The sequence below is a fragment of the Mycolicibacterium pyrenivorans genome (genome assembly GCF_025821625.1).
Taxonomy (GTDB): Bacteria; Actinomycetota; Actinomycetes; order Mycobacteriales; family Mycobacteriaceae; genus Mycobacterium; species Mycobacterium pyrenivorans.
Genome location: NZ_JACKSH010000300.1, coordinates 1 through 52,458 on the forward strand (window position 1 = coordinate 1; position 52,458 = coordinate 52,458).

Below are 52,458 nucleotides of genomic sequence, written 5' to 3' on the forward strand. Positions count from 1 at the left end.
CGTTCATGTTGTTGCGGCTTCGAGTGCGCCTGGTGGTGTTTGGGCGACCATCTGGTGGCCCCACACACTGGGTCGGTCGTACTGAGCGACTGTCCAGGTTTCCTCGTCGACGGTCACCGCATCCCAGCCGTACTCGANGTCAAACCCGCTCGGTGTGCGNACGTAAAACGACACCATCCGATCGTTGACATGGCGCCCCAACGTCATGCTCAGCGGAATGTTGCGCGACATGCACAGGTCATAAGCCATCCCCACGTCATCAAAACTTTGCACCTCGACCATCACGTGGTGCAGTCCCCGCACACCCGGCATCGGAGTCAACGCGATGCTGTGATGGCGCGGGTTGCAGTGGTAGAACCACAGATCCATGAAGGTGTAAATCTCATCGCTCTTCTTAAACCCCAACACCCCCCGCAAAAACCGGTCGGCCTGCGCAAGGTCCGGCGTCGCCANCACCACATGACCCAACCCCTGCGCACCGGTGACGAACCCCGANATCGCACGACCGGGCCGGAAGGAACCCGGCACCACCTTCTGACCGTAAAACAACTCATGACGCAACCCCGAAGGATCCGACAGCGTCACAAAGCCCAACACCCCGCGGGCTCGGGCCGGAAGGAACCCGGCACCACCTTCTGACCGTAAAACAACTCATGACGCAACCCCGAAGGATCCGACAGCGTCACAAAGCCCAACACCCCGCGGGCTGCGCAGTCCTCCTCGGTTCCCACCTCAAACCCAATGCCCCGCTTGTGCAGCAACTCCCCGGCAGCCTCAAGCGCATCCTCGCTGCCCACATCCCAGCCCGCATACAGCATCCGGTTGCGCTCTCCGTGATGCACAGCCAAACGATGATCGGCGTCGTCGATCCGCAACAGGACCGANCCTCGCTGCCCACATCCCAGCCCGCATACAGCATCCGGTTGCGCTCTCCGTGATGCACAGCCAAACGATGATCGGCGTCGTCGATCCGCAACAGGACCGATCCACTGGACGCCTCAACCGCCTCCATCCCCAAAACCTCCGGACCGAACGCCAACCACTCCTTCGCATCCGGAGACTCCACACCCACATAACCCAACGCTTTCACCAACATGTGTAAAACCTCCTATGTTGACCCGACGTCGATGCGCATCGCGCCGGTGGCAAGTTCCAGCCCTCCGGACGGCTGGTTGAGGCCCCGCACGCCCAAGCCGCCGTCGCTGTTGATGACGACGCCGGTCACCGCTCGCGAGTTGTCTGCAGACGCGAGTAGCAGATACAGGCCGGCGTGATCGGCGGGCTGCTGCGCGTACTGCAATGGGTTTGTAGTACTCATAATGTCGGCGATGCCGGGCACCGATGACAACACGTCCTGACCCTGGCCGAGGTCCTCGATTCCACGCAGGCCCGTTACCGTGCCGCCTGGAGCGACGCCATTCACCCTGATCTTCGGCGCCAACTCGTAGGCCAGTTCACGCACTACGCCAACGACTGCGTGCTTGGAAGCGGTGTACAGCGGGCCGCCACCGGAGGCATAGAAGCCAGAGTTGGAGACGGTGAAGATCATGCTCGGGCCATCGCTTTTGAGGAGTTCAGGAACGGCGGCCCTGGCACCAAGGAGGTAGCCCTTTACATTGACCGCGAAGATCTCATCGAAGGCGCTGCTGAGGTCGGCTCCGTCGAAACCCACCAAAGGGGCAAAGTAATCGAAGATCCCAGCGTTGCCGACGAAGACGTCGAGCTTTCCGAACGCATCGACCGTTTCGCGCACCGCCATGACGTTGTCTGCATACGACGTCACGTCACCTGTTACCGCGATGAGCCTGCCGTCGGCGTTGCCGATGGTAGCCAGGTCGCCTTCCGAGCGATCCAGGACGCCCACGCATGCGCCCTCGGCCAAGAAACGCTCGACCACGGCCAAACCGATTCCGGCTGCCCCGCCGGTCACCAGGGCGACTTGCCCGGTCAACCAACTCAAAACTATCGTCCCTCCGGTGATGCGCAATGCTCTTGTTGCTCTGCATCTGCCCACCAGCGTCCTCGCCGCTGAATGGGGGGTCTATCCGCGCAGCGCTGTCGAAGCTCCGATTCACGCGGGTCTCGATGCTCGGGCGAGGAGAGTGCGGGGGATGTCTACGCCAATGGTCCGATGGGATCGGAAGCCGCGTCCCAGACCACCCGCGGCAATGGACATAAGCGCGTGCCCGGATGTGCCTATGAGGACCTTTTCTCCGATGGGTGACACGACAAACCATGGGTTTCGAGGCGCCCCAACTCGTGACGCCACGCGATGGTCTCGTTGAAAGCGTTACCGAGATCAGGCAGCTCTGCTGCATCAGCGTCAGGCAAATCAGCCAGAGTGCCACCCGCAGAAGCGATCTGGAGCGACAAACGCGAGATCGTGTCGACGCTGATGGCCTGTAGTACGGCCCGCTCGACGGTTTCCGCAGCACTGGTGAGGCCGTGGGCCCGAAGAACGACCACCGGCCGGTCTGCCATAGCAGCAACCATTTCCTGGGCTAGTTGCCGATTGCGCACCAATACGCCTCGCCGATAGACCGGCACGCCAGCCGCGGCGAGCCGAAAACCGGGTATGTCAAACGCTCCGACAATCGGTCGGACAGCCAGACCGGCGAGATCGGCGGCGACTACCGCCTCGGGGTGCGCATGAACCACAGCATTGACATCGCGGCGGGTGCGGAGCACTTCGGTGTGCAGTGGCAATTCGTTCGGCGGCTGGTAACCATCGTCGAGTTCTCCTTTGCCGCCCGCTGTACCGTCCAACGTGACCATCCGGATGTCCTCTGCGCTGGTGAACGCGAGCCCTCGCTCGCGCGGACCACGACATCGGATCAGCAGTCGATCTCGGTCGACGCGCAGGCTGATGTGGCCGAGGATGCCTGGCGCCAAGTCGCGCGCCGCCAGGACGCGACAGGCCAGCGCGATGGCGTGTCGTTCGGTGTCTAGCCCTGCGCCCGAAGGGGTGGAGCTCATCGCCAGCTCGGGGTTTCGGTGTCGACGCCGTCCTTGACGACGACAGCGAAGTCTGCGGATGCCTTACCCAAACTGCGATGGGCGGTGCTGGCAGCGTAAATGGCCATCCGGTTCGCCTCCTTGTCCGTTCTTATGGAGCTTGGGCTGTTGAGGCCCCGAAGCAGAAGGGCATCGTTAACCACGAGCCATCACTTCCACGCAGTTAGGCGCTGTACCTAATAGCCTTACTGTATAACAGAGATCTACTCTGTAAAACAGAGACTCTGGTTTCGGTGTGGGCCTATTGTCGCCGACAGTCCGCGCAGGCGGCGCAACAACGACATTGAGACACATACCCTTTCGCGAGCGGCGTCTCGGCGGCCCACGGTTCTGCCGGTTGACTGGGCCAGAGGGTGGGCAGACATGCCCTCGTCCCAGGGTCACGGCCGACGACATCTTCCTTCGACCGTGGGGGTTCTCAGTGCAAACGTCGAGTAGGTCTGCGGATAACCCACACACCCGCCGAATCAAATTTCGCGTGCCTCACGTTCGACGCGCTAAACAGTGACTTCGCAGTTCGTCCAGGCGACGGCCATTCCCATCAGGGCGCGGGGAATGGGCTCATAGACGCTGGCCCATGGCGTGTTGCCGCCGACTGCGCCGACAGCACATATCCACGATCTCAGCTCGATGTTGCCAGAGTTGAGCAGGTCTTCGCTGGTCAGTTTGCTCAGCTCGTAGCCGTTTCCGGTAGCAAGGCACTTCAGGGTGCGGCGATCGAATTCGTCGTCGATTGAACCGTGAACGCGCGGCCCATCGTAGGCAGCCCATGGATAGCCGGCAGTGAAGTGTGAGAGCCCACCGGACGCGTAGAGACCTATCCGCTCGCCTGCGGGGCGGCGTGACCGCACGGCGTCGGCAATCGCGCGGCCGAGCGCGAAGCACCGTTTAGGCGACAACGACGGCACGTGAACGGCATTGAGGAATACCAACACCACCGGGATTTGGTGGTCTCCAAGGATATTGGCCACAATCTCGCCATGGGCGTGTGAGTGCAAGGTGGTCTCACGGAAATCGACAACGGTGGCGACGTCGAACCCCGCCTCGACGGTGTGCTCACTCAAGTCCTTACTGAGGTCGGGCGAACTTTTCCAAAACCGCGCGTCTGGCAAGAAGCGGTCAGACACTGTGAACCCCTCTCCGGTGTGGATGGCTATCTGGGGCAGTGCCGAACCGTCGAAGTTCTCGTTCTGGTCATCACCGATGATGATCAGGCAATCCAGTCGGTCTTGTCTGATGCTGTCACGCAGCCTTTGAAGCCCGTTCTCGATGTGCGCGTAACGCGCCGCAGCGTCGTCGAATGGTTCTTCGTCTTTCCTCAGGCGAGGTGGGGTCTTACCGCGTCGCAATGTGTACTTCTGCCTGTTCTTTATGCGGAAGCCTTCCCACCTGGGAGGCGGGATGAAAGTGAAGGCATGCGACGACGCGTAACCGGCTACAATCTCACCCACGATTTCTCCTCATCTGAAGTCACAGCGATACCTGTTGGGAGAGAACGACTTCGCGATCTTCGTAGGCCGACTGCAGGATGGCGAAACATACTTCTAGCGTCGCGCGCCCCCAGCGACCGTCGTGCTGAACAGGGCGGTCCTCAGTGATCGCCCGATGTAGTTCAGCCAACTCTGCGGCCCTGCCCCGCATGGTGCGCGCGACCGGTATTTCCTGTAATCCGTTCTGCCCGTACACCACCAGCCCGTCGGGCGACTGCCTGATCGCGCCGCGTTCGCAGGAAACCACGGTCAGGCCGAAGTAGGGGTGGTGGATGATCTCTCCGGGGGCGGAGTAACCCCACAGCTCCTGTGACTCTTCGGTCGTCGTCGCAGCACCGTAGCGGCCCTGCTCCTTCTGAGCTTCCAGTGCGACTTCAAGGTGGTCAGGGTTCTGACTGAGCGCAGCGAAGTTGCTGGCTACACGCTGGTTGGCTTGGGGACTGCGGCGGCCGCCGTCCTCTGCCACCCACGAGTGCAACTCCGCGACGTCGAAGAAAGCTCGCGCGTCATAGACGAGCGTCGCGGAAACTCCTGATTCGAATCCGAGATGACAGGTGTATCCCCCGACGCATTTCCGGACGTCGTCCCATATTGTCGACGCACGCACTGTTCTGGCCACACCGCCGACTATCTGCCGCACGATATCGACCTGGTGAGGCCCCTGGTTGAGAACTGGCCCGCTGGTCGAGCGCAATTCCGAAGTCGGCCACGGTCGCCGATTGAAGTCATTGAAGTTCCAGGTGTTCACCATGAGCAACTCGCCGAGATCGCCACTGCGTACCAGTTCGGCCATCGCTCGCACCGGCGCGTCGAAGCTGTGTGTGTGGCCGGCCATCAGCTGCACGCCCGCTGCCTGGGCCGCCTCGACCATTGCAGTGCAATCGTCGATCGACATGGCCAACGGCTTTTCGACGATCATGTGTTTTCTGTAATGTGCGGCCATCAGGGCATGCTCCCGATGCAGCTCGGGAGGGGTGGCGATGTAGACGACGTCCACGCTTGGATCGGCACACAGTTGCTCTGCGTCGGTATAGGTGCGGCCTGCGAACTCGGTGGCGAAGCGGGCGAGCGAGTGTGATCGGGTATCCGCAGCCGCCACAACCCGATACGGCAGCGTCGACATGTCCGGGTACTGCTGGAAGATTCTGGCGACTGCCTGACCGATTCCGAGAAATCCCAGGCCTAGTTCGCGTGAAGCGACATCTGTCATGTGTGCGACCTAACTGAGGGCTATTGGACGACTGGGCATTAGAAGAAGATCGAAATCGCTCGTGGCAGAACGCTATGAGCCAGGGTGATGACCCGGGCGGCCAGCAGCAGGCCCGAGTGCTTGTCTCGGCGTAGAACGTCTTGTCGTTTGCCGATAAAGAAGCTCTCGTGGCGTTCATGGCGCACGAGAAACACCATGACGCTGGATCGGACGCAGAGCTCTTGATCGGACACATCGGTGACCAGGATGTCGCTGACAATGCGCTGAGTGATCGTGCGTGGAGTTTCCCCGGGAGCGAGCCCAGTAGCCAGCCGGGCAATTCTCAGCTTCAGCGATTCGTAGTCGTCGTTGAACAACAGAAACGGCGGTAGGCCGTCATCATCGTCGACCGGATGCGTGCTGGACTCTGGGAATGGCATCGTGTATCTGACATCCGGCGCCAATAAGCCCAGCCACTCGTCCAGCCGCCCATCATCGAGAAGCATGGTCTCCCGCGCATAGAATTCGTTTATTCGCAGCCGCAGTTCCACGTCCAACTGGCTGGTCTCCATGGCTAGGCCGGCTCCGTCATAGTTCGGTGCCAGTGCCGATAGAACTCGCGCTGGTAGGCTTCGCTGATCTGCGGCCTGACATTGCCGGGTAACTCCGCAACCAGCGACTCCATTGGTTCGACGTCCTCGCCGAGTGAGTAGTTGAACGGCACATCCCGGGCGACTCCGGTGTCAAGGGCGTCAGACAATCGTTCGAAGTTTTCGTGATCATCGGGCGTCACGAGACCGGCCGCCGATTGCCGCTGACTCAAGACGAAGACCATACGTTCCTTGACAGCACGGGGCGCGGAGCTTTCCACCAAACACCACTCCCAAACCTCGGTCAACCGCGGTCCCCGAGGCTGCCACATGATGAATCCCCGACCGTAAAAAGCCGTGCCCATGCCAATCATGCTGAAGTTTGGGAAGATATTGGCTACGTGAAAGCTGTAGGGCTGCACGGGGGATGTCGCCAACCGCTCGTCTTGCAGGCGCTGCCGCTCGGTTAGCCAGTCGACTGCTTCGGTACCCAGCGTTTCGGCTTGGGCGAGATCGTCCTGATAGAAATTCTTACCGACTGCCAGTTGCAGCAACCCATGGGGCGCGCAGCCGTCGAGAACCACGCTGTAGTGCTGCCCCTCGTCTATCGAAAAGTTGATGCGGGCAGTCTGCCCAGCTTTCGACAGTGCGGAAACCGATCCGTGAGTGGCAGCGAAGTGATACTGGTCGCCGCCGAAGTTCTCGGCCAACAACTTCCAGTTGACGGGCATGAGGTAGCGGTGCAGGCCGGGAACGACCTGCAGGCCGTTGGGGTCACAGTCGAGTAGAAAGTTGTCGAGGTACCACAGCAGGCCCTCCCCCAGATATTCTTCCAGCGGCGGCGCCGACTGATCCCAGCAAGCAAAGATAAGTCCTTTGTAGGTAGCTACCCGGGGGGAGACGAGGCCCATGCTGGCCTTATCAAACTGCGGCCCGTAGGCGCTCTCGGCTAGCGGAACACTGCGCAGCCGTCCGGCAGTGTCGTAACTCCAGCCGTGATAGCTGCAGTGAAAGATGTTCGCGTTGCCCATGTCGAACTGACAGACTTTATTGCCCCGGTGCCGACATTTGTTCAGCAGCACACGAACACGAGATTCCTTGTCCCGGCATACGATCACGGCGTCGTCGGCCATATAGGTTGTGCGGAAGTCACCGGGCTTGGGGATCATGGACTCGTGGCCGACGAATAGCCACGACCGCTTGAAGATGGAGTCGAGTTCCCGCTGGTACACCGCCTCGTCGTAGAAGGCCGAGGAGTCTATCGGCAGCGCCGGGCCGGTTTTGGAACCGATTGTCTCCATCAACGTTGCCCTCGGGACTCGCGATCACCTTGAAGATAGTTGGTGAGGATTTGGTTGAACTCTTCCGGCCGTTCCCACTGCGGCCAATGGCCACAATCCTCCATCAATGCGAATTCAGCGCCGGGAATTAGCTCGGCTGCCCGCCGTCCGAATTCCACCGTCGCCGAGGGATTGTGACTCGTCCACAGCACGAGCGTGGGCCTGGTCAAGCTGGTCAATCGCTCAGCCGTGAGATTGTCCTCAGCAGTCGCCGCTGAGGGCGGCGCCGTCGCGTTCGTCAGTGCCGACCGCGATTCTTCGCTCTGGTAAAGCGCCCACCGCAGCGCCACCAGTTCATCGGTCAGGTCGCGGTCAGGGTGGTGGAAAAGCCACGCCATCCTCTCCCGCACATTCGCCGGACTCGGGTCAGCCAGGAATTGCCGGGTGACCCGGGCAAGCTCTGCGCGCCCGGCAGCGGTGCGAGCCTCGGCATCGGCGCCGACCTCTAGCGTCAACCGCGCGCCGCACACGTAGATCAACCGGTCGACACGGTCGGGATGTTCCAACGCAGTCCACGCCGCGATCCAACCTCCTAACGACTCGCCGACCAGGTGGGCTCGGTCGATGCCTTCCTGGTCCATGTATCCGAGTAGGTGACTGACATAGTCCTTACGGTTCGGGGCGACCTCACAACCACTGGTGAGACCGTGACCCAACAGGTCCAGCGCATGCACTCGGAAATGACGCGACAGCGCCGTCACATTGCGGGCGAAGGCTTCGGCGTGACCGCCTCCCCCGTGCAGGAGAATGAGGTCCGGACCTTCCCCTGCCTGAATCGTCCTGGTACGTATACCGGCTACATCCACGAAGCGTGTTTCCGCTCCAAGCAAGCTCACACAAATTGAAGCGTCTTTATGCAACCTTCGACATCCCCTCAGCCAGTGCAGTACCCAGTTTTTATCATACTTCACGAATATCTGCAAGGTAGAAATTTAGGCTCCTGTGTAAATGGACTCTCGAAGGGGAGACGATGCCCACGTCAAGCGGGCGCAGCGGTGCGGCTGGCGACGCAAACTGTCGACCATCACATCGACACAGTTCTTCGCTGCGGTCGTGCAGCGTCGTATCAATAATTCTTTCTGTGCCGCAATGTCATTCGCACCTCGCGACAAACCCTGAACGCCACGCGGACTGCCACGTTTCACCAAGGTCGGACGCAACCTAGCCGACGAGCGAACGTTCTTCTCGGGAGTACTCACTACCTGAGTGCACCCGATAGACCCCTCAGTTGGAGCCGTGGATGCCAAGCGAGGACCGGTGAGTGGACGTCAGCACCGTAGCGGCGTCGACCGTCCTATACCCGGGGACCGATCAGGAGGTGCGCTGGCCACTCGGGTAGTTCTCCAAACAATCTATTAGTTCGTTCAGTCGTGCAAGCAGCTGCTGCCTGTGTCGCGGGTTGATACCGGCAAAGAGTCTCTGCAGAAAGTCGTAATGACCGGGCAGAAACTCGGTCATGAACTGATCGCCCTTCTTCGATATCGCGACCACAACCGAGCGCCGATCGCGGGGATTCACCTTGCGTGTGACAAAACCTGCCTTGGTCAGCGTGTCCACCACGCTCGTCAGGCTGGCTTGGCGTACAGAAATAGAATCGGCCAGTGCGCCCATCGTCATCGGCCCGTCGGCGCGCTTCAGGACGGTCAGAACGTTGAACTGGCTCATCGAGAGGTCTACCGGCGTCAACTCATCGACGGCGACCCGACCGAAGGCGGTCACAGCACGGTAGAGCGCAAGCGGGAGCGCCAACGAAGAGGGGTCGTGATCGGGTCCGGCTTCGCGGGTCTTGGCCGCGACCTGTTCGGCCATCGTCAACTTCTCGGTACTCATGAAGTCCCTTGCAACGTTGATCAGCGGTTCGGCAGACATCTCCACCCGGGTGCCGATCATACCGGCAAATGGCTGGTGGTCTTTCTTTCTGCTCACCGATATTCGACCCGTTAACAATTCAGTTAGCTATACAGCGTGACGGGGGTCGCACTCAAGACGTAGGGGTTCACTTCGGAGGCATCGACCGGATTCGCTGAAGAAGTTCTGTGCTTTCGGGGTAGGCACGGTCGCGAAACTCCGAGGCCGCAACACTTTGGAAGAAGTCCACGACGGGCTCAAGCGTCCTGCTGCGGATACCGGCGTTCGTCGCCATACTTTCCGCCAGCGCGGAGTCTTTCGTAATGGTGCTAGCGGGGGCGCGGTTCCTAACTGACTCGGTGTCGTGGCGGAAGTACGCCGCCGCCGTAGTGAGACCCGAGTCCCCCCCGCTGCACTCCGCGATCGCGTCGGCTACCTCGCCGGCATTCAATCCCATCGCCTCAGCGATTAAGAGGGCTTCCGCCGAAGCGAGATACCAGCTGTACTTGACGTGCTGGTTGAGAAGCTTGGTGGCATATCCCGCACCTCGATGGCCGCAGTACACCAAGGTGCGCGAGACGGCGGCGAGGACATCGGCATCAGGGCCGAGCACCCCGCTTGGCCCTCCGACCAGAACGGTCATGTTCGGCGCCTTTCGGCTGACGGGGCAATCGACAAAACGCCTCCCAGCCGCGTCGTAGGCCTGACCGATGATCGCTGCAACCTCGGGATTACAGGTCGACATATCCAGCAGGGCGGCCCCGTCGGCAAGGCCGGCCAGGACACCTCGCTCCGACCCGAGCGCCACCTCCAGTACCTGACTCGGCCCCGGGAGGAACGTCAAAACGACATCACATGCGCCGGCCAACTCACGCGCGTCCGCAGCAGCCTCGGCGCCTAGCTCGACAACTGGGCGTAACACGTCGGGCCGAATGTCGAAACAAACCACCGAATGGTCCGTCGCGAGAAGCGACTCTGCCAGCGCGGAACCCATGGCGCCCAAGCCGATCACGCCGACCCGCCTCATGACAGCAGCCGGCCCAACGCCACCTTCTGCGCCGGCTGTCAACACTTTTGGCATACCACGGCGCCGTGTGCGTGCTGAGAAATCAAAATGACGGCTATTGCAATGCCGGATCGGCGAATTCGACCCTGTTTCGCTTCGCGGCCTCGATGAGGGCTCTCACGTCGCCGGGGCCGTTGGACGCGGCATCCACATCGGAGAAGAAATCCAGCGCGCCGCCCGGGGTAGACGAGGTCGTGAGCCATCGGGCGCCGTCAGAGCGAACGCGATAGGAGTGCACGACGCCGGCCGGCACTCGAATCGCATCACCCACCTGCAGGGTCGCTTCTTCGCCGCCGCGGCTTACCCACAGTTCGCCCTCCAGCACGACATAGCTTTCATCCCAGGGATGCTGGTGCGGAGGCGGTCCAGATGATTCAGGTGCGCGCACCTCGAACATCTGGTAGCCGTCGCCGATCAGAAGCGGGCGCATTTCCTCTGTCATCACTTTCAGGGCGGTCACATCGTCGGCACATCGCTGTGGTTCGAGGAACGTAGACATTCCAGAGGCCCCCTTCTTGGTCGTCCGGCGCGAAAGGATATTTAGGGAACGCTATATTCTTAACCCCTGATGGTCAAGGGTCAAAGATTGGGAGGCATTTTCACAGGATGATCGAGAGGTTCTTGGCAAGCAGCACCGCCTGGTCCAGGAGTAGCCGGCGACGACACAGTTGCCAATCGCCAGCCACACTGCGCCGCAATCGGTCCCTGCGGCGGCCGACCAGAAAATCCGTTTCATCGGTGACCCGATTCCGGTACACCAGGAAGCGGCAGCTCACCTCGACTTCCGCGTCTTCTACCGCCTCGATACGCACGTTGGTGACTAGGTGTGACACTCGCGATACTGGTTCTTCCGCCCAGTGCAGTCCCGTCATCAACTGCTCCACCCGCGAAGTGACCGTCTCCTTCCCCTCGTCGAACCAGCAGATGTCGCTACCTTGCTGAGTCTGTTCCAGCTGCGCGAGGTCGTCGTACGCCACGTTCGTCCGCAGGGGAACGGAATACTCGTAGTCCTCGGTGAGCAGACCGAGCCATTCGGAGTAACGTCGTTCGTCGAGCAGGTCGGCTTCCCGATAAAGAAAGTCGGCAATATCGGCCTGAAGCAGCAACTTCTCTACCGCATCCTGCCTCGTGGAAATTTCACCGCCCGTTGCACTCACGACCGTGCGGCTCTCTCGTCGGATTTGGCAAGTTCGGTGAGTTGAGGCCACGAGAGGTTGTCCACGAACTCGGCCCATCGCCGGTAAAAGGCGCGAGCATTCACCTCACCGGCGATGGGCTGGTGAGAATGCACAGCCTGGTCGAGCGCACTGGGAGTTTCCATATCGAGACCCTGCTGATAGTTGTACGGATACCGCCGGGCTATCACGCCCTGGCTGGCCTGCGTCGCGTAATTCCAGTTCTCCATATCGTCTTGCTCCGTCATCCCTCCAGGACCCGAGTAGCGCATGTAATAGCGGCGCAGCCAGTCACGTACATCATCGGGTGCGTTCTTGTCGATGAGGTACCACCGCCACACTTCGGTTTCGGTGGGGCTGATCGGGTGTGACACCAGGATCGTCCGCGGAAAACCGGCCGAAAACGACATATTGGGGAACATCGTCGCTGGGCCACGACCACCGAGCTGTCTGCCCTGCGCCTGCAGTCGCTCCTTGCGGACCGCCCACGCCTGGGAGAAGTACTCACTCAAGGCCGGTTCTTCGGCGAACTCAGGATAGGGAATCTCATACGCCAGATTGTCCGACGCGCCATGGCCCATCCGAAACGACGTCTTCACACGGCCCTTCGAAAAACCACCCTGATCCTGTCGTTCACCGTGACGCCGGGAGTTTCTGCCACCCGGCCCGATGCCCACCTGTTCAACCGAGGCATGGGTCGTCGCCCCGTGATAGGTATCGCCCAAGAAATTCTCTGAGACGAATTTCCAATTTGATTTGATGCGCCACTTCTGCACCCCACGGAACACCTCGGTACCACCTTCCGTACCATCAAAAGCATCAGACAGGTTATCCAGCCAATGATGAAAGTCCCCAACGTATTCATCGAACTCCGGGGCTGATGGATCCCAGCACGCGAATACCAGGCCCTTGTAATTGTGCACCTTGGCAGCCCTGACAAGTCCCCAGGCCGCTTTGTCAAGGCCGTTGCCGTAGGCCATGCCCTGCTGCGGCACACCGTGCAAATCCCCCGGGGTGGACACCAGCGAACCGTCCATCGAGTACGACCAGCCATGATAGGGACAGGTGAACTGGAGCGCGCGACCCTCGTCGTAGCGACACACCGCCATACCCCGATGTCGGCACGAATTGAGCAAGACATTCACACCACCCTGAGCGTCACGGGTCAACAACACCGGATCCGAGCCCATCCTCGACGAGAAGAACTGACCCGGCGCAGAGACCTGCGAGGCATGACCCACAAACAACCAGCTCCGCGGAAACAAATACTCCAACTCACGGTTGAAAATCGAAGCATCGGTGAAGATTTCGCGACTGATCTCCCCGCGATCGACATCGACGAGACTACGAGCGGTCGTGTCCGAACCGCCTGAAGTACTCATTCTTAACGTCATCGGTACCTTTCCTTTGCTGTAATGCCCGAATCACCCCGAGACAGCCGTAACTCAAATCACCACAAACCGTCACCGCGTCTGCCGGGCACCGATCTCACGCGTCGAAGTGGAAGTGGAGCCAGATCCTGATTGAGGATGCAATACACGAGAACTCATGTCGGTTGAGACTCAAGGACATTCGACGATCCGACTCGTCTCCACCATGCATCCGACCCCCTGATACTTGCGCCGTTCACGGCCGTCTCACTCACACCGTTGCGAGACGTAGAGCCGAGACGGGACAACTGCGAATCGCAGTGACAATCCGCGCCTCATCGCTCTCGGCTACCGTGTCATCAAGAATGACAACAGTTCCCGCATCACCGATGTCGAAGACGTCGGCCGCTGCAACGACACAGTTCGCGTAGCCCTGGCAGACCTCCACGTCCGCCTTGATAACACTCATCGGAACCCTCCTTCTCCTACAGAACTCTGATCAGCATTGCTTTTTGCCGTTGAGATGAATGGCGGCAACCCCTTGCGCCGCTTGCCGATCCCCGGCGAAGACACCGAATTCGAGATCTACGACGTCTGCGCCTGCCTGCGCATGCTTGCCGGTCACCGTCCATCGCGCCTGCACCACGTCGCCCGGGTGAACTGAGGCACTCATCTTAAACGGACCCAGCTGCACCAACCTGCCGCGAAGGCCCATCCAGCGACGAAGCCCGGTCTCGAAAAGAGTTTCCAGGCCACGAGTATTGAAGATGATGTCGGCAAGCCCCGCGGCATGAGCGGCCGCGGCGCTGTGGTGTATCCCGGAAAACATGCGATCCGCGGCAATGTTCATCACCATGCGCTGGTAAGTCAGGGCCAGAGCCGGTCCGCGCACTTGCGCACCGACCGTAACGTCGTCGAACTGAAGTGGCGTGTTCCAGTCGACACTGGTATCGGCATCGTCCACTGAGCGCGTGCGGGGACCTCGGTCGCCCTGCTGGGCGCGGGCCGAAGTGCCGGGCTCAGGCCTGGAGGCGTCGTCTGGGTCGTAGTTGAAGACGGTATTTCGGTTGCGCGCGACCAGTTCTCCCGAAACCTTCACGTACTCCGACTCGTATTGCAGGAAGATTCCGGTACCTACCCGGGTGCGCTTCTGCTCTACCGAGATGATCGTCGTAGTCCCCTGCAACCTGTCCCCGAGGTATAGCGGTGTGTGGTACTGCCACTCGCTGCTGACGTTGACCGATCGGCTGAACGGCAGAGCCAGCGTGTCGGTGATGTTGCCCGTCATCTCCTGCCCGTCGACCAGATAGGGACTGGGCTGTCCGGGTGCCCAATACGGCGGCAGCCCCCACAGCGGGGTCATCGTCACCGGGGCCACAACGCCGAGGTAGCCGTGCGCCTTCGCTGCCGCCTCGTCGTCATGCAGCGGACAGGAAAAGGTGAAAACCTCCAGTTTGCGGCGGATGTCGTTCTGCGTCACCGAGTCGGCGCCTCGAAAGTGGATCTTCTCACCGACACGATCGCGCAACTCGTCAGCGGCGGCCATTGCCCCGCACTTCCGCAGCGGGCAGCCGAAATGCCGGCAGCACAACATCATCGGCGGCGTGCACATAGACAACCTCGACGGCCGCATCAACCAGCATCGCCGTCCCGTCGGCAACTAGGTCCACTATCCGTGCCACCATCCGCACACCCTCATCCATTTCGACAACGGCGCACACGAACGGGACGGCCTCGTCGAACCCGGGATGCAGCGCGCGGTGAATAACCGTGTGGCTGAATACCACTCCCCTGCCCGACGACCTCTGCCAAGACCAGGAGTTACTGCCGCAGCCAGCACACGTCAGGCGAGGAACGTGACGCCAGCGATCGCACCTTGAACACCGCTGAAACGACAGCTCTTCACGTCGGCAATGCTCATAGAACTGGGCCGTGAGACCTTCCAGGGATGGCAACGGCGGTGCTGCGACATCCGGTCCCGTTCGCCTCACATCGGTCCCCTTGTGAACCGGCCAGTCACAACGCTGTCACCGACGCAATATCGCGAGAGCACCTGAACCCCATCCGCCGCCCATACCGGTCACTACCGCCAACTCCGCATTGTGGACCTGCCGCTGCGGTAAACCACCGCGCAGCTGCCGCACCGCCTCGACCAGATTGTTCATGCCTTGCACGTGGGCTTCGGATAACAAACCGCCGTTGAGATTCGTGGGCAACGAACCGTCAGCGGCGATACATCCGTCGAGAACGAAATCCGCTGCTTCGCCCGGCTTGCAGAATCCGGCCGATTCGATCTGCCGCAACACGTTGACAGTGAAACTGTCGTAAACCTCGAGCAGATCGATGTCAGACGGGGTGACACCAGCGTCGGCAAATGCGCGCGGCGCCGCCTCGGCAAGCCCAATCTCCAATGGGTCGGCCCTGTTGGCGAACTCATCGACGGGAAATGGGCGACCTTCGGCCACACTCATCACAAACACCGGCCGGTGCGGGCTGTCAGCCGCACGATCGGCCGCTGATACCACCACCGCCGCTGCGCCGTCGGTCTCCAGACTGCAATCGAACAAACGAAACGGCGTACTGATCGGTGGAGCGTCGAGGTAGTCCTGCATCGTCAGCTCACGGCCGCACATCACCGCATTCGAGTTGAGCTGCGCGTTAGCACGAAACGCGACTGCCACCGCCCCCATCGCTTCAGGCGGCACGTCATACTTGCGGACGTAGCGGTCGGCCACGAGCGCATACTGGTGCACCGCCGACACCGCGCCCTGTGGCGCGTAATAGTCCCGGACAACCTTGCCTATCGCCATGTCCGCGCTCGATGCCATCCCGCGGGCACGCGGACCTGAGTACCCACACCAGCCCGCGGGAATGAGGACATGCCGCGCGACGCCCGACCACACCGCCATCGCCGCAGTTGCCAGGGCCGCCACACTTGCCGCGCCTCCGGTATGGGAAGTCACCGCGTAACGAACATGCGTCAGGCCGAGATTCGCGATGAAATCTTCGGCCGTGCCACCGTTGATCGGGCAGATGAGCCCATCGATCTCGCCAGCCGACAGCCCGGCATCCACGATCGCGGCATGGGCCGCTTCGAGTTGCAGGCCAAGGTCCGTTGCCGACTCAGTGCCATCACGACGGTAGGCCGTATGACCAACGCCGACGATGCAGGCCTTGTCGCGCAGCGAACTCAATGCCCGGGAACCTCTCCGTCAACGTCGACCGCCCCGACGACGCCACTCGATACCAGCGCCTCGTACTCCGAGTCGGCCATGCCGAGCCACTCGGTCAGCACCTCTTGGCCGTGGATCCCGAGACCGGGCCCAGTGCTGCGCACGGATCCGGGAAAGTTCGTCAGCCTTGGTACCACCCCGGTGACACGGACCGGACCCAATTCCTGGTCGGCGACCTCGACCAGGCTCTGGCGAGCCGCGAACGTGGGACTGGAGAACATCTCTGCCGGCGTGAAGATCCGCGCAGCCACGACACCGGAGCTCGCGCAGGCCTTTTCGACGATATCGGAGTTGTTTTCGGCGAACCACTGGCGAACCATCTCGCCGAGCTCCTCGCGGTGCAACATCTGCAGTTCCTGAGTCGCGTACTTCGGATCGTTACGCAGAGTCGTGCCGCCCAGCAGTTCGAGCAGGCTCTGCACTGACCGAACGGTGCCGGTCGCCACGGTGTACCACACCCCATCGCCACTGAGATACGTGTCTGACACCGGTGACGGGCTGACCTGGAACTGATTGCCCTGACGCTCGGCAACAAAGTTCAACTGGTCATAAAGGATGACCTGCCAGTCGATACCACGGAACAGTGATTCGTAGAGAGCCAGGTCGATACATTCCCCATCGAAGCGATCCCCGATCGCTTCGCGTTTGAACAGTGCTCCGGCAACAGCGAATGCACCCATGATTCCTGTCGTGACATCGCCGAGGGAGAAACCGAAATGCGTCGGTGGCCGGTCAGGATGCCCGGTGATGTGTACCGCTCCGCTCATGGCCTCGCCGACGCGTCCATATCCCGGCTTTGCGCTCTCCGGGCCGATCTGGCCGTACCCGGAAATCCGCAACATGATCAGCCGCGGGTTCGCTGCGTGCAGCTCCTCCCATCCCAGTCCCCAGCGCTCAAGCGTTCCCGGGCGGAAGTTTTCGATCACCACGTCTGCGCGTTCGACCATTTTGCGCACGAGCGCTTGCCCTTCGGCGAGCCGCAGATCGACAGCGACGCTTGACTTGTTCCGGGCCGCGGACTTCCACCAGAGGGGCACTCCGTCTTTACGAGGACCGGACCTACGCAACATGTCCCCCGAGCCGGGGTCTTCGATCTTGATGACCTGTGCTCCGAAGTCGCCGATCAGCGAGGCAGCGAAAGGCGCCGCGATCACGTGCCCCAGCTCGAGGATCGTCAGACCGTCGAACAGACTCTCCATATTCGCGGACACTTAACTCCTTTGGTGGGGCGGCGTGACAATCGACGGCGCGATACCGGTCGTGCTATGCCGATGGGTCGATCAGAATTTTTACGTGTGCATCGCGGTTGACGCGCAGTTCCTCGAGACCCTGACTGACCACGGCATCCAACGGGATCTCGTCGGTGATCAGTTCACCGAGGTTGATCGCCCCCGTAGCTAGTAAGTCAAGAATCGCCGGGACCTGCCTTTGCGCTTCGTAACAAAATGAAAAGCCGATATTGGCTTCGCGCATGACGCTTCGATTGATGTCGATACCGGCCGGGGCCTCCCAAATCGCCACGACCATCAATCGACCGCGGGGGCGCAGCACGCCCAACGCCGCATCAAGCGCGGGTTGTACGCCCGCAGCGTCGAAGGAGATGTCGACGCCGTTTCCGTTCGTCAACATCCGAACCACCTCAACTGCATCCTCCGCCAGAGGATCGATTACGCGCGTAGCCCCGACCCGGTGAGCGGCAACGCGGCGCGTCGCCGAAACCTCACTGACGATGACCTGAGTCGCACCTTGGGCAAGTGAGAACTGCACCAGGGCGAGGCCGATCGGGCCAGCGCCGGCGATGAAGACGGTCCCACCCGCTGCCAACCCGCTACGGCGGACAGCGTGGTACGCCGACGCGATCGGTTCAACGACGGCAGCCTCGGCGAGACTGATCTCATCCGGGATGCGAAACAACGCCTTCGTCGGCAACGACGCGTAGCGGGCAAGCGCTCCGTTGACAGCGAAGCCGATGAAACCGACTGCTCCGCAGAGTGCTTCAGCGCCCTGTTTGCAGAAGCCGCATTCACCGCAGCCGAAAACGCCGACGCCGCAGACTCGGTCACCTTCGGTGAACTCGCGCACGCCGGACCCGACGCCGACCACCGTCCCGGAATATTCGTGGCCAATGACGACCCCTGGCGCAGCATGCATCGGACCGGCGATGTACTCATGCAGGTCTGTGCCGCAGATCCCCGCTCGGGCCACCTCGATGACCACTTCGCCCGCACGTGGACTCGGGTCGGGAAGCTCTTCAATCCGCACGTCTTCGCGACCGTGATAAATAGCTGCGCGCACCTACCGGCCTACCTTAAGGACAGACCCAAATTCGCTCGGCCACAACGTTCGTGGGCCGGAGTTTCGGCGGAGGCGCCGCCGTAATGATGTCAAGCTCACCGGCACCTTAGATCCAGAATGACAGGTTGTGCGTGGGCAACGTGGTGTGATCCAGCAGGATCTCGCGCTGGACCAGTTTCAAACCCGTCTCGTCGCGACGAATAATGTCTCGGCGCTCGGCAGAAACTGTCTCCGCCTTGGCTTCGTCCCCGCGCGTGCGCACCAGCAACGCATTCGACGTCACACGGTACTCATCGCCGTCCTCACCAGACCTGACCCTGACATTGGTGATGTAGTGCCGGATCCGCGACGGAGGATCCTCAGCCCAATCCGACGACGTTCGGTGCCGCTGAATACGCATCTTCAGACTCGTGTAGTTATCACTCAGGTGCATAGAGCGCTCAGAGAACCCCGGGCCACCTGCTCTGCGAAGCGTCTGACGGACGCGCGCGAAATAGTGCACATTCGGTGCCAGCAATTCCAGCCACTCTTCGAACTCATCGCGATCCAACAGATCGGCCTCGTCGAAAAGGAAGTCTTCGATTTCCTCGCGCACGTCGCGCGAAACCCTCGCAGCCTGAGGTGGATCCTGCGGCACCGTTGTCGTCATACGTTCTCATCCCTTCTCGGTGTGGCCAGATAGTCGAAGTACTGCTTCCAGTACTCGCGCTGATTCTGTTCGGCGTAGCCACTGGCCAACGGTCGTCCCGGGCCCAGCCACGTTGGATCAGGAGCCAGATTGTCCAGTCCCATCTCCAGGTTCAGCTCCACACCACCAGCCAACTCGCCGCGTGTTCCCTTGGTAATAGCCTGGAATATCTCGGCGTCATCCTGCTCGAAGACACCCCCGACCCCGAACGTCCGAACATAAGTCTCAAACGACTGCTGCTTGAACTCTTCGGGCGCGTTGCGCTCCACGAAGAACCACGACCACACCTCCATACGCGCTGCGTCCAAGGGACGCCATTGCCGCAAGGTCAGAATGGGCACCGGCATAGACTCCCCGTCCTTGGCGATGAAGGCGTTCAAGAAGGACAAGTTCGGGAACACATTGCCATGAATGAACATCGTCCGTTTCAGCAACTCGCCATGGACGTCATCGCCGTAACCCTCGCTGAGACCGGAGACGACTTCCTCCGGATAGCCCATGTACGGCGGTGCGGGTATGCCGGGTGGTGCGCCTAGAACGCCCGCCCCGTGCCCGCCCGATAGGCTGACGTGGGCCGGCGAAACGGCCACATTATCGGGCGGTAACAACCCCAGCTCACACATCGAACGGTGCGTCATGACCGTGTGATAGCCGTCCCCAACAAAGTTATCGGCGCCGGTCTTCCAGTTCGCGTCAATCACCCAACGCTGCGGGGCACCCCACGCCTCAAGGCCGGTCGGGCTCTTCTTCATCATCAAGTCGAGATACCAGCGCATGTCCCCGAGGTACTCATCCAGTCCCGGCGCCTCATCCGACACACACCCGAAGACAAGGCCCGCGTACGAGTCCAGCATCGGCAGAGCGCGCAACCCTAGCCGACTCTTGTCGAACGCAGCACCGTACACTGCCTGCTGCGCAGGTATCGCGATGAGATCACCGTTGTTTCGATAGGTCCAACCGTGGTACGGACACTGGAACGCCGACTCATTCCCAGACTCGGTTCGGCAAAGCAGCGTGCCGCGGTGCCGACACGAGTTCGACATCGCCCGAATCGTCATATCCTGCTGCCGCGCGACAATAATTGAGTTATCAGCGATGTAGCGCACTACATAGTCACCCGCATTGGGGATCTCGTCTTCGTGGCAGAGAAACTGCCAGGTCCTACCAAATACTCGCTTCAATTCAAGCTCGTAAAGCGCTGCATTAGCGATGAGAGACGCAGGGAGGCGACCCTTTAGGATGGAGCCGCGCGCATTCTCTAAGGTTCGCATTGTCGTCGCATCAGGCGCCATCGAATCCACCGGGCGCACCTTCCTATCGATTTGTGCCCCTAGAACGTGAGCACTCATGTGGGCTACATCACGCGGAAGCTTACATAGGATGACAACTGTTTGCAAGCTATTATTTAGGCCACCGCGGTAACGGCGGTATCAGCCGGCATCCCCTCGCAGACCGACGTCTGCCACCCAGGACTCCAACCGAACAGAGTTCTTCTCGACAGTCGCGGCCCTTGGTCCACCAATCCCGCCATCTGACCCGACTTCTGCAGACCCCACAGCGACCCTGGCATGTTGCAGGTTCGCTAGGCCGGACTGAGAGTCGTTCGTTGAGCGATCCGGCCGCGGCTTTCATTCAGTGTTTGGCGGGCGGCGCTGACTCTTGCTATCGCATCGCGCAGCGCCCTCAGTTCATTACCCTCAAGTGCCGCAAGCGCTTCGGGAGCCGGGTCGTCGACCGCATTGATGGTGGCCACCATCGACCAGCCGGCGTCGGTCAGTGATACCACTTTGTACCGCCGGTTGGTGGGAATAGTCTGACGCATGACTAGGCCGCGGTCCTCCAGATCGTTGACGGCCACCGTGGCCGCCGGGGGATCGATTGTCACGGCGTGCGCGACCTCTTTGACGGTCATCGACCCGCGGGACAGCCGGAGCAGTATCCGGATGCGACTGAAAGGTAGGCCCGTCTGGTCGACGGTCGCTCGCCTCCAACTGTCGCGGTTGTCGGTGACCAGTGCGGTCATCGCGCGCCAGACCTCGTCCGCTTCCGGATTACGCGACATCGGCAGCCTCCCGTCGCGGATCGGTTCCTGCGATCAGCGGCGCCAGATGCTCTGCTGAGCGCAGCGCGCGCTTCGACGTCGAGTAGACACCGAGCGTGAAGATCAGCACACCAACTCCAGCGAACACTAGCCATAGGGGCTGGGCGGAGACCGCGAAATCGACGTTGGTGTCGCCCAATGCCGCACCAGCGACCGGGCCGCATATCGCCACACCGATGGCGACGCCCACCTGTCGGCTCGTGGATGTGATAGCCGCCGCCGCACCGGCGCGGTCGGTCGGCATACCGCTGACGGCCGCGGTTGTGACCGGTGCGTTCACCATCGAAGTACCGACGCCGAAAACCGCAAAGGCGACCAGCATTTGCCATTGCGGGGTAGCGTCGCTCATCTGCGCGAACATGAGAGTCGCGGCGACGATCAATGCGCCGGCGATCATCAGCGACGGTCTGGCACCAAATCGCCCCACCAGCCGGCCAGACAAGGGCGAGAAGATGAATGCGCCGACGGCCACGGGCAGAAACATCAGCCCGGTATTCACCGCTGAAAGCCCGCGCTCCCCTTGCAAATAGATTGACATCATGAACAGGAACGCGCCCCATGCAGCGAATGCGCACACCGCGATGGCCGTCGCCGAAGCAAACGGGATGCTGCGGAAGAATCGGAGCTCGACGAACGGGTCGAGGCGGCGTGACTCGTAGCGCAGGAATGTCGCGAAGGCCAGCGCTGCGAGGCAACAGCTAACGACGACGCGGGTGTCGGTCCAGCCCATCCCTGGCCCTTCGATGAGTACGAACACCAGTCCGAACAGGAAGGCCATGCCCAGGACCAAGCCGATCAGGTCGACGTGGCGCATGGTGACCGACTTGGATTCGGGAACGAAGATCGCGGTCAACAGCACCGCAAGCGCGCAGATCGGCACGTTGATCCAGAACACTGCTCGCCAGTCAACATACTCGAGAAGTATTCCGCCCATGATCGGACCCAAGGCCATCGAGATGCCTACGACGCCCCCCCATATGCCGATGACGCGCGCGCGCTCCACTCTGCCGGTGAACACCTGCGTGACGATCGACAACCCAGCAGGAGTGAGCATCGAACCGCCGATCGCCTGCAGGAAGCGGGCGCCGATCAGCGTTTCGACGTTGGGAGCCACGCTGCACAGTAGGGAGGCCGACGCAAAGATTGTCAACCCGATCTGCAACGTACGCCGCCGACCGAATCGGTCGGCCATGGCACCCGAGAGCAGCAATAGCGAGGCCACCATCAAGGTGTAGATGTCAATGACCCACTGCATTTGCGAAGGCGACGCCGAAAGGTCGGCGCGGATGCTCGGGATTGCAACGTTGGCGATGGTCACGTCGATCGACACAATGAGCACGCTCAGGCAGCAGGACGCCAGGACGAAGGCCTTGTGCCGGCGGCTCAGTCGTTCGACAACAGTTTCATTCACACAACTATTTTGAAACTACAACTGATGCTAGCGCAAGTCGGCGTGTACCAGACGATTGCGTGCTGCCCGACCCGACGCCGGACATAGCCGCCGCCGCGGGCATCGGAGGGGTTCCGGGGGAAACAGCCGCGTGTCACATACCCGCAACGGAGCGATGCCGTGTCCCGAGTCGATTTTCTAATCGGTCGCTTATCGTCTGGGGCGCCGATGCACGGCCGACTGACGCCCTACGTCAAATAGCAGTTCTCCCACAGGATTTCGACTGCGAGAAAGGTCACCGTCCGCTGTCGACGCCTTCCAGCGCATCGACGCAGTTCAGTCCAAGGTGACGGTTACTGCCTTGACTTGGGTGTAGGACAACAGTTCCTCCGTGGACTCTTCGGATCCAACACCTGACGATTTCCAACCGCCGAAGGGCAACCCCCAGTAATGGCGTGCACTGCCGTTTATCCAGACGTAGCCGGCGTCAAGTCCCGCAGCCATGCGGTGGGCTTGGCTTACGTCGTTGGTCCACACCGCGGCGGTCAACCCGAACTCGACGCTGTTGGCAACTTCGACAGCCTCGGCTTCGTCACGGACGGTCAGCACCGAAAGAACGGGCCCGAAGATCTCGTCGCGGGCGACATCGGCTTGTGGTGCCACTCCAGCCAATACGGTCGGGGCGACATACCAGCCTTTGCTACCAACACCCTGCGCGCGTCCTCCACCGGTAAGTACGCTGGCGCCGCCCGCCCGTCCTGACTCGATGGCCCGCAACGACTTTGAGTATTGCGCTTGGTCGATGACGGGTCCCATGTCCGTGCCGTCAACGAGCGGGTCGCCTACCTTGATGGCAGCGACCTGATCGACGACCAGATCAATCACCTCGTCAGCGATCGCTTCGTGCAGCAGCAGTCTGCTTGTTGATCCGCATGATTGGCCCGCGGTGGTGGTGAAGTTCATCCCTACCACGGCGCTTTTGGCAGCCGCCTCGAGGTCGGCGTCGGGCATGACGATCATCGGGTTCTTGCCGCCGAGTTCCAGCGTGACGTATTTGACGCCGTGCTCGGCCGCCAAGCGCTGGATATGTCGGCCCGTGCCCGGGGAGCCGATGAAGCCGATTCGCCGGACTAGTGGATGGGCAACCAACGCGGCGCCGGCAGTTGCCCCGTGCCCGGTTACCACCCCGAATAGGCCTTCGGGCAGGACCTCCCTGGCGAGCTCGGCGAGCCGGATGGCCGACAACGGTGTTTGATCGGGAGCTTTGAGCACCACGGCGTTCCCCGCCATCAGCGGAGCGGCGATCTTGGATCCTGCAAATAGGACGGGATGATTGAAGGGGACGATTCGAGCGACTACGCCGTAGGGCTGCTGCAGCGTGTAGTGCAGGTTCGCCGAGAGCGGGATAGTCCGTCCGCCGAGGTCGAGCGCGTCGTCTGCCATCAGCTCGAGCACGTCGGCCGCCCACGTGACGTCGTCGCGCATCGCAGGCAGTGGAAAGCCGCCGTCAATTGCGTCGAGCAGCGCGAGCTCTTCAGAGTGATCGCGCATGAGTGTCGCCAAAGCCCGCAGCGCGGTGCCGCGCTGGCGAGGCGTCCGCAGCGCCCAATCGCGTTGAGCGGCATGTGCAGTCGCCACCACCCTGTCGACATCCTCACTGCTGCAGTCGGGCACCTGGGTCAGCACGTCGCCGGTACACGGATCCTCCACGTCGTAGACGCTTTGGCCCTGCAAAGTTGCGTCACCTAGCGGGAGCGTCCACGTTCTCATGACTGCACTCCGTGGGTCGTCTACCACTCATCGCCTCCTTGATAGTTGACACGTGCTTGTCAGCGGGCATCCTCTTGCTAGCAGATAATATCTCCGCAATACAGAAAGTTTAGCTCATCGAAAGCGTGCTCCCAAAGCTTCGTTGCCTGCCGGCTGGCCGCATCACCGCACGGATTCGAAGAATGCGCGGATGTCGTCGACGAAGAGCCTCGGTTGTTCCAGAGCGGCGAAGTGCCCGCCGCGCGGCATGGTCGTCCAATGGGTGATGTTGTAGATCGGTTCGCACCAACTTCGCGGTGCGCGCAGGACCTCCTTGGGGAAGGCAGCAATACCAGTGGGCAATTCCACACGAGTTGTCGCGTCCAGGGTCTTGAAGCTCTCCCAGTACAACCGGGCCGAGGAGGAGCCACTATTGGTAGCCCAGTACATCATGACGTTGTCGAGGAGCTCATCGCGGCTGAGCACGTTCTCGGGATGGCCGTCGCAGTCCATCCACGCTGCGAATTTCTCGACGATCCAGGCCATCTGGCCGACCGGCGAATCGGCCAGTCCGTAGCCGACGGTCTGAGGCCGGGTGGACTGCTGCTCGGAATAGCCTGTCTCCCAACGCTGATAAGTCGTTAGGGCGGCCAGGGCCAGCTGTTCTTCCTCGGTCGGATCGGTGATGCCGCCCGCTGGAGGGTAAGCGATCGGCATATTCAGATGGATGGCGGCGCAGTGGCCGCGGTTGCGGCCCATTTGTGTGGTGATCGCTGCGCCCCAGTCGCCGCCCTGGGCGCCGTAGCGCTGGTAGCCAAGGCGCAGCATGAGCGTCTCCCAGGCCTGCGCGATCTTCCCGACACCCCAGCCGGCGTTGGTGGGCTTGCCGGAGAAACCGTAGCCCGGAAGCGCCGGGCACACCACGTGGAAGGCGTCCTCGGCCCGTCCCCCGTGGGCAGTCGGGTTGGTCAGCGGCTCGATCACGTTGTGAAACTCCACGATCGAGCCGGGCCAGCCGTGGGTGATCACCAGCGGAAAAGCCTCTTGGTGCGGAGATCGCTGGTGGATGAAATGGATGTCCACGCCGTGGATTTCGACGACGAACTGATCGAATCGGTTGAGGGCGGCTTCACGGGACCGCCAGTCGTATCCGTCGGCCCAATAGGCGGCCAGTTCGCGGGTGTACCCGAGCGGGATGCCCTGGGTCCAGTCCGGTACACATTCGGCTTCCGGCCAACGGGTCCGCGAAAGACGCGTTCGTAGATCGTCGAGAACGTCATCGGCGACGTGGATGCTAAATGGTCTCACTGCGCGCACGGCACTCAAGGTCACTCCTCACACGTTGTTATCGGCGGACTCGGGGGCCACCCCGACCCTGAAGTTTGGATGGTGCTCATTTCGGCTCGAAACCCGATATCAACCAGTGGGATCCGACCTTGTCGAGGCTGACCTGGACTACGGAGTCGGTCTCTGTCGGCGCGTCTTTGCCCACAGTGGTGGTTTGGTCGACGAACACCATGACGATGGCACGGTTCTTGCTTACGGAGACGGAGGCGGCGGCTGACACCCTGGCGGTGGCTGAGATTCGTTGCTGCTGTGCCCCAGGAATGACGACATCCTCCGTCAACGATGTGTATGAACCGCGAAATGGTCCCGTCAGTCGATCCCGCGCAGCCTTCAATTTCTCGGCTGCCGTTTCGGGTGTGTAGGACAGCATCGCGACCGTCGCTTCGGTGGCGACCTGAACGGTTTCAACGCGGGCGCGATCCTCGTCACTGGCGGTTCCTTCTTGATACTTGAAGTAGGCCGCGCCCAGCGCGAGCAACAACGCGATAGAGGGCAAGAGCCAGAATCCGAGCATCCGCACGAAAGTGCCGCGACGGTCGGCTATCGAGGCCACATCGTCGCGGTCCAGGCATTCTGGCGCTACGGCGGCCTCGCATCCCGACGCGCTCTTCGATGTTTTCTCGGGTGATGGTGGTTGGGCGTCGGCTCCGGCGGAGTGGGCGGCGTCGCCGTCATCGGGCTCGACTTTCGCTGGTGAATTCCTCATACCACGAACTCCACGTCAGCGACCTTCGCATCGTTGCCGACTTTCTGCACCGTGACGCGCATTCGCCATGCTCGGGGTTCCTGTTCGGGCCCATCGCCGACCGTGGTCTTCACGCTGACTGCGACCAGCACCTGGGCCGTGTCACGGGAATGCGATTCCAAGCCGGCCTCGGTAATGGTGCCCACCGATTTCGACTTTACTTTGTTGACCACGTCGATGAACGGCTGTGACCGCTGGGAGAACTCGTCGTAGAACGTGCCGGTAGCCGAGTCGAGAATGCGCTTGACATCGACGTCGGCGTGCTGCCAGTCGATCGTGGTTAGATTCAGTGCGCCTTGCCGTCCGACCTGCACGAATTGCTGACGTTGTTCGGATGCCTGATGCGCTTGGTGGGTCTGGAAGCCAAGCCAACTGGTCAGTGCTCCCATCGTCACGGCTGCTACCGATCCCATCACAAGCGCCAGTCGCTGCGGCGGCATTCGGTTGCGCCAGGCGCGAGAGGTGTCCCGCTGGTGTTTGCCGTCGACGACTTCGGGGTCCTCGCTGTCGGCGCCCGCACCGCCAGCGCCCTTGTCGGTGCCGACATCGAGGGTGTCATCAGGGGCAGGCGAGCACGGTGTGGGATCGTCGCCCGCGGGGTCGTCGGCGGTGTGGATGGTCACGGATCACCGTCCTTTGGCGGAAGCAGCATGTCCTGCCAGGTGTGCTGCCCGGCAGCATTCTGGCCCAAATCCGCTTGCCTGTACTGTTTGCCATCAGGTCCGATGTAGCTGCCGGTGCTCGGGTCGTACTCGGCGACCGCAATCGGGGCGGTCACCGGCACAGGGGGGGGCGGGTCTGGCGGCGGCTGCGGAACCGGCTGACCGGACAGCGTCGCGTTCGGATCACCTTTCCAGTTGGTGCCCTCATTGAGCGGTACGTAGTTCTCGTCGCTCTCGCACATCTTCACCGTCGGCGCGCGCTTCCCCGGCCGAGTCACACACGGCAGGTTGCGGGCCCCGCGGACGTTCGTGAGGCCGGACTCCTGCGGGATCCGACAGTACAAGTCACCTGGCGGCTTCGGTGGATAATCCACTTCAGACGGTGCGCGTTGTTGTTGGGCAGGTAGGTATCCCGTTCTGCACGGCGGCGGCACATTGAGGTTCAGGTTGAACGACAGGAACAGGCCTTTGTAGTCCTGTTTGGTGTTCCGGTTGGCCAGCGCGGCACCCTGGAGGCCGGCGATCTCGATCGGATACAGGGCGAGGATCTGCTCGAGGTTGGGTTGATAGGTCAGCGCCACCTGCCCGAGGCTGACGAGATTGGCCAGCAGGATGGGCAGGGTGGGCTGTACCCGTTCGAAGAGCTGACGTACCTGGTCTGCGGCGGGGGGTCCGTTGACCAGTAAGCCCTGCACCGATTCATCCTGCAGCTGCAGCTGATTGGTGACTTGAGCGAGGTTGCTCGCCCAGGTCTGGATGGAATCGGAGGTTTCGGTTTGGGTGTCGAGGATGGGTTTGGCGTCGTCGATGAGGGTGGTCAGGGCGGGTAGGTTGTTGCGCGTGTCGATGGCCAGCGTGGTGGCGCCCCGCGTCAGCCGGGCCAGGTCGGGACCCAGGCCGCCGAAAGCGATGTAGGACTCGTCGATGACCGTCGTGAGGTTGTCGCGGGGGATCGCCTGAACACCGGTGTTGACCGCGCGTAGCAAGGCGTTGATGTCGGGGGGCACCGAGGTGCGGTCGGCCGGGATGACGTCGCCGTTCTTCAGCGGCGCACCGTCACCGCTTCGCGGCACGAGGTCGACGAACAACTCGCCGACCGCGGTCTGGCTGCCCACGTGGGCATCGAGGTCTGCTGGGATCTTGGTGTCCGATTGCAGCGACAGCATGGCGTCGACCCCGGCGTCGCTGAGGCGGACGTCTGAGACCCGGCCCACCGTTGTGCCCCGGTAGGTGACGTTGGCGTCGCGGTACAGGCTTGCTGCGTCCTGAAGCTTCATGGTGACTTGGTAGCGGCCGACACCGAAGAGCAGGCTTGGCAGCCGAAGATAGGCGAAGGCCATGCTTCCACCGGCCACCACGGTCACCATGGCGAAGATGGCCAGTTGCAGCCGGACTCGTTTGCTCAGGTACATTACGGTCCTTGATCCAGCCGGTAGGGGACGATCAACGGGTTTCGCGCGGTGTAGGGGCTGGGCAGTTGCCCGATCGTGCGGCCCCACTGCAATTCCAGTTCGGTGAGGTGCCCTTCGAACCGGGTACCGGTGAACAGCCCCGCGTCGATACGACTCAAAGTCAGGTCCACGATCGTGGTGATGTTGGCGTAGTCACCGCGCCACCACTTGGTCAGGTTGTCTTTCACGAACGGAATCGTGGTGAACAGGTTCAGGGACCGGGTCAGCGCCGGGCCGGCGTTAGCCAGTGATTCCAGTACCGGTCCCATGTCGTTCAGGATCTGGATCAACGACTCTTGGGACTGGTTGACCGTGTCGGCGGCCAGCGCGCTGAATTTGCCGAGCTGGTCGACCGCCTCCACCAGCTGATCGCGTTCGGCGTTGATAACCGCCAGCGCGTCGGGGATTGTTTCCAGGGCCTTGTCGATGATCGGCTTTTGCGCCGCGAACTGGGCGACCAGATTGTTGAGGCTGTCTGTGGCCGCGATGATGTCGCCGATTTGACCGTTGACGTTCGCGGTGAAGGTGTCCAATTGTGTAAGCAGGCTGCGGAAGTCGGCTTCGCGGCCTCCCAGCGCAGACGTGAGGGCGGTGGTGATGTCCTGTACTTGCCCCACTCCGCCACCGTTGAGCAGGAGGGATACCGACGCCAGGGTCTGTTCGGTAGACGGGTAAGCCCCAGCTGAGGTCAACGGGATCAGTGAACCGGCCCGGAGTTTTCCCGCGGGACGAACATCGGTGGGGGGTGCCAACTCGATGTGCAGTGAGCCCAGCAGGCTGGTTTGACCCAACGACACGGTCGAGTTGGCGGGAAGGTCGACGTCGCCGTTGAGTGCGAGTGTGAGCAGCGCATGCCAGCCTCGACGCTCGATCTTCGTGACGGTGCCCACATTGACGTCGCCCACGCGGACACGTGAGTTCGGCTGAAGGGTTTCGACATCGGGCATTTCGGCCTGAATCGTGTAGGAGCCCTGCCCCTGGCCTTGCGTCCCGGGCAGCCGAAAGGAGTTCAACCCGCGAAAGCCGCATCCCGACAGCCCGGCGACGGTCAGCGCGATCATGATCACCGCGGCGGCGCGAGCGAAGCGCTTCCCCGTCATGAACCGCCCCCGTGCGGAATCATCATGCCGGGCAACCCGGCGGCCGGATCGGTCTGCCGATTCGACGGGTCCGGCATCGGCACCGGAGCTTCGGCGGGCAGCGTCGGCCCGGTAAGCGGTGGCGGCGCGTCCGGGTCGGCGCCGGTCGCGGCCGGCAGCGTCGGCTGCGGCGGAACGTAGTCCGGGCGCATCCAATCCTCGCTGTAGGTGACTTCATTCGGTCGAACAGTCGCACCGACGAAGGGGTTGACCCCGATCGGCGGGAAGTTGTATTGGCGGTTCTTGATGATCGGCGCCAAGTACTGCACACATAATTTCGCCGACTGCTCGTTGTTCAGTCGCGAGGCGGCCTGCACTGCGCCGCACAAAAAGGTGATCGGATCGGAGAAGTTGGCGACATTAAGAGCTCCGGTGAGCGTGCCCTGGGCGGACTGGTAGAGGTTGGCGGCGTTAGACAGCGTCGTCGGCGCGATGTGCAGCAGCTGTTCGATGTCGTCGGTGCTGTCTGTCAGCGCCTGTGAAACCGACGTCAACTTGTCCGAGGTGGCGCCGATCGTGTCGCGGTTTGCGGCGACGAACGCGGTCACCTCGCCCACCACGTCATTGAGGTTTTTCACCGCGTCCCCGACTTCGGTGGGCTCGTTGGCCAAAAGCCCGGTGACCGACGCAAGGTTCTGATTCAGCTGACGTATCAGGACGGTGCTGTCCTGCAGCGCCGAGACCAGTGTCGACAGGTTTCTGACGCTGGTGAAGATGTCCGGGCTGTGATCGGCGAGCGCGGACACCGATTGGGACAGCCTGATGATGGCGTCGCGGATCGCCGGACCCTGACCGCGCAAGTTGTCGGCGGCGGTGTTCACCAGGGAGCCCAGCGTGCTCACTTCGCCCGGCTCGGTGGGCTGCAGCAAAGCGGTCAGCCGTTCGAGCTGTTGGCGGAATTCGTCGAACTCCACCGGAACAGCGGTGCGCGCCCGGGGGATGGTCGCGTTGTTCTGCAGCGTCGGGCCACCAGTGTAGCCCGGGGTTAATTGGATGGCGCGGGACGTGACCAGTGTCGGGGATAAGATCACGGCTTTGGCGTCGGCGGGCACCGGGTATTTCGCGTCGAACCAGAAGGTGATTCTGACCTGTGTGGGTTGCGGTTCGATGGCCTCGATCCTGCCGACGCGGACGCCCTTGATGCGGACGTCGTCGCCGACGAACACACCGTTGCTGTTGTCGAAGTAGGCGACGACGTGAACACGATCGAGCTCGTGTGCCGCGCGTGTCACCGCAATCGCGCCGCCCACGACGAGGCTGACCAAAATGATTGCCAATCCGAGTTTGGTCCGAGAGTTCGTCATCGTCTGCCTTGGGGGATCGAGGAATCTGTTGGTCCCGGCGCGACTTCGTCGGGCGCCGGCACGACGACCGGGCTTGGGGTCGGCGGCTGCGGGGCCTGCTGATCGGGTGGTGGCGGTGCCGGCGGACCTGGTGGGGGACCACCTGGCGGAGGGGCCGGTACCGATTCGCGATACGGGTAGCGGGGATCACCCGGGTTTCCGGTGATCGCGTCGGGCAGAGTCAGTTTGGGGTCGCCCCCTTGGCCGGTCCTCGGATACGGAATCGGCAGCGCCGGGGTGCCGGGCTGGCCCACCTGAGGGTCGGTGCGCTCAGAAGGTAAGAGCACGTTGGGATCCAGACCGAGATCGGAGAACGCCGCATCGACGAACGGTTGGATGAACTGTCCGGGCACGAGGTTGGCGAGGTAGGCGTTGAAGAAGGGGCCGGCTGCAATAGTCTCGCCGAACTGCATCGCGTAGGCGGCCAGACCCTTGATGGATTCTTGGATCTGAGCTTTCCGGTTGTCGAGGATCGCGAGAACCCCGTTTAGTTTCTCGAGGGCGGGTTTGAGTGTTGTCTTGTTCTCGGCGATGAAGCCCGCGAGTTGGCGACTTACCGCGGAGATGCTGGTCGAGATCTCGTCGAGCGCTGCGCTTTGGGTGCGCAGCTGCGCCAACACCGCGTTGGTGTCGGAGATCAGCCGCACGATGTCGTTGCTGCGTTCGCCCAGGACGGTCGTCGCCTTGGCGGCATGGGCCAGTAAGTCGCGCAGCTGGGCGTCGCGCTGGTTGAGGGTTTCCGAGAAGCGGGCGATCCCGGCGACGGCGAACCGCAGATCGTCGGGGGTGTCTTGGAGGGTCTGGGACAGCACTGCCAGCGAGGCGGACAGCTGGCCGGTGTCGAGTCCGCTGATGGTGGTCGTGAGGTCTCCGATAGCGTCCGGCAACTGATACGGCGAAGTGGTCCGCTCAACGGGGATGGTGCCCGCAAGCGTCCCGGCGCCGCGGGTCGTGAGGTCGAGGACCTTATTGCCCAGCACACTGGTCGTCTTGATCGACGCCTCGGTACGGTCGCCCAGCCGGATGCCGTCGGCTACCGTGAACGTGACCAGTACCCACTGCCCGTCGAGGGTGATGCTCTGCACTTGGCCGGCGGGAGCCCCCGACACCCGCACCGGGGCGCCGGTGGTCAGTCCGCCGGCCTCGTCGAAATACGCCGAATAGCTCTTGCCGGAGGAAACGAACGGCAGCTTGTTGTAGTTGAGCGCACCAGCGACGATAGCCGCGGTGAGAAGGACACCGATGGCGCCGATGACAATGACGTTGCGCTCGCTGAAGGTCTTCATTGGGGCGTGCACCTACCGCTGGATTGTTCGACCAGTTTGATGTACACCGGCTGCCCACCCTTCCCATTGACTTTCAGCAGCAGATCGCACAGGTAGAAGGTGAAGTAGTTGCCGTAGAGACCTTGCCGGAGCATTACCCGATATGTGTCGGGCAGGGTGTTCAGGAGGTTGTCGAAATAGTCGCGATCGGCGAGCACAGCGGTCGCGGTGCGATCGGTTTCATGGACCGCTTTCTGCAGCGGTGGTCGTGCTTGGGCGAGAAGGTCGGCGATCGAGCGGGCGGCCTCGTTGGCGTAGGCCACTCCGTTGCTAATGTCCTGTTTACGGGCTTGAAGTCCGTGCACGAGCTGCGACAGTGAGTCGATGGCCTTGCCGAACTGGTCGCTGTGCCCGGCCAGCGATCCCAACACCACGTTCAAGTTGACGATGGTTTGCCCGATGAGCTCGTCCCGGTCGGCCAGGGTGTTCGTTAGCGCTGCGGTCTGAGCCAGTATGGAACCGATCGTGGCGCCTTGCCCCTGAAAGGCTGCGATGAGCTGGCTGGTGAGGGTGTTGACTTGGGTGGGGTCTAGCGCGTTCAGCAGAGGCCGGAAGCCCCCGATCACGGCGTCGAGATCCAGTGCCGGCGCGGTGCGGTCCAACGGGATTGCGTCGCCGGGCCGCAGTTTCGTGGTTCCGCCCGCGCCTTCCTCGATCGCCAGGTAACGGTCGCCGATCAGGTTGTCGTATTTGATGACAGCGCGGCTGCCGTCGGTGAGTACCACCGAGTCGTCGGCCCCGAACTCGACCGCCACGGTGGAATCATCCCGGACAGTGAGGGTTCTGACCTTGCCGACCTCGACACCGGCGATGCGGACAAAGTCGCCGCTCGTCAGTCCGCTGACATTCGCGAACACAGCGGTGTAGCGCTGTTCGCGCTCGAAGCGCAGCTGCGCGAAGACGGCGATGAGGGCGAAGGCACCCAGAGCGCACACGACCACGAAGATTCCGAGGCGCCACAAGACGGCCGATATCTTATTGGTCACGGCGATGCTCCCCTCCGACGTTTACAGGTATTTTTCGACGATCTGCGCGGCCGGCGGTCACGGTGTGGGTCCTGCGGAGGGCGGTGGCGGGACCGGGACACCGGGATAGAGGGGCGTTCCGTCGGGGCCGTACTGGGGAGCGCCGTAGGGCGGTGCACCGGGGTAGGGCATCGGTCCGGGTGCTGGGCCGCCCGGGTAACGGATGCTCGGCGGTTCGGGGACCGCCCGAGTCACCGGGAAATAGTTGGCGTACCCGGGGAAGCCGATGCCGGGATTGGGTCGCCAATCTAGTCCGGTGCCGAACCCGGTATTGGCGATCAGCTGGCGCACCGGGAAGTTCTGGGCGACGTCGGGCAGCGAGCCGCAGCTGGGCTTACCACCTTCCCCGCCCTTGGCGGCGTTGATGGGCCGATGGTCCGGATAACGGTATGGATCGTCTCCCAGCAGCAGCGCAGCGTCCATGATGAGAGACTTGCCGTTTCCGCCGAGCATGTCGGCATAGCCGGTGTCGAGTGTGGTCTTGGCGCCAACAAACAAGCAGGTGAGCATAGGGTTGTACTTCATCAGCAAGTTCGTTGTGGGTTCCAGCAGGTTGACCGCTTTCACCAGGTTGTCTTTGCTGGCGCCTAGCAGGTCGATTCCGCTGCGGGATAGCCCCACCACGTTGAGCAGCAGCGTGTCGAGTTGCTGTGCATGCGTGGTGACCGTCGCGCTGGTGGTGGTCGCCGCGGCTACGGTGTCGATGATGTCCTTGGCTGCCGCACTGTAGGTGTCGCTGACACCTTTGAGCGCGCGGAAGTCCTCGCGCACAGTGTCGGTGCGTGGATTCAGCTCAAGTAGAACTTGATTGCTCGCGGTGATCGCTTCACCGATCCTGTCGCCTTGTCCTCGCACCCCTTCGGCGAGCGCGCTAAGTACGGCGTTGAGCTTGAGCGGGTCGATCGTCTTGATCAGCTGCACCACATTTTGGAACACGGTGTTGACCTCGGTGGCGGTGTTCTGTGATGTCAATACTGCTCCCGCGGACAGCCGCTGCGGGCTGGGGTCGGGTGGGTAGACAAGGTCGACGTACTTCGCCCCGAACAAGGATATGGATTGGATGCGTGCCTCGACGTTGGCCGGGATGTGTCGGATCTGGTCGGGGTCGATGGCCAGCTGGATGCGCGGGGCATCCCCGCCGGTGACCGCGCTGACGCGGCCGATCTGCACCCCGCGCATCTTGACCCGCGAGTTGGGCTCCAGCATCAGACCCGAGCGGTCCGCTGTCAGGGTCACCGGCACGGTCGGGGTGAACGTCCTGTTGAACATGGCCAGACTCAGCACCACCGCCGCCACGATGCCCGTGACCAGCAACATCGCCCACCACCCGGGGGAGATCCGCCGAGCACCCGTACCGTCAGCCATGCGCCTCACCCCGCGTAGTTGAAGGTGCCGGTCTGGCCGTAGAGAGCCAGAGTGACCAAGAGAATCACCATCTGCGAGGCGATCAGCGACGTCCGGGTCGCGCGCCCGACCGCCTCACCCACACCGGCGGGACCGCCAGTGGCGTTGAGTCCGTAGTACGTGTGGATCAGCATGATCACCAGCGCTGCGGCGACCGTGACGGCGAAGGAGAAGAACACGGCTTGCGGATTGAGAAAGGTGTCGAAGTAATGGTCGAACACTCCGGACCCCTGCCCATAGAACGCGGTGGTGATGACCCGCACCGAGAAGAACGACATCAACAAGGCCACGCAGTACAGCGGGACGACCACGATCACGCCCGCGAGCAGACGAGTTGAGGCTAGGTAGGCGATCGGCCGGATGCCCATCACCGCTAGCGCGTCGATTTCCTCGTTGATTTTCATCGCACCGAGCTGCGCGGTGGTACCAGCACCGATCGTGGCGGCGAACGCGAAGGCGGAGCTGGCCGGGGTGGCCAACCGAACGTTGACGTACGCCGACGTGAAGCCGGCCAGCGCTTCCACGCCGACTTGCGACATCTGGTTGTAGGCCTGACTCGCCAGAGCGGCGCTGGTCGACAAGTTCAGGAAGGCGACGACAGCGACTGTGCCACCCACCACCGCCAAGGATCCTGCGCCGAGACCAATCGCGGCGATCTGGCGTAGCACCTCGGCACGGTAGGTCGTGGCCGCCTGCACGGTCGAGCTGATCGATTGACCGTAGAAGCGGGCCTGATCGCCGAGATCTCTCCAATTGGCCCTCCACTGGCTCAAAGAGCGGGCGGTCCCGGGAAACCGCTGCCGGAAGACAACGCCGGCGCTCATTTCGTGACCTCGAACCCGACCGCAGTGACGATGGCATTGACGACGAAGAGCAACAAGAACGCAATGACAACGGTTTCGCTGACCGCGTTACCCACTCCGGCCGCACCTTTTTGCACTCGCAAGCCTTGGTAGCAGGCGATCAGACCCGCCACGAAACCGAACAGCGTGGCTTTGACGAGAGACACGAGGACATCGCCGAGACCGGTGATCAGCGTCATGCTGGCGACGAATGACCCGGGCGTTACATGCTGGAAGTACACCGAAAATAAGAAAGCGCCTAGGAGCCCAGTAACGGTCACGACAGATGACAGGAGCACCGCGACCAACGTCGTGGCCAGCACTCTAGGGACGACAAGGGAATGGATCGGGTCAAGGCCGAGGACCCGCATTGCATCGACTTCCTCGCGGATCGTGCGCGACCCGAGATCGGCGCACATCGCCGAAGCGCCGGCCCCTGCGACGACGAGGACAGTCACGAAGGGGCCGATCTGGTTGACCGCGCCCAATGCTGCGCCGGTTCCTGAGAAGTCTGCGGCGCCGAATTCGCCGAGCAACGTGTTGAAGGTGAATGACGTGAGGACAACGAGGGGAATCGACAACGTCAGCGCTGGGACCATGGAAACCCGCGCCACGAACCATGTCTGGAGGAGGAACTCGCGCCATTGGAAGGGTGGTTTGAACATCGCGACGAACATGTCCAGCGTCATCGCGTAGAGCCCGCCAATGATGCTGAGTGGTTTCAGAGCTTTGACGTCAGCCGCTGTCGGGAGGTTCTCAACCTTGCTACGGAGCGAAAAGCCCTTCACTCAGAAGCCCCCATAAGGTTGCTGAGGTGCGCGTCTGGGACCGGAATCTCCCTCACCGCGGCTAGGCCTGCCCCAACAGCACGGCCGAAATGCGTCGATGACAGCAGGCATGGTGAGGCCGGACCGCCCCCGATCGCCTGAAGCCGGCAACACGGTCACGTCGCAGCTTCCTGTTGCGGCTCAACAAAGGTTTCAACCCTCACGCCGTGTGCTGGCCGCAGCGTGATGTCGAAACGAAGTCCGATGTCGTCGCGGGTGGCAATCAGGGCTTGCCGCCGCTCGGCGGGCAGGCGGCGGAGCAGGGGGTCCTTGGCGAGATGGCACCCTGGAAGGTAGGCGCGGGTTATCAGCCGATCGAGAAGCCCTCGAGTATGCACCGACACCGCAATGAACGGCGCTGCCCCGTGCTCGGGTGCTCGAGGCGGCACCATTCTCATGCTGTAACGACCCTGTTGGTCGGTGATGACGCTCTTTGGGCGGGTGTAGTTCCGGCCGTCGCACCGCGGCCGTCCGATCTTCGTCGCCGCGTTGTCGTCGTCCCCCGCGGCGTGCCAGGTCTCGATCAGGACGTTAGGAACTGGTCGACCATCTTCATCCGTAATCACCCCGTGAAACTGAATGGCCCCGGACGCGCCCGCCGCCCGGTCGCACTGCCACCGTGGAGAAGCTGCCATGTTCAGTCTCCCCAGACGAGTCCGTCGACCTGACCTAGGAGGCGGAGTCCGGCGCCGAGCACCGCCATGTTCGCCATCGCCACCTTGACCGGGCCCACGAATTTGATCTTGCGCGTCGCGATGGCGTTCGCTACGCCGAGCTCGCCGTCCGCGACCCGGTGCCAGACGCTCGCGGTTGCAGTCAGAACGAAGTCAGCCTTTCGCCCTTGGATCTGCACCCCGCCGTAGACGGCCTCACCATCGGTGATCTCCAACTGTGAGACCTGGTCGTTGGCGTCCTGTACTCGCCATTCGATCAGCATGCTCAATTCTTTGGCACCCTGCCGGATCTCGGCCGAGTCGTTCCACAGGTCGCGGTACGCGCGTGCCCACTCGGGCGACATCAACGCAACGGCAGTCATTATCTAATCCACTCCTTCGGTCGACGAGTCAAACGGGGTACACCAGATAGCGCGGCGGAGTGTTGTCCACCACCACGAATTTCTGCTGAAACAGCGCGGTTTCATCGTCAAGGACGACGACGTCTTCGCTGTAGCCGCTGACCAGAATCCCCGGCTCGCCGGAGGCGCCGGTGTAGGTGACGAGGACGTTGGACCGTACCTCCCAGCGGTCTTCGCCGAGCTCACGCATCGCCGTACGCTGCTGAACGTGGCGGGTGTCGTAGGGTTCGACCGTGCCCGCCCAGACCTCCTGGATCATCTTCACGCGGTCGGCCAGCCGTTCTCGGCAATCGTCCATCATGTACGCCAGCGGCAGCCCCTCACGGACGTTCTCCATCGCGCGCACCTCGTAGGCACATTCCGTCGCGAACAGGGCAAGCCACGCGGTGAAGTCTTGATCGTCGACTGCGCGGGCGTAGGCTCCCAGCAGTTCGTCCACCAGGTACGCGGCACGTGCCCGCCGATCTTCGACGCTCGATGTCAGCAAAACTCCATCACCTCCTGGTAGTGCGCCCACCAGCCGGTATTGGCGACCTCGTCGTTCTGCGACGACTCCGATAATGGTCGGCCGACCCCGGCGACAAAGCGCTGATAGCCGCCGTCACGCGCGGTCGCCTGCACGCGGTTGTAGACGGCGGCGTCCTCGATACTGATGAAGCCGCTCGGCCCCAGCAGATTTGACGACTGGCGGACTCGGTGGCGTGCGAAGTCCTCGGAGTCACTGGCATGGCCGAAGAACGTGTATCGCACCTCGGTACGATCAACCCCCAGCGGGCGGGCGTACCGGATGTTGATCGTGTCGACGTGACGCACGATCCCAGTGACCGGCCGTAACGCAATCACGCGGGCTCGGCTGTCATCCCCCATCCGCGTGACCACACTCGGGTCAGCCAGGAAACCGTTGTCCACGTAGGGTTGCGCATCGTACAGAATCGACATGTGCCCATAGGGCTCGCTGACCAGCACGTTTCCGCTGCCGCCCTGCCAGTTGAGCAGTTTGAACGCGCTGTGCAGCAGCGGCGCGTGATAGGGATCGTTGTCGATGTAGGTTTTCCAATTACTCTGAAACACCACCGTCTGGTAGCCCAGCAACGTCAAGTCCCCGTCATCGACCATGCAGTCGCGCAACGGATCCGCGCTATCGCCGAGATAATCGTCGAACGGCGGCGGCTGCGCAGCCATGCTGACGAAGATCAAACCCCACGCCTCGACTACGTGCAGCTCCCGGAGGCCGTAGTCCTCCTCGCGAAAGTCCGGGCGAAACTGCATGCGGCGGGGCGCGCCGGCGAAACGGCCGTCATTGTTGAAGATCCACCGGTGATACGGACACTCGAATCGCTCCGCCACCCCGCACCGGCGCTGTTCCAGTAGCGTTCCCCGATGGGCGCAGGAGTTGACGAACACGCGGATGCGGTCATCGCCGTCCCGCACCATCAGCAGCGGCACGTCGGCCAGCCATCTCGTCCGGAAGGCGTTGCGCTCGGCCAGCTCGGCCCGGTGCGCGATCGGATGCCAGTAGGGGCCATAGAAGATGCGGGTGAGCTCTTCCCGGTAGACGTCGGGGTCGCTGAACACCTCCTTGGGGATGTCCGCGGCAGAGGTGAACCGTTTCCGGATCGCCGGCTGTATGTGGTCGAACTCCATCGTCGGTCCAAGCTTCACTGCGCTGTTCCCTTCTTCGGCGTCGCGATGTGGGTGATCGCGCCCAGGCCGTCGGCCAGGCACTTCCAGGTGTGGCCCTCGTCTTCCGACACGTAAAGCCCACCCGCCGTGGTGCCGTGGTACAGCAGCAGCTCGCCGCCTTCAGTGAGCTCGCCTTCCAGCGCCCAGACCATGTCGAACAGGCCGCGGTCGTCCTCGCTATCCAGCCGTACCCAGGAGGCGCCACCGTCGTTGCTGCGGAAGAATCCCACGTCGGCGCCGCGGCGTCGGCGCAGTTTGGACGGCGACAAGAAATAGACGTTGCCGTTGATCACGCCCATCACCAGCCGGCGCACTGCAGCCCACTTCGGTGGGATGCCGTCGGCCGCGGCGAGGAACACCACGTCGGGGTCGGCGGGATGCACCACGATCGCGTCTTCGGTGTAGTTGCGCTCGCCAAGTCCGTTGTTGGACTGCACCCAGCTCGATCCGCGGTCGGTGCTGCGGTAAATGCCCTTGCCGCCGCGGTAAGGCTTGGTGTCTTGGCCGGTGGTGACGATGAGCCGGTCGGGAGCTTCCGGGTGCAGGACCACGCGGTGGATGTCGTGACCGAGGCCATCGATCTCCTCCCACGTCTGTCCCCGGTCCCGGGTGATCAGGAGGGATCCAACTTCAATGCCGACGTAGACGACGTCAGCTTCTAGTGGATGCACGGCGATGGTACGGACGTGCGCGATTCCCGGGCGGATGGGGAAGCTCCACCTTTTCGCTTCGGGTACGCCGAGGACGTTTCCACACTCGGCCCAGATCCCGTCTTGCCACCGCAGCAAGTGCGCTGGTTCTGTTCCGGCGTAGAGCGCGTTGGGCGTGTGCGGATCGAACGCCAGCGCGCGCACGTCGCGGTGGGCGAGGCCATCGCCGAGGTCAGTCCAGTGGTCTGCGCCCGCGGTGGCGAGAAACACGCCGTGCTTGTGGACGGCGACGGCGACGCGCTCGTCCTGAACAGCCATGGCCATGACCTGCCCCGGCAACTCGGGCCAGGCCCGGGCCTTGCCGTCGCCGGACACGGTGAACACACCGCGGCTTGTCGCGGCGACGACCATCAAGCCTCCCTCACTCACGGCTTCACCAGCACCTTGACCAGACCCTCCCGGCCCTCCAATAGCCCGCCCAATCCCTCCTTGACGGCGCGGTCCAGCGGGACTCGAGCGGTGATTTGCGGCGCGAGCGCGAGTTTTCCGTCGGCGATCAGGGCGAGAACGGCCGGGAAATCGTCGAACATGTCGTAACCGAAAACCATCCGGAGCTGAATCTCCTTGAGCAGATGGCGGTTGACATCGAGCGAGGCCGCGCCGGCCCACGACGACATCTCCATGAAACGGCCCTGTTTGCGGAGGCAGTCCAGGCCCTGTGTGAACGCCTCCGCGCTGCCCGCCACATGGAAGACCACGTCCACCCCTACACCGCGGGTCTCCTCCAGGATGCACGCGGTGGTCCCGGGGTCATGCGGATCGAGCACCAACGTGGCGCCGAGGTCGCGCGCCAGGCTGGCCCGCACGCCGCTTGGTTCCGTGACGAAGATTCGCGCAGCTCCGGCCGCGCGTGCGCACTGGATCACGGTGAGCCCGAGTGCCCCGGCACCGAGGACCATCACCGTTTCGCCGAGGAGCAGTTCCGCTCGCCGCACCGCGTGGAACGCCACCGCCGTCGGCTCGGTCAGCGCCGCCTCCTCGAGGTCCACCACGTCCGGCACTCGGACTGCGAGCCGAGAGGGCACTGCGACGTAGTTCGCGAGGCCTCCGTTTCGGGTGAAGCCGATCCATCCTGGGCGCTGGCACAAGTGGTAGAGCGACCGGTGGCAGTAGTGGCAGCTCCCGCAGAAATCCATCGGGATCACCGCGGCGCCCTGCCCGATGCGGGATTGGTCGACGCCCGCTCCGACCTCCACGATCCGGCCCGAGACCTCGTGACCGAGCACCACCGGCGGCTGCGAGAAGGTGGGCCCCGCGACATACTCGTGGAGGTCAGTTCCACACAGCCCTGTCGCCGCCACTTCGATGATGACCTCACCGTCCTGCGGCGCCGGGTCTGGCACCGACGTCAGACCGACGTCGTTGGTGCCGTTGAGAACGATCGCTTCCATCTCAGCTCGCGGTGCTTTCGTGGGTCCGGTGTAGATTCCAGCGGTTGGGGATCATGCTCATACCGCCTCGAACGCCCGGAAAGTGACGCCGGCGGTCATGCCTCCGTCGACCGGCAGTACGGCACCGGTGATGTAGGACGCCTCGGGCGAGGCAAGAAACACAGCCGGCGCCGCGATCTCGTCTGGTCCTGCGAAACGCTGCATCGCGCAGAGGTCCACCATCATCGAGGCGTGTTCGGGGTGCTCGGCCAGGAACCGTTCGATCCTCGGCGTGCGGGTGCCCCCGGGGGCGATCGCGTTCACGCGGATGTTGTCGCGGGCGAAGTCGAGGGCCATGTTCTTCGTGAGTAGCACGACCCCGCCTTTGCTTGCGCTGTAGGCGGAGCACCTGTTCTCGGCGAGGATCCCGGCCGTCGACGCGACGTTGACGATCGACCCGCCGCCACCCTGGCGCAGGAGTGGGATGACGGGTTTGGACATCTGAAAGACACTGCCGAGGTTCATGTCGATCTGGCTGCGCCACTGCTCCTCGCTGATCTCCTCCACGTTGCGAGCCAGGCTCCCGCCGACGACGTTGAACAGTGTGTCGAGCCGCCCGAACTCGGTCAGCGCCCGTTCGACGACACTGTTGGCAACATCGCTGAGGCAAACGTCGCCGGCGACGCCGCAAACCGCCGCGCCGGACTCGGCCAATTCATGCACGGCCGCATCGAGGCCCTCGCCGTCGGTGTCGGCCATGACACAGGACCCACCTTCGCGGCACCACCGCAGGGCGATCGCCTTACCGATTCCCGCGGCGGCGGCAGTGACAATTGCGACCCGGCGGTCCCCCGCCTTCACGGCACTCACGCGGCGCCGATTGGTGAACGGGCGCACTTCGCGCATAGCCTGGGCAGAAGCTTCATCAAGCACGCCCGCCGAATGCGGGAGGCTGACCCATGTATTCCAGCCATCTCCCCCAAAACCGCCGCTGATTCTGCTCGGCGTACCCGCTCGGGAGGGCCTCTCCCGGCCCTGGCCAGTCGGTGAGCGGAGTCAAGTCCATGCCCATTTCGTAGTTCAGCAGGCCTTCACCGGCGAACGGGCCCTGGACAGATTCGGTGATGGCCTTCCATGCCTCGGCGTCGTCCTGTTCGAAAACCCCACCTGGGCCGAAGTTGTTGACGTAGGACGCCTGGGACGCATCGCGCAACCATTCCGGAGCATCGCGTTCGACCAGGAACCAGGAGAGGATCTCCATCCGATCATGGGAGAGCGGATGCCATACCCGGAACGTGATGAAGGGGGTAGGGGGCGACATGTGGTCCGGCGCGATGGTCACGTTGATGAACGACAAATTCGGGAACACGGTGCCGTGAATAAAGGCTGAGCGTCGCATCAGGTCCTTGTGTACCGGCGACGGGTAGGACGTCGCCATCTGGTCGACGACTTCGTCGGGGTATCCCTCGTACTCGGGAAAATCGGCGAGCGTGGGCGGAAAGCCGAGTACGCCGACGCCGTGGCCGTTCTGCAGCGAGATCTCCGCTGGTGCGCTCGCGAAGTTTGGGTCACCGGGCGCCATGCCTAGCTCGACCATCGAGCGGTGAGCAAAGAGGGTGTGGTAGGAGTCGCCGACAAAATTGTCGGCGGCTGTCTTCCAGTTCGCTGACATCACCCATCGATGCGGTGCCCCTATCACCTCCAGACCGCCCGCTGTCTTCTTCGCAATGAGGTCGAGGTAGAACGTCGTGTCGCCGAGGTAGTCGGTCAGGCTCGGCGCCTTCGGATCGACGCTGCCGAAGATGAATCCGGCGTACGAGTCGACATGGGGGATGTGACGTAATCCCCACTGCGACTTGTCGAAGCCGCCGGGATAGGCCTCCGTCATCGCCGGCACGCCGACGAGCTCTCCGGTGTTGCTGTACACCCAGCCGTGGTACGGGCATTGGAAGTGCGCGGTGTTTCCCATCTCCGCCCGGCACACGAGCGCACCACGGTGGCGACAAGAATTGGACAGCGCCTGGATGCGGCCGGAGTTGTCCCGGCAAACGATCACCGAATCGGCCCCGATGTGCCGCACGACGAAGTCGCCGGACTTGGCCAACTCCGACTCGTGTCCGAGAAACACCCAGGCGCGCCCGAAGATCCGCTCCATCTCGATCGTGTGTAGCGCGGGATCGCTGACGACGCGGGCCGGTAAGCGCCCGACCTTGAGCCCGTCCGCTACCTCCCGCAACGCGCGCCGCAGGTAGGGATCGGTCGCGTCAGCTGTTCCGGTTGTTTCGGTGGTCATATGGTTGGACCCTTTCTGGAATCGGCGATATCCACGAGGAGGTGGTGAACGGAGCTGGCCCTACAGGACTACCGACAGGTTGCCTTTCTGGAATCGGCGATATCCACGAGGAGGTGGTGAACGGAGCTGGCCCTACAGGACTACCGACAGGTTGTCGATAGGCAACGTCGAGTGGTCGAGCAACACCTCGCGCCGAGCCAACCGCAGCGAATCGTCGGTGCGGCGCAACACGTCGACGCGTTCGGCCGAGAGCAACTCCCACCGGCCGCTATCTCCGCGGCTGCGAAAGAACAACAGATTCGAGCGCACGGTCAACTCATCAGCCTCCGGTCCGGCAACCGTGCGAATGTTGGACACGAAGTGCCGGGTCCGCGACCGAGGTGACTCGGCCCACGAGAAATCCGTCTCGCCCCGAAGGACCCGCATCTCCAAACCCGTGTAGTCGTCGTTCCAATGCGCGATCGCACCCACCCAACCCGCGGAATCCTCACGGGTGGTGCGCACCGGAACCACATACCGGATGTCGGGGTCGAGCAGACCCAACCATTCCCGGAACTGCCCCCCATCGAGTAGCTCCGCCTCCCGGAACATGAACTCCTCGACAGCCTCACGGGTATCCCGATCGACCGCAACCGCGTTCATCACACCGAACTCCTCGACCAGACCATCAACACTCACTCTCTATTCTGCTGAACAGATGTGTCCTCCGCTGTAGAGAATGTAAGCTACGTCTCACCGGGCCGTCAAGACAACATCTCCGAATGGACCATGACCAAAACGGCTCCCACAGCAAGCCCCACGGCGCTCCCAGAACCAGCCCCACGGCACACGTCGTCGACAGCCAGCGAACCCATAGACGACGACCAGAGGCATCGCTCGGTCGTCGTCGCCTTGCCAGCGGCTTGACAGCGGCGGCGGCCCTTGCAATGTGCGCACAGTCGGTGAGAGCGCTGCCGGTGTGTTCCTCGTCGAGGCGTGGCAGCACACGCACGTCTATTGGCGGTCTCTACGTTAGGAGGGTCGAATCGCCGCGAACGTTGGGCCGGAATGGATCATTAATGGGGGCATCCCTGCCGAAGCACGCGCCGCCACGCCTTCACACCGTCGGCGAAGTTACCTGTGTGCATCGATACCGCCGCGTCGTCGTCGCTGATCAACGCCCGTGACGCTTATGTGTTGGTCAGGCTCCCCGCCGGACTCAGGACAGCGGAGGGCCTGGCGGCCCGATGCGACGGCTGATTGTTTGTAATTCGGTGTAGGAATCCAGGCTGGCTGGAGAGAATTCGCGTCCCAAGCCGCTCGCTTTCGCCCCGCCGAAGGGTGCGCGGGGGTCGAGGGAGGTGAAGGTGTGGCTGTTGATGAAGACGGAGCCGGTGTCGAACCGACGGCCAAGCAGGAACGCCCGCTCTTCATCTGACGTCCAGATCGAGGCGGCAAGCCCGTATTGCGATTGATTCACGAGCCGGATCACGTCGTCGAGTTCGTCGTATTTCAGCACGGGCACTACCGGGCCGAACTGTTCCTCTTCGACGATTGCGAGGCGGGGATCAGCCTCAGTGACCACGCTGGGCATCATGAAGTGGCCGTGGTCCCAGGCCGCCGAATCGAGCCGCTGCCCGAGGGTGGTGACGGTCGCGCCGCTCGAGCGCGCGTCGTCCACGATCTTCTCGACGAGGTTCTTCTGCTGAGCGTTGTTCAGCGGCCCCATGGTGACTCGGGGGTCGTCGCCGGGCCCGACGACGATTTCATCCACGGCGGCTGAGAACGCTTCCACGAAGCGGTCGTGGATGCGGGTCGGCACGTAGATACGTTTCAGACCGAAGCACACCTGGCCGGTGGTCCCGAACGCGCCTTTTACGATCTGCCGCATAGTCTCGGGCGAGAGGTCGACGTCGTCGAGGAGGATCGCAGGGTCGTTTCCGCCCAGCTCGAGCGTCACCCGCTTGATGTCGCGCGCGGCCGCGGCCATAACTTTGCGCCCGGTATCGATGCCGCCGGTGAAACCAATCTTGCGAATTCTCGGGTGAGCGACGAGTGCTTCTCCGACCGCGTCGCCTCCGGTGACCATGTTGAGCACGCCCGGAGGGAAGTGCTGTTGGAGGGCTCGGATGATCTCGGCGAGAACCAACGGGGAGTTTGCCGCCGGCTTCAAGACGACTGTGTTGCCGGCGACGAGTGCGGGCGCCAGCTTCATGAATGCCAGGACCACCGGGAAGTTCCACGGCGTGATGGCGGCCACCGGCCCGATTGGGCGGCGGCGGATGAGGGTCGTGCCCCCGGTGTCGCGAATCTGTTGGTCTGCAAGGATTTCAGCCGAAATGCCTGCGGTGTAGCCGCAAATGCCCGACGCGAATTCGAGGTCGACGTGCGACTCTTCGAGGATCTTTCCGTTCTCCCGGCTCAGGATCGGCGCATATTCCTCGATCATGTCGTGGATCGTGCCTGCAGCGGCAAGTAGTGCTCCCTGGCGTTCTTCCAGGGGCCGCGATGACCATTCTGGGAACGCCATTGCAGCAGCTGCGACCGCTTCGTCGACCTGCCCGGGTGCGGCGTCTGGGACCGAACCGAGCAGTACCCGGATATCAGCCGGGCTGACGACGTCGATCGTCCGGTCGGATGTTTCCTCACGTCCGTTGATGATGAGGTTTGCGCTGATCATGCCGAAGTCCTAACTTTCCTGCGGGGAACGGTTGATTTGTGGGAGCCATGTCTGGGTCATCGGAGGATCGCCCGGCGACCGCCAGATAAGTGCCGAATCCGGCGCCGGCCGCATCGGGCGGCCATCATCGCCTGACCCCGCAGCGTGGACCTTGCCGACACCGAACACGCCCGGCTCGCGCTATTCCGATGGACATCAAGTTTTCTTTTCGTCGGGCGGAGCGTCGCGGCTGCCGTCGAGGGGCTCTACGCCCGGGAGGAAGGGGTCGGGGATCACCAGTGCGTGGCTGACAACGATCGCGTCCACGTGGCAATCGATTGCGCACAACCGACAGGAATGACAGTCGTTGGGGTAGATGATCTTGGCTCGCCACTTGGTCGTGGACCACGGTTCGTCGCCCTCCACCAGCCGGATCACCCCGGTTGGGCAGCTGTCGATGCAGACGTTGCACCCGTCGCACGTTGTTTCGTCGATGCTTTCGATCACTGAACCGCCGCCTCCTCACGGTAGCCTTGCGGCACGGTATATGGACTTGGATGGCGGCCGGGCGGGGCCTGCACCGGCCACGACTGGATCGGCAGGTCGCGTTCGCTGAACTGCAGATCGAATTCACCGCCGCTGCCCCGGCGCACGAGCAGCCACTTCAGCCACTCATCGTTGTCGGCGTAGGGGTAGTCGATACGAAACAGCTCCCCGCGACTTTCGGTGCGCCGCTTCATCGCCTCACAGGTGATGATCGCCAACGTCAGGTATGCGCGCACCTCATGCGCCTTCTTAAGTTCTTGATAGTCCGGCGCGAAAACGTAACGCAGTACCCGATCCCGGATCCGGTACAGCTCAGCGAGCGCTGAATCGATCCGTGCCTCCGACTTAAACAATGCGAATGCCGGATTGGCCGTCGCCTCGCCGATGGCTTTCCACACATCCACCGGCCGGACCTGCCGCAGCCGACGCATCGGCGCGAAATACTCCGCGAAGCTCTCCTGTGCCTGGTTCTCCCACACACTGCGCGCTACCGCGTGACCGCCGCGCGCCGCCGCCGCAGTGCCCGCCCGGTACCCCGCAACAGCCGAGAAGCTCGAGATCCCGCTGCCAGAAATTCCCGACATCAAATGCGGACACGCCGTGCCATACCCGGCCGCGTACAGGCCGGGCACTGTGGTGGCTCCGTCCAGGTCGATCGTGGGACCGCTGGTGCTGCTCGTGCCGAGCACGATGAACGGGGTCACCTCCAGCAGGTCAGTGGAGGGATCGACCTCAAACTCGGTAAAGGCGCGCCGCACCGTCGGAGACACTTCATACAGCACCTCTAGATCCGCCTGTGGTACGTGACGCAAGTCGAGATAGCACGGCCCTCGGCCCTCGACCATCTCGGTCATGATCGCGCGCGCGATGGTGAACAACCCGCCCTTATCGCCCCAGATCGGGTCATAGCGGTCCATGAAGTACTCGCCCGCCGCGTTGCAGAACTTGCCACCGATCCCCTGAATCTTGGCTTGACCCGGTGTGAAGAATGACCGATTGAAGTAACTCCAGGCAGCGAACTGGCCGAATTCCATGCCGGCGAACTCAGCACCCACTCGCCAGGCCGCCACATGACCTTCCCCGCTGCAATGGTCGGCGAACGCGTAATGCAGCTTGGGGTACCAAGGGCCGGTGTTGAGGATGACGCTGCCCGCCGTGAAGACATGACACTGGCCAGTGACAACATTTACCCCCACCGCACCACACACCGCACCAGCGGTGGGCCGACACCCGTCGGTGGTCAGCAGATCAATCACATCGACCCGCTCGAACAGTCGCACCCCCGCCGCTTTCATCCTCTCCTTGAGGATCTCCATACACACGCGACCATCCACACCCAGCGTCGTGCCAAGGTTGTGGCCGCGGACCGTCACATACTTCAGCGACCCATCCTCATGAGTGGAATAGGGCACACCCCACTCGATCTGCTCGTTAACCCTGTCATAGGCCTCGGCTATGTACTGCTGCACCCAATCCTGATCGGCCAAATAATTGCTGCCCACCACGAACTCGCGCGCCCACTCCGTCATCTCCTCACCCTGCACCCGGTGATCAGGGGCGTATTGGCTGTGGACATACGTCATCGGCCCTGCCCGAGACACCACCGCTTTCTCCACCAGAATCACCGACGACCCCAACTCCGCGGCCCGTAGTGCTGCCCGCACTCCGCCAATTCCCCCACCCACTACCAAGACGTCGCATTCTTGGACCGACACATCCAGGTCACCCATAACGCCAGTCACGCCTTCACCAACATCTCGATCAAGTCCGTCTCGGTTGTTTCGGTGGTCATATGGTTGGACCCTTTCTGGAATCGGCGATATCCACGAGGAGGTGGTGAACGGAGCTGGCCCTACAGGACTACCGACAGGTTCCCTTTCTGGAATCGGCGATATCCACGAGGAGGTGGTGAACGGAGCTGGCCCTACAGGACTACCGACAGGTTGTCGATAGGCAACGTCGAGTGGTCGAGTAACACCTCGCGCCGAGCGAGCCGCAGCGAATCGTCGGTGCGGCGCAACACGTCGACGCGTTCGGCCGACAGCAACTCCCACCGGCCGCTGTCTCCGCGGCTGCGGAAGAACAAGAGATTCGAGCGCACGGTCAACTCATCAGCCTCCGGTCCGGCAACCGTGCGGATGTTGGACACGAAGTGCCGGGTCCGCGACCGAGGTGACTCCGCCCACGAGAAGTCCGTCTCGCCCCGGAGGACCCGCATCTCCAAACCCGTGTAGTCGTCGTTCCAGTGCGCGATCGCGCCCACCCAACCCGCGGAATCCTCACGGGTGGTGCGCACCGGAACCACATACCGGATGTCGGGGTCGAGCAGACCCAACCATTCTCGGAACTGCCCCCCATCGAGTAGCTCCGCCTCCCGGAACATGAACGCCTCGACAGCCTCACGGGTATCCCGATCGACCGCGACCGCGTTCATCAAATCGAACTCCTCGACCAGACCATCAACACTCACTCTCTATTCTGCTGAACAGATGCATCCTCCGCTGTAGAGAATGCTAGATACGTCACACCGGCCCGTCAAGACAACATCTCCAAATGAACCACGGCCAAAACGGCGCGCAACTAATGATGATGCTGCACAACCGAATCTGGACGCGAGCTCATGTGGCGCCTCCATCGGATGCGCAATGCCCGGGCGCCTGGCGCGTCGGGACTGTCGCGGTAACGGTGTAAACGGCCTGATCGGCCCCGGTGTGTCGGGGCCGGAAAGGTCGCGTGATGACCGAAACTGTCGTGGCTGTGGAGCCATCGCAGAATCCCGATGATGAGGCCGCCGTGGCGGCCATTGATGTCCCGGATAGCGGTGAGGTCGACGAGGGGACTTGACCCCGTGTGTTGGACACGCTCAATCCCAGGAATGTGCTGGGGGAAGCGAGATGATCCAACCCGATGGCAAGGAAAAATTACCCCGATGAGTTNGGGACTTGACCCCGTGTGTTGGACACGCTCAATCCCAGGAATGTGCTGGGGGAAGCGAGATGATCCAACCCGATGGCAAGGAAAAATTACCCCGATGAGTTCAAGCGTGACGCGGTCGCGCTCTACCGGGACACCGAGGGCGCGACGATCGCCCAGATCGCTGCCGAGCTCGGTGTCAGCGAGGCCACGCTCTCGGCGTGGTGCAAGTCGGCCGGGGTGCCGATTCGGCACCGCCGCGGTGTCGTAGTGGCCGAGCCTGTGCCAGGGGCCGAGAGCCCTGAGCAGGAGCTGGCCCGCCTCCGCAGTGAGGTCAAGGCGTTACGCGCCACCGAGGCGCGGTTGTCCACCGAGCGTGACATCTTGCGGTCGGCGGCCAAATATTTCGCCGGGGAGACGAACTGGTGAGCCGCTTTCAGTTTGTCGCCGACCACCTGCACGCCTTCGAGGTGAAGTGGCTCTGCGCAGTCGTCGAGGTTGCGCGTTCGTCGTTCTACGCGTGGTTGGCCGGTGCTGACGGACGAGCGGCCCGTCGGGCTGCTGACGAGGCGCTGGCCGAGCGTATCCGCGCCGTCCACGACGAGGACAACACCTACGGGGCGCCGCGGATCACCGCCGAGCTCAACGACGGTGCGCCCGAGGGGCAGCGGGTCAACCACAAGCGGGTGGCTCGGGTGATGCGCGGCGCCGGGATCGCCGGTTATCGACGCCGACGTCGGGTCAAGACGACCGTGGCGGACCCGGCGAACCAGAAGGTCCCCGACCTGCTCAAACGCGATTTCACCGCCGCGCAGGTCAACACCCGTTACGTCGGCGACATCACCTACTTGCCATTGGCGACCGGCGCCAACCTGTACCTGGCCACCGTGATCGACTGCTGTTCACGGCGGGTCGCCGGGTGGGCGATCGCCGATCACATGCGCACCGAACTGGTCATCGATGCGCTCAAAGCCGCTGCTGCACTGCGGGGTTCACTGGCTGGTGCAATATTCCATGCAGATCATGGAAGTCAGTACACCTCACGGGATTTCGCGAATCTCTGCCGCGATCTGGGGGTCGTCCAGTCGATGGGTGCGGTGGGGTCAAGTGCCGATAACGCGTTGGCCGAATCGTTCAACGCCGCCCTCAAGCGCGAGATTCTGCAAGACCGTGCCTGCTGGCCGGACGCGGCGATCTGCCGCCGTGAGGTCTTTCGGTGGCTGGCCCGCTACAACACCACACGACGGCACTCCTACTGCCGTCATTCCAGCCCCGCGACCTACGAAAGGAACCTGACACCGGCTACGCTGCCCGAAGCCGCATAACCACAAATCCCGTGTCCACTACATGGGGGCAAGGCCCGATTCCAGCCCCGCGACCTACGAAAGGAACCTGACACCGGCTACGCTGCCCGAAGCCGCATAACCACAAATCCCGTGTCCACTACATGGGGGCAAGGCCCGAGCTCGAGGTTGCCCGGGAGTTGGTACGCGAGGCCGGCGTATCGCTGACCGGTCCGGGCGGGTTGCTCAAGGCGATGACCAAGACGGTCATCGAGACCGCTCTGGATTAGGAACTGTCCGAGCACCTGGGCTATGACCGTCACGATCCGGCTGGGTATGGCTCGGGCAACTCCCGCAACGGAACCCGGGCCAAGACCGTACTGACCGATGCGGGCGGGCAGATCGAGATCGAGGTGCCGCGCGACCGCGCCGGCAGCTTCGAACCCCAGATCGTCCAGAAGCGCCAACGTCGCCTGACCGATGTCGACGAGGTGGTGTTGTCGCTGTATGCCCGCGGGCTGACCACCGGCGAGATCAGCGCCCATTTCGCCGACATCTACGGCGCGTCGGTGTCCAAGGACACGATCAGTCGGATCACCGACCGCGTGGTCGAGGAGATGACCGTGTGGCACACCCGCCCGCTGGAACGCGTGTACGCCGCGGTGTTCATCGACGCCCTGCACGTCAAGATCCGCGACGGCCAGGTCGGCCCCAGGCCCATCTACGCCGCGATCGGGGTGGACCTGGCCGGGCATCGTGACGTGCTGGGCATGTGGGCCGGCGAGGGCGAGGGCGAGGGCGAGTCAGCCAAATACTGGCTGGCGGTACTCACCGAGCTGAAGAACCGCGGGGTGGCCGACATTTTCTTCCTGGTCTGCGACGGGCTCAAAGGCTTACCGCAGTCGGTGGGCGCGGTGTTCCCCGACACTGTGGTCCAGACGTGTGTCATCCATTTGATCCGTGGGACGTTCCGCTATGCCGGGCGCCAGCACCGCGACGCCATTGCCAAGGCGTTGCGGCCGATCTACACCGCGGTCAACGCCGAGGCTGCAGCGGCAGCGCTGGACGCATTCGAGAGCCGAGTGGGGTAACCGCTACCCGGCGGCGATTCGATTGTGGCGCAACGCGTGGAGTGAGTTCATTCCGTTCCTGGACTACGACACCGAGACAAGGAAGGTGATCTGTTCGACCAATGCTACTGTTATCTGTAGTGCTGCGGTGAGCGTCTTTCATGTGGACCACGAAGTCTCGAAGTGGTCGGTTCTGCGTTCTGGATGTGGTTATCTCCAGCCGTCCAT

Annotated in this window: 50 protein-coding genes and 2 pseudogenes; 2 read left to right on the forward strand and 50 right to left on the reverse strand. The window is 62.7% G+C overall.

Translation table 11 applies throughout. The features are described from left to right. Positions 1-3 precede the first annotated feature (3 nt). The 50 genes and pseudogenes from H7I57_RS32790 to H7I57_RS33030 all read right to left on the reverse strand — a co-directional run bounded on the left by H7I57_RS32790 (position 4) and on the right by H7I57_RS33030 (position 49,398). Positions 4-597, reverse strand: coding sequence for a VOC family protein (locus H7I57_RS32790; protein WP_443678351.1), 594 nt, complete (start codon positions 595-597; stop codon positions 4-6). Then, positions 582-875, reverse strand: a complete 294-nt coding sequence (locus tag H7I57_RS32795; RefSeq protein ID WP_264028502.1) for a VOC family protein — start codon at positions 873-875, stop codon at positions 582-584. The genes H7I57_RS32790 and H7I57_RS32795 overlap by 16 nt, the downstream gene beginning before the upstream one ends. A 116-nt stretch (positions 876-991) precedes the next feature. After that, a pseudogene (locus H7I57_RS33945) lies at positions 992-1,096 on the reverse strand (VOC family protein); the annotation flags it as partial. Positions 1,097-1,108: 12 nt separating this feature from the next. Further along, entirely contained in the window at positions 1,109-1,960 is an 852-nt protein-coding gene (hcaB, locus tag H7I57_RS32800; protein ID WP_122963548.1) for a 3-(cis-5,6-dihydroxycyclohexa-1,3-dien-1-yl)propanoate dehydrogenase, read from the reverse strand. 236 nt (positions 1,961-2,196) lie between these two features. After that, a complete protein-coding gene (phtC, locus tag H7I57_RS32805) occupies positions 2,197-2,976 on the reverse strand; it encodes a 3,4-dihydroxyphthalate decarboxylase (RefSeq protein WP_036348132.1) in 780 nt (259 codons plus the stop codon). Positions 2,977-3,512: 536 nt separating this feature from the next. Continuing rightward, positions 3,513-4,466 (reverse strand): DODA-type extradiol aromatic ring-opening family dioxygenase, encoded by a 954-nt coding sequence (locus tag H7I57_RS32810; RefSeq protein ID WP_264028503.1) that lies wholly within the window; start codon positions 4,464-4,466, stop codon positions 3,513-3,515. Between the two features lie 19 nt (positions 4,467-4,485). Then, positions 4,486-5,715, reverse strand: coding sequence for a Gfo/Idh/MocA family protein (locus H7I57_RS32815; RefSeq protein WP_036348126.1), 1,230 nt, complete (start codon positions 5,713-5,715; stop codon positions 4,486-4,488). A 38-nt stretch (positions 5,716-5,753) separates the two neighbouring features. After that, the gene (locus H7I57_RS32820; protein ID WP_036348123.1) at positions 5,754-6,266 is read right to left on the reverse strand and encodes an aromatic-ring-hydroxylating dioxygenase subunit beta; all 513 of its coding nucleotides are present in this window, start codon (positions 6,264-6,266) and stop codon (positions 5,754-5,756) included. 2 nt (positions 6,267-6,268) lie between these two features. Beyond that, the gene (locus H7I57_RS32825; RefSeq protein WP_011562975.1) at positions 6,269-7,585 is read right to left on the reverse strand and encodes an aromatic ring-hydroxylating oxygenase subunit alpha; all 1,317 of its coding nucleotides are present in this window, start codon (positions 7,583-7,585) and stop codon (positions 6,269-6,271) included. Beyond that, entirely contained in the window at positions 7,585-8,484 is a 900-nt protein-coding gene (locus H7I57_RS32830; RefSeq protein WP_036348119.1) for an alpha/beta fold hydrolase, read from the reverse strand. The genes H7I57_RS32825 and H7I57_RS32830 overlap by 1 nt, the downstream gene beginning before the upstream one ends. 451 nt (positions 8,485-8,935) lie before the next feature. Then, positions 8,936-9,454 (reverse strand): MarR family winged helix-turn-helix transcriptional regulator, encoded by a 519-nt coding sequence (locus tag H7I57_RS32835; protein ID WP_036348802.1) that lies wholly within the window; start codon positions 9,452-9,454, stop codon positions 8,936-8,938. 166 nt (positions 9,455-9,620) lie between these two features. After that, on the reverse strand, positions 9,621-10,499 hold the full coding sequence (locus tag H7I57_RS32840; protein WP_036348799.1) for an NAD(P)-dependent oxidoreductase: 879 nt from the start codon (positions 10,497-10,499) through the stop codon (positions 9,621-9,623). Between the two features lie 94 nt (positions 10,500-10,593). Further along, positions 10,594-10,998 carry a cupin domain-containing protein gene (locus tag H7I57_RS32845; RefSeq protein ID WP_264028505.1) on the reverse strand — a complete coding sequence of 135 codons (405 nt, stop codon included), beginning with the start codon at positions 10,996-10,998 and terminating at the stop codon, positions 10,594-10,596. Positions 10,999-11,137: 139 nt separating this feature from the next. Beyond that, positions 11,138-11,695: a 3-phenylpropionate/cinnamic acid dioxygenase subunit beta gene (locus H7I57_RS32850; protein ID WP_036348113.1), complete on the reverse strand. Its 558-nt coding sequence runs from the start codon at positions 11,693-11,695 to the stop codon at positions 11,138-11,140. Next, complete coding sequence (locus tag H7I57_RS32855; RefSeq protein WP_308204419.1) at positions 11,692-13,107, reverse strand: aromatic ring-hydroxylating oxygenase subunit alpha; 1,416 nt, start codon at positions 13,105-13,107, stop codon at positions 11,692-11,694. The genes H7I57_RS32850 and H7I57_RS32855 overlap by 4 nt, the downstream gene beginning before the upstream one ends. A 247-nt stretch (positions 13,108-13,354) precedes the next feature. Then, the gene (locus H7I57_RS32860; RefSeq protein WP_011562965.1) at positions 13,355-13,552 is read right to left on the reverse strand and encodes a ferredoxin; all 198 of its coding nucleotides are present in this window, start codon (positions 13,550-13,552) and stop codon (positions 13,355-13,357) included. Positions 13,553-13,582: 30 nt separating this feature from the next. After that, a complete protein-coding gene (locus H7I57_RS32865) occupies positions 13,583-14,629 on the reverse strand; it encodes an FAS1-like dehydratase domain-containing protein (RefSeq protein ID WP_011777829.1) in 1,047 nt (348 codons plus the stop codon). Continuing rightward, the gene (locus H7I57_RS32870; RefSeq protein WP_011559077.1) at positions 14,616-15,074 is read right to left on the reverse strand and encodes a Zn-ribbon domain-containing OB-fold protein; all 459 of its coding nucleotides are present in this window, start codon (positions 15,072-15,074) and stop codon (positions 14,616-14,618) included. The genes H7I57_RS32865 and H7I57_RS32870 overlap by 14 nt, the downstream gene beginning before the upstream one ends. 36 nt (positions 15,075-15,110) lie before the next feature. Further along, positions 15,111-16,277 (reverse strand): thiolase C-terminal domain-containing protein, encoded by a 1,167-nt coding sequence (locus tag H7I57_RS32875; protein ID WP_011777828.1) that lies wholly within the window; start codon positions 16,275-16,277, stop codon positions 15,111-15,113. Next, a complete protein-coding gene (locus H7I57_RS32880; protein ID WP_011559075.1) occupies positions 16,274-17,527 on the reverse strand; it encodes a CaiB/BaiF CoA transferase family protein in 1,254 nt (417 codons plus the stop codon). The genes H7I57_RS32875 and H7I57_RS32880 overlap by 4 nt, the downstream gene beginning before the upstream one ends. A gap of 52 nt (positions 17,528-17,579) precedes the next feature. After that, on the reverse strand, positions 17,580-18,611 hold the full coding sequence (locus tag H7I57_RS33685; protein ID WP_011777827.1) for a 2,3-butanediol dehydrogenase: 1,032 nt from the start codon (positions 18,609-18,611) through the stop codon (positions 17,580-17,582). A gap of 106 nt (positions 18,612-18,717) precedes the next feature. After that, positions 18,718-19,260, reverse strand: coding sequence for an aromatic-ring-hydroxylating dioxygenase subunit beta (locus H7I57_RS32890; RefSeq protein ID WP_011559073.1), 543 nt, complete (start codon positions 19,258-19,260; stop codon positions 18,718-18,720). Then, positions 19,257-20,648, reverse strand: coding sequence for a Rieske 2Fe-2S domain-containing protein (locus H7I57_RS32895; RefSeq protein ID WP_011559072.1), 1,392 nt, complete (start codon positions 20,646-20,648; stop codon positions 19,257-19,259). The genes H7I57_RS32890 and H7I57_RS32895 overlap by 4 nt, the downstream gene beginning before the upstream one ends. Before the next feature lie 233 nt (positions 20,649-20,881). Beyond that, entirely contained in the window at positions 20,882-21,361 is a 480-nt protein-coding gene (locus H7I57_RS32900; protein WP_011559071.1) for a MarR family winged helix-turn-helix transcriptional regulator, read from the reverse strand. Next, positions 21,351-22,811, reverse strand: coding sequence for an MFS transporter (locus H7I57_RS32905; RefSeq protein WP_011767840.1), 1,461 nt, complete (start codon positions 22,809-22,811; stop codon positions 21,351-21,353). Before H7I57_RS32905 ends, H7I57_RS32900 begins: the two co-directional genes overlap by 11 nt. A gap of 315 nt (positions 22,812-23,126) precedes the next feature. Then, a complete protein-coding gene (locus H7I57_RS32910) occupies positions 23,127-24,560 on the reverse strand; it encodes an aldehyde dehydrogenase family protein (RefSeq protein ID WP_011559069.1) in 1,434 nt (477 codons plus the stop codon). A gap of 162 nt (positions 24,561-24,722) precedes the next feature. Next, positions 24,723-25,847, reverse strand: a complete 1,125-nt coding sequence (locus tag H7I57_RS32915) for an epoxide hydrolase family protein (protein WP_036349499.1) — start codon at positions 25,845-25,847, stop codon at positions 24,723-24,725. A gap of 85 nt (positions 25,848-25,932) precedes the next feature. Continuing rightward, complete coding sequence (locus H7I57_RS32920; protein ID WP_264028507.1) at positions 25,933-26,400, reverse strand: hypothetical protein; 468 nt, start codon at positions 26,398-26,400, stop codon at positions 25,933-25,935. A 188-nt stretch (positions 26,401-26,588) separates the two neighbouring features. Then, entirely contained in the window at positions 26,589-27,254 is a 666-nt protein-coding gene (locus H7I57_RS32925; protein ID WP_013470365.1) for an Rv1363c family protein, read from the reverse strand. Then, a complete protein-coding gene (locus H7I57_RS32930; RefSeq protein WP_011559065.1) occupies positions 27,251-28,705 on the reverse strand; it encodes an MCE family protein in 1,455 nt (484 codons plus the stop codon). Before H7I57_RS32930 ends, H7I57_RS32925 begins: the two co-directional genes overlap by 4 nt. Beyond that, a complete protein-coding gene (locus H7I57_RS32935) occupies positions 28,705-29,844 on the reverse strand; it encodes an MCE family protein (RefSeq protein ID WP_011559064.1) in 1,140 nt (379 codons plus the stop codon). Before H7I57_RS32935 ends, H7I57_RS32930 begins: the two co-directional genes overlap by 1 nt. Beyond that, on the reverse strand, positions 29,841-31,187 hold the full coding sequence (locus tag H7I57_RS32940) for an MCE family protein (protein WP_011559063.1): 1,347 nt from the start codon (positions 31,185-31,187) through the stop codon (positions 29,841-29,843). Before H7I57_RS32940 ends, H7I57_RS32935 begins: the two co-directional genes overlap by 4 nt. Beyond that, positions 31,184-32,512 carry an MCE family protein gene (locus H7I57_RS32945; protein ID WP_011559062.1) on the reverse strand — a complete coding sequence of 443 codons (1,329 nt, stop codon included), beginning with the start codon at positions 32,510-32,512 and terminating at the stop codon, positions 31,184-31,186. The genes H7I57_RS32940 and H7I57_RS32945 overlap by 4 nt, the downstream gene beginning before the upstream one ends. Next, positions 32,509-33,537: an MCE family protein gene (locus H7I57_RS32950; protein WP_011559061.1), complete on the reverse strand. Its 1,029-nt coding sequence runs from the start codon at positions 33,535-33,537 to the stop codon at positions 32,509-32,511. The genes H7I57_RS32945 and H7I57_RS32950 overlap by 4 nt, the downstream gene beginning before the upstream one ends. Before the next feature lie 57 nt (positions 33,538-33,594). Beyond that, positions 33,595-34,941: an MCE family protein gene (locus H7I57_RS32955; RefSeq protein WP_011777810.1), complete on the reverse strand. Its 1,347-nt coding sequence runs from the start codon at positions 34,939-34,941 to the stop codon at positions 33,595-33,597. Between the two features lie 5 nt (positions 34,942-34,946). Further along, the gene (locus H7I57_RS32960; RefSeq protein WP_011768154.1) at positions 34,947-35,804 is read right to left on the reverse strand and encodes an ABC transporter permease; all 858 of its coding nucleotides are present in this window, start codon (positions 35,802-35,804) and stop codon (positions 34,947-34,949) included. Continuing rightward, entirely contained in the window at positions 35,801-36,610 is an 810-nt protein-coding gene (locus H7I57_RS32965) for an MlaE family ABC transporter permease (RefSeq protein ID WP_011777809.1), read from the reverse strand. The genes H7I57_RS32960 and H7I57_RS32965 overlap by 4 nt, the downstream gene beginning before the upstream one ends. A 155-nt stretch (positions 36,611-36,765) precedes the next feature. Beyond that, the gene (locus H7I57_RS32970; RefSeq protein WP_011891586.1) at positions 36,766-37,284 is read right to left on the reverse strand and encodes a dioxygenase family protein; all 519 of its coding nucleotides are present in this window, start codon (positions 37,282-37,284) and stop codon (positions 36,766-36,768) included. Positions 37,285-37,286: 2 nt separating this feature from the next. After that, positions 37,287-37,685: an SCP2 sterol-binding domain-containing protein gene (locus tag H7I57_RS32975; RefSeq protein ID WP_168141331.1), complete on the reverse strand. Its 399-nt coding sequence runs from the start codon at positions 37,683-37,685 to the stop codon at positions 37,287-37,289. A 28-nt stretch (positions 37,686-37,713) separates the two neighbouring features. Further along, positions 37,714-38,211 (reverse strand): aromatic-ring-hydroxylating dioxygenase subunit beta, encoded by a 498-nt coding sequence (locus H7I57_RS32980; protein WP_011855458.1) that lies wholly within the window; start codon positions 38,209-38,211, stop codon positions 37,714-37,716. Then, a complete protein-coding gene (locus tag H7I57_RS32985) occupies positions 38,205-39,368 on the reverse strand; it encodes an aromatic ring-hydroxylating oxygenase subunit alpha (RefSeq protein ID WP_234904400.1) in 1,164 nt (387 codons plus the stop codon). Before H7I57_RS32985 ends, H7I57_RS32980 begins: the two co-directional genes overlap by 7 nt. A 14-nt stretch (positions 39,369-39,382) precedes the next feature. Next, positions 39,383-40,486, reverse strand: coding sequence for a beta propeller repeat protein (locus tag H7I57_RS32990; RefSeq protein ID WP_233151270.1), 1,104 nt, complete (start codon positions 40,484-40,486; stop codon positions 39,383-39,385). Next, the gene (locus tag H7I57_RS32995; protein WP_011767832.1) at positions 40,483-41,508 is read right to left on the reverse strand and encodes a 2,3-butanediol dehydrogenase; all 1,026 of its coding nucleotides are present in this window, start codon (positions 41,506-41,508) and stop codon (positions 40,483-40,485) included. The genes H7I57_RS32990 and H7I57_RS32995 overlap by 4 nt, the downstream gene beginning before the upstream one ends. A 57-nt stretch (positions 41,509-41,565) precedes the next feature. Further along, positions 41,566-42,393 carry an SDR family NAD(P)-dependent oxidoreductase gene (locus H7I57_RS33000; RefSeq protein ID WP_083406783.1) on the reverse strand — a complete coding sequence of 276 codons (828 nt, stop codon included), beginning with the start codon at positions 42,391-42,393 and terminating at the stop codon, positions 41,566-41,568. A gap of 19 nt (positions 42,394-42,412) precedes the next feature. Further along, complete coding sequence (locus H7I57_RS33005) at positions 42,413-43,780, reverse strand: aromatic ring-hydroxylating dioxygenase subunit alpha (RefSeq protein ID WP_083406782.1); 1,368 nt, start codon at positions 43,778-43,780, stop codon at positions 42,413-42,415. A gap of 132 nt (positions 43,781-43,912) precedes the next feature. Continuing rightward, positions 43,913-44,422, reverse strand: coding sequence for an aromatic-ring-hydroxylating dioxygenase subunit beta (locus H7I57_RS33010; protein WP_011777802.1), 510 nt, complete (start codon positions 44,420-44,422; stop codon positions 43,913-43,915). A gap of 556 nt (positions 44,423-44,978) precedes the next feature. Continuing rightward, positions 44,979-46,439, reverse strand: a complete 1,461-nt coding sequence (locus tag H7I57_RS33015) for an aldehyde dehydrogenase family protein (RefSeq protein ID WP_264028508.1) — start codon at positions 46,437-46,439, stop codon at positions 44,979-44,981. A 195-nt stretch (positions 46,440-46,634) separates the two neighbouring features. Further along, a complete protein-coding gene (locus H7I57_RS33020) occupies positions 46,635-46,925 on the reverse strand; it encodes a 4Fe-4S dicluster domain-containing protein (RefSeq protein WP_011767827.1) in 291 nt (96 codons plus the stop codon). Further along, the gene (locus H7I57_RS33025) at positions 46,922-48,694 is read right to left on the reverse strand and encodes an FAD-binding protein (RefSeq protein ID WP_011559041.1); all 1,773 of its coding nucleotides are present in this window, start codon (positions 48,692-48,694) and stop codon (positions 46,922-46,924) included. The genes H7I57_RS33020 and H7I57_RS33025 overlap by 4 nt, the downstream gene beginning before the upstream one ends. Before the next feature lie 194 nt (positions 48,695-48,888). Further along, a complete protein-coding gene (locus tag H7I57_RS33030; protein ID WP_011559047.1) occupies positions 48,889-49,398 on the reverse strand; it encodes an aromatic-ring-hydroxylating dioxygenase subunit beta in 510 nt (169 codons plus the stop codon). Between the two features lie 575 nt (positions 49,399-49,973). Between H7I57_RS33030 and H7I57_RS33035 the strand changes: the two genes are divergently transcribed. Together H7I57_RS33035 and H7I57_RS33040 are read left to right on the forward strand one after the other, a co-directional pair. Beyond that, positions 49,974-51,202, forward strand: a protein-coding gene (locus H7I57_RS33035; RefSeq protein WP_085975380.1) for an IS3 family transposase whose coding sequence is annotated in 2 segments (ribosomal slippage) — positions 49,974-50,286 and positions 50,286-51,202 — 1,230 coding nt in all. Because the reading frame shifts where the segments join, the coding sequence is not laid out codon by codon here. A gap of 122 nt (positions 51,203-51,324) precedes the next feature. Continuing rightward, positions 51,325-52,357, forward strand: a pseudogene (locus tag H7I57_RS33040) (IS256 family transposase); the annotation flags it as partial. Positions 52,358-52,458: the final 101 nt, after the last annotated feature.

What these genes read in the sequence shown, in the direction of transcription:
- H7I57_RS32890 (WP_011559073.1), bottom strand. Translation starts at nt 19,260, where the DNA reads ATGACGACAACGGTGCCGCAGGATCCACCTCAGGCTGCGAGGGTTTCG.
- H7I57_RS32825 (WP_011562975.1), bottom strand. Translation starts at nt 7,585, where the DNA reads ATGGAGACAATCGGTTCCAAAACCGGCCCGGCGCTGCCGATAGACTCC.
- H7I57_RS32865 (WP_011777829.1), bottom strand. Translation starts at nt 14,629, where the DNA reads ATGGCCGCCGCTGACGAGTTGCGCGATCGTGTCGGTGAGAAGATCCAC.
- phtC (WP_036348132.1), bottom strand. Translation starts at nt 2,976, where the DNA reads ATGAGCTCCACCCCTTCGGGCGCAGGGCTAGACACCGAACGACACGCC.
- H7I57_RS33030 (WP_011559047.1), bottom strand. Translation starts at nt 49,398, where the DNA reads ATGAACGCGGTCGCGGTCGATCGGGATACCCGTGAGGCTGTCGAGGCG.
- H7I57_RS32920 (WP_264028507.1), bottom strand. Translation starts at nt 26,400, where the DNA reads ATGCTCGGATTCTGGCTCTTGCCCTCTATCGCGTTGTTGCTCGCGCTG.
- H7I57_RS32985 (WP_234904400.1), bottom strand. Translation starts at nt 39,368, where the DNA reads ATGGAGTTCGACCACATACAGCCGGCGATCCGGAAACGGTTCACCTCT.
- H7I57_RS32855 (WP_308204419.1), bottom strand. Translation starts at nt 13,107, where the DNA reads ATGACGTTAAGAATGAGTACTTCAGGCGGTTCGGACACGACCGCTCGT.
- H7I57_RS32840 (WP_036348799.1), bottom strand. Translation starts at nt 10,499, where the DNA reads ATGAGGCGGGTCGGCGTGATCGGCTTGGGCGCCATGGGTTCCGCGCTG.
- H7I57_RS33010 (WP_011777802.1), bottom strand. Translation starts at nt 44,422, where the DNA reads ATGAACGCGGTTGCGGTCGATCGGGATACCCGTGAGGCTGTCGAGGAG.
- H7I57_RS32970 (WP_011891586.1), bottom strand. Translation starts at nt 37,284, where the DNA reads ATGGCAGCTTCTCCACGGTGGCAGTGCGACCGGGCGGCGGGCGCGTCC.
- H7I57_RS32945 (WP_011559062.1), bottom strand. Translation starts at nt 32,512, where the DNA reads ATGAAGACCTTCAGCGAGCGCAACGTCATTGTCATCGGCGCCATCGGT.
- H7I57_RS32930 (WP_011559065.1), bottom strand. Translation starts at nt 28,705, where the DNA reads ATGTACCTGAGCAAACGAGTCCGGCTGCAACTGGCCATCTTCGCCATG.
- H7I57_RS32910 (WP_011559069.1), bottom strand. Translation starts at nt 24,560, where the DNA reads ATGAGAACGTGGACGCTCCCGCTAGGTGACGCAACTTTGCAGGGCCAA.
- H7I57_RS33005 (WP_083406782.1), bottom strand. Translation starts at nt 43,780, where the DNA reads ATGACCACCGAAACAACCGGAACAGCTGACGCGACCGATCCCTACCTG.
- H7I57_RS32975 (WP_168141331.1), bottom strand. Translation starts at nt 37,685, where the DNA reads ATGACTGCCGTTGCGTTGATGTCGCCCGAGTGGGCACGCGCGTACCGC.
- H7I57_RS32815 (WP_036348126.1), bottom strand. Translation starts at nt 5,715, where the DNA reads ATGACAGATGTCGCTTCACGCGAACTAGGCCTGGGATTTCTCGGAATC.
- H7I57_RS32995 (WP_011767832.1), bottom strand. Translation starts at nt 41,508, where the DNA reads ATGGAAGCGATCGTTCTCAACGGCACCAACGACGTCGGTCTGACGTCG.
- H7I57_RS32900 (WP_011559071.1), bottom strand. Translation starts at nt 21,361, where the DNA reads ATGTCGCGTAATCCGGAAGCGGACGAGGTCTGGCGCGCGATGACCGCA.
- H7I57_RS32860 (WP_011562965.1), bottom strand. Translation starts at nt 13,552, where the DNA reads ATGAGTGTTATCAAGGCGGACGTGGAGGTCTGCCAGGGCTACGCGAAC.
- H7I57_RS32955 (WP_011777810.1), bottom strand. Translation starts at nt 34,941, where the DNA reads ATGGCTGACGGTACGGGTGCTCGGCGGATCTCCCCCGGGTGGTGGGCG.
- H7I57_RS32940 (WP_011559063.1), bottom strand. Translation starts at nt 31,187, where the DNA reads ATGACGAACTCTCGGACCAAACTCGGATTGGCAATCATTTTGGTCAGC.
- H7I57_RS32835 (WP_036348802.1), bottom strand. Translation starts at nt 9,454, where the DNA reads ATGAGTACCGAGAAGTTGACGATGGCCGAACAGGTCGCGGCCAAGACC.
- H7I57_RS33025 (WP_011559041.1), bottom strand. Translation starts at nt 48,694, where the DNA reads ATGGGTGACCTGGATGTGTCGGTCCAAGAATGCGACGTCTTGGTAGTG.
- H7I57_RS32935 (WP_011559064.1), bottom strand. Translation starts at nt 29,844, where the DNA reads ATGACGGGGAAGCGCTTCGCTCGCGCCGCCGCGGTGATCATGATCGCG.
- H7I57_RS33000 (WP_083406783.1), bottom strand. Translation starts at nt 42,393, where the DNA reads ATGCGCGAAGTGCGCCCGTTCACCAATCGGCGCCGCGTGAGTGCCGTG.
- H7I57_RS33015 (WP_264028508.1), bottom strand. Translation starts at nt 46,439, where the DNA reads ATGATCAGCGCAAACCTCATCATCAACGGACGTGAGGAAACATCCGAC.
- H7I57_RS32820 (WP_036348123.1), bottom strand. Translation starts at nt 6,266, where the DNA reads ATGGAGACCAGCCAGTTGGACGTGGAACTGCGGCTGCGAATAAACGAA.
- H7I57_RS32895 (WP_011559072.1), bottom strand. Translation starts at nt 20,648, where the DNA reads ATGAGTGCTCACGTTCTAGGGGCACAAATCGATAGGAAGGTGCGCCCG.
- H7I57_RS32960 (WP_011768154.1), bottom strand. Translation starts at nt 35,804, where the DNA reads ATGAGCGCCGGCGTTGTCTTCCGGCAGCGGTTTCCCGGGACCGCCCGC.